Raw genomic sequence first — 57171 nt, 5'->3', positions numbered from 1 at the left:
CTGCCGTGGTGAGCGCGACCTGGCCACTTCTCCCCCAGAGTCCGCGCGGGGTGACCTGGACGAGGGGGAGCTTGCAGCGGGCGGCGATGGCGAGGGCCTGCGGGTCGGCGTCCGGCCATTCGGCGAGGAGTGCCTCGCGCAGCTGCTTCATGGTGCGCGGCTCGGTCTCGACGAGTTCCCGGGCGAGGACAGTGAGGCGGTCGAGGTCGACGCCCTGAAGTCCCTTGCGGAAGTTGATGAGTTCGCGGTCGCGGGCGGGCTGCACGAGGGGCCGCAGGGTGAGGCAGTCCTCGGCGGTGTGGGTGTGGATGGTCGAGCGCATGGTGACGATCCGGACGACCTCGCGGTCGGCCATCAGCTCCGACAGCCGCTCGGGGGCGAAACCGTCGAGGCGGGCGGCGAGCGCGTAGTACGGCGGCTTGACGTTCTGGGCCTGGAGGCCGAGCAGATGTCCGACGGCGGCCTTCGCGGACAGGCCGGACCGGCGCAGGAGCAGCTGCCGGTCGAGGGTCGCGCGATTGAGGGCGCGGGGGCTGAGCACGGGAGCCGACGTGGTCGTCTTGGTCATACCGGACACGCTAGAGGCGCTTGCGGACACGTCCTGTCCGCAACTCTCACCGAGACTCGGTGACGTCTCCCCCTACGATGTCATTTGCCCCGTATACCCTGCTCCGTGATCACGCCGACATCGGCTCGACCCGAGAGCGAGAGGCAGCCACGATGTCCGAGCGACGCGCCCGCCCCGCCGCGAACGGCTCCACCGCCAAGGGTTCCGCCGCCAAGGGTCCCAGAAAGTCCGCCTGGCGCCGCGCCCTGACCCCGCCTTCCGCCCCGCCCCGGGCTCCGGCGCCCGACGCCGAACCACCCGCCCCCGAGACGGCCGAGCCGCCGAGCATCGTCCAGGCGGCTCTGTACCGCGACGGTGTGCGCGTCTCCTCGCCCGCGACGCTCGCGGACACCTTCCGTGAACTGCGCGAACAGCCGTCCGGAATGGCCTGGATCGGCCTGGCTCGCCCCACGGAGAGCGAACTCCTGTCCCTGGCCGCGGAGTTCGACCTGCACCCACTGTCCGTCGAGGACGCGCTGGAGGCCCACCAGCGCCCGAAGCTGGAGCGCTACGGCGACACGCTCTTCGTGGTGCTCCGCGCGGCCCGCTACCTGGACGCCCCCGAGGAGGTCGACTTCGGCGAGCTGCACGTGTTCGTGGGCCCGGACTTCGTGATCACGGTCCGGCACGGGGCGGCCCCTGACCTCTCGGCGGTCCGCCATCGCATGGAGGAGGCACCGGAACTGCTGAGCCTGGGCCCCGAGGCCGTCCTCTACGCCATCCTGGACACGGTGGTCGACGGCTACGCGCCGGTCGTCTCGGGCGTCCAGAACGACATCGACGAGATCGAGACGGAGGTCTTCCGCGGCGACCCGGAGGTCTCCCGCCGTATCTACGAACTCTCCCGCGAAATGGTCGAGTTCCAGCGCGCCACCCGCCCCCTGGTCGGCATGCTGCACTCCTTGATGGCCGGCTTCGCCAAGTACGGAACGGACGAGGAACTGCAACGCTACCTGCGGGACGTCGCGGACCACGTCACCCACACCAGCGAACGAGTCGACGGCTTCCGCCAGGCCCTCACCGACATCCTCACGGTCAACGCGACCCTCGTCACCCAGCAACAGAACGCGGAGATGCGGGCGTTGGCGGAGGCGGGGTTCGAACAGAACGAGGAGATCAAGAAGATCTCGGCCTGGGCAGCGATCCTCTTTGCTCCGACGCTCGTTGGAACCATCTACGGCATGAACTTCGAGGACATGCCCGAGTTGGGTTGGAGCTTCGGATACCCCTTTGCCATCGGCCTGATGGGGGTGGTTTGTGTCAGTTTGTACGTAATTTTCAAGCGGCGGGACTGGCTCTGACTACCTCTTGTCGAGCCCAGTTCTTCTGTGGTCTTTGCTCTCGCATCGGCCAACGACAGGGCGGGAAGCACCCCTGGGGAGTCCCTGGGGAGAAATGATGTGGGTGATCTCCTCGTCCTACCTCCGAAGAGCCCCTGACCAGGTCTTTAGCGCATTGGCATCCGCTGGGGAGAATCCGGGGAGAAACGAATGGCAGCCCGCTGCCTTGGTTTCTCGGCAACTGGCCCGCATGGCTTCCTGTTCGGCACCCCCGCGCGACGTCGCCGCCGCTGCAGCCACATCACAGACAGTGAGAATTTTCGGCTGCCCCTGTTCGCCGACGATCCTGTGTAGTCCACATGCGATGACGGCCAGCCTGTACTGCTGTAGGTCTTTTCCATCGGAAGGTACGGTGGCGGCCGCTTCCTGCGACTGAGAGTCCGTCCGTTCCCGCACCGCCCGTTGCCGGGCATCAGTGCACACAACACGCACCGACAAAAGAGCAGGTCGAGCCCTTCGCGGGCTGGTGCGAGGATGGCAACACACTCCATGTGATGCGCCATCGGAAAGGTATCGGCCTGGAAGGATCCCAGAAGAGTACTGGTCAGAGCCGGTTTTTGGGCTCATCGTCCTTCGTGCAGACACCCAGAGCGTCAAGGCCGACGTCCTGCTCAGGGCTGAGCATGACTGCGGCAACCAGCTCACCCGGGGATCCGCCCCTGCTCGCTCCGGACTCTAGCTCACGCACCATGACCCTCGAACTGTCTCCGGTCGCCATAATGGAGTCATGCCCTCCAGCCCACAGCACCCCGCACCCACCCCGACGGACGTCTCGGGCCCGGTAGCCGAGGACCTCGCGCTGTACCGGGAGAAGTTCCGCCGCCGTCTGCCGGAGTCGCTGGACGAGCTGCACGGCCCGACCCAGGGGGTTGTGGATCTGCCGCTGCACATGGCCTGGTCCGGGATGACCTCATACGATCTGGGCAAGCCGCGCCAGCGTATGGGCCTGTACCGCACCGTCCTGCACGAGGGCCTACACGACGACCTGCCCCGCTACCTCGACCGGGACCTGCTCCTCCAGCTGTGGCCAGTGCTGCGCACCCTCGTCGGCCGCACTGTGCGCGCCGTATGGGAAGACGCCTTCCCCCAGCTCGCCTCCCGCACCCGGGCAGCCGCGTGACGGACATGCCGGAGCTGCACACTCGGCTCCTGGCGGATGTGATCGCGCTCGGTTCCCCGTATCCACTGGTTCTCACCGGTGGATACGCCGTGCGGGCACACCGCCTCGTGAACCGCCCCAGCCAGGACCTCGACGTCGCCACCGAGAACCCGGCGCCCATGGCCGACATCGCCGCCACGCTCCGCGCCGGCCTGGAAGCCCGCGGCTGGAAGGTTCACGCGCTGGAGACCGCCCCGCTGTCCGCCCGCTTCACCGTGACCGACCCGGCCACCGGGCAGGAATGCGAAGTCGACATCCTCAAGGAGATCTTCTGGCGGCCGGTCGCCCAGAGCCCGTACGGGCCCGTCCTCGCGGAGGAGGACGTGATCGGGACCAAGGTCCGCGCCCTCGCCGACCGCGGAGCGCCCCGCGATCTGATCGACGTGTTCGCAGCCTCCCGCCGCTGGACCAATGCCGAGCTCGAAGAGTTCGGCCGCCGCCAGGCCCGCGGCCGCTTCTAGGGCGAGGATCTGCAGGCGAACCTCACAGGCGCCGAGTGGACCGACGACGAAGCCTTCACGGCCTACGGTCTCGACGATGCCACCATCGCCGCTCTCCGCACGTGGGCCGTGGAGTGGGCCGACGACCTCGCAACCCGCCTCCTCGAAACATCCGATGACCCGGACATCGACTGATCACGTCCGCTCGGAACCGGATCTCCAAGCTGCCGGCGATGCCGACCAGGACAGGAGCCAGGAAACCGGTAGGTAGGAAGGAGGTCAGCAACCGGGCGAAGGGCGGAATCCCAGTACCATCGCGATGCGGTGTAGGCCGCCCAGCGGCCTGGAGCGTTGCGGCCCGCCGGTGCCTGGTTCATTGTCACCACCGACGGTGCCCGCGCGCCATGTGACCGGCGCCAGGAGGCCGGCCACGGCCGGACCGTCGGACAGCGGCTGGAAGATCATCCACAGCGCACGGGTGCGCTCGTCACCCGCAGCAAGCACCTCTTGCCCGCCACGGTCCAAATCGGTGCGGACGGAGCCGCCATACGTCCGCGGTCACCGGAACAGGCCAGGCCAGCGCTACCGACGCCCGCTTTCCGGCCCGCGCTCGACCGGCAACCTCAGCCCTGTATGGGCCGCCACACCGGGTGAGTCCGGCCTGCCGGCGAGGAGCCCTGCGGCTCGCGACCTGACCGCGACCACCGGCGGCTACACCTTCACGAACAGCTCGCTGCGCTATCTCAACAGCCCCCCGTCGGCTCCCCCTACAGCGCCCACTCCTCCGCCCCCGCCAACACCGGCCAGACAGGCCCCGGTTGACGTAGTCCTGGCTGCCGGCGGTGGGCACTTCACGATCACCGACGCCGGCAAGGACATCTGGGGTGCCGGCGGACAGCACGAAGACGAGTACGGCACCGTCTTCCGCGACGGGGCAGCTGTCGACGGTACGTCGGTGACCGCCCGGGTCGACAAGCTGGACAACACCAACGGCTGGGCCAAGGCCGGCGTCGTCCTGCGCAACGACCTCACGGACGACGGCTCCTCCGCCGGATACGCGGCTGTGGTGGTGACCCCGGACAACGGCGTCGGCTTCCAGCGGGACCGCAACGCCGACGGCTACCTCGACCAGCTCACGTCCACCGCTGCCACCGTCAAGGCACCGGTCTGGTTGCCGCGCTGGGCGCCCATCCCGTCATCACCGGGGCGCAGAAGGCCACCGGTTGGACCGTGCAGGACTCGGCCAAGAACATCTGGAAGGCTGACGTCGGCACTGGCTTCGACACACGCCAGCTGTACGTCGACGGCACCCTGGCCACCAGGGCCCGCGCCGCGGTCAACCGCTCCCACGATGGCCCAGCCCTCGTGGGCCAACAACACGTTCGGCTACGACAACGTCTTCCGCAACACCGGCAGTTGGGGCCATGAGAACAGCAGCGCGACCAACAACACCGGCGCCCTGACCCTGAGGCGGTGGTCAGCGGACGGTACCGGGGCTGGATACCGGAGTTGTTCATGACCGTCTCGGCAGCTGACGGCCAGTTGCCGTCACTGACGACGACGGTGCCGCTGACCACGTCACCGCGGCCGTTGGTGTTGGTGATGTTCGCGGAACTGTTGTTCGTCCAGTTGTCGGTCGCCGATGTCCTTGGTGCCCCAGCCGTAGCCGATGGTTATGCCGGAGTAGGGCAGGTTGTACACCTCGTTGTGCGAGACGCTCGCGCCGTTCACGTAGGTGACGAGGATGGGGTCACGATCTCCGCAACGAGCTCCGTGTGCCAGTGCTGTGATCGACAGGATCGATGTCGGCGCCGACGTAGAACACGGCGAGCAGGAGCGCGAGTACGCCCGTGACGACGCCGTTGGCGATCCACAGAGGTTTGGCGCGCAGGACGCGGAAGGGGGGAATGCCACTCATGACGTACGTTGCTCTCGCTCGGTTGACGCGGAGCGCTTCGCCGGGGGCTGCCAGCCACCGGTGACTTCCTTGACGGGCTTGTGGGGGAAACGGCGTTGGGCGTACTCCTGCGCGTGAGAGCCCGGCAGGACGTACAGGGTTTCCTTCTTGTCCTGGAGCGGTCGCAGCACGGTGTCCATGAACGTCTTGCGGTCGTCCAGGTAGGGGCCCAGGACGTCCTCGCCGGCGGGGCACACGGCAAGGCAGTAGCCGGACTTGTAGCCGGGGGGCGAGCTCAGGCTCTGCCACATGGAGGCGCTCTCCGAATCGCTGACCCTGGAGCGGTAGTCGGCGGCGTCCTCGCTGTCGGCCACGGTCTGCGCCCAGTCGGTGAACCCGCTCATGAACTCGCGGTAGTTGTGGGTGGTGCAGGCCAGCGCGTCGAAGGCCCCGTCCTTGGCGATGGCGCCGACCGGGCAGGCGGCGGCGCACAACTTGCAGTCGATACAGGGGTTGTAGTCCAGCGCCTGCCCGTACTCGCTCACCTCCGCGTCCACCAGCACGGTGACCAGCAGGACGAAGCTGCCGAACTTCGGGTGGATGACGTTGCGGTGCAGACCCATCACGCCGAGCCCGGCGGCCACCGCGACCGTCTTGTGCGCCACCACCCAGATCCGCTCACGGGGGAAGCGGTCCATCTCCTGGGGGAAGCCGACCGATGGATTGAGTGCGCGGTAGCCGGCGTCCTGGAGCGCCTGGGTGACGCTGCGCGCGGCATGGTTGGCCTGTTCGTCGGTCTGGTGGAACTCCTGGTTGGCCACGCTGCGGGCCGGGGAGCGGCAGTTGTCGCGGTTCATCCGGACCGCCATCGCGATCAGGGTGCGGGTGCCGGGCAGCGCGGACCGCGCGTACTCGCGCTCGCCGGCCAGGTCGGGGTGGTCCAGGCTCACCGCGGCCGCGTCGTCCGCGCCGGCCGCCAGGCACAGTTCGCGCAGCCAGGCCGCGTCGATCACCTCCGGTGGGCGCACCGCGTCACCGGCTCTGCGTCGAGCGAGTACGGCCTGTACCGACGGGTGGGCGGCCAGCTTCGCCGGAAGCCTGGGACTCGGCAGTTGTCCCTCGGCGTCGCGCGCGGCAGTCATCCGTGCTCCTAGTGCTCGGGCCCGGAACTCGCCCGCCTACGACGAGAAACCGATCAGTTTCAACACAGTAAACTGATCGGTTTTCACATGCAAGCCCTGATCCGATGGGCAACATCGAGCCCAACGTGCCGATCACGCTGTTCGCCCCGATCTTCGGACTCTCCATGGACGGCGAGGTGTTCCTGGTGTCCCGGATGCGGGAGCAGTACGACCAGCTGGGCGACAGCACCGAAGCCGTGGCGACCGTGCTCGGGCCCATCGGCCGCCTGGCCATGAGCGCCGCGGTGCTGATGTGCGTGCCGCTCGCGGCGATCGGGATGAGCGGTGTGCTGACCATCCAGTTGTTCGGCGTCGGCATGGTGTTCGCGGCCCTCACGGACGTACTGGTGGCACTTCGGGGATCGACCCGAAGAACGGTCGCCACTCTGGGCATTGGCCCGCCAGACCAGGTGCCGCCGACCCTGCCGCCGGATCGTCGTGGAGCACTCCCGTACCGAAGTTCGAGCAGCGGCGCCCCCTGCACCGCCACAACGGACGCCGCGAGAGCCACGCCGAGATGAGACGGACCTCGCCCCGGCTCCGACCGCATCGCCAAGCACGCACTCCGCCACTCCGAGCGCGACCTCTTCCTCCACCGGCCTTGCGGCCCTTCTCGGCCCCCTCTTCCGCGGCAACCGGATCAGCGGAGCCCGGCACCCGACGCGGGTCCCTCGCCGAGCTCGGCCGCTCCGACGCCAACGGCCACGCAAACCCCAGGACCTGCTACCGGTCGCTGCCCACGTATCCCCCCCCCGGCCAACGGACCACCGGCTCATCACCCCGCCCACAGCCCCCCAGTCACCCCGGGAAACCGGCCACCCCTGCGCCATCAGCGATCTCGCGGCCCCCGAGGACAGGAGCGCAGGGCGATTCGCCGCCGAGTCGTGGAACATGAAGGGAAGCCGCCTCGAACTGGCGACCTCGTCTTCGGTGGTGTCGTGAGCGTGGACACGGCCGCCGGACCAAGCGGGTATTCACGTTCTCCGCGGCCGGTGTCACGATCCGCGACCTGAAGACGGCCGTACCCATGGGCCCGCAGATCCAGCACATCGACGGAGCGCCCGGCTCGACGTCCACGCCGCGAGGCGACCGCATCACCATGTACGTCGAGAGCCTGGCGGGCACCCTCTCCGGCGCCGACGGGGATGCACGGATACGGAACGACACTCTGAAGGCGGCCCCACGCAACGGGTTCCTTCGATGAGCTTGCGCTGGGAAACCGATCGGTTTACTGTGATGGAAACCGATCGGTTCCCTATGTTTGTGGAGGCAGTCATGACCGCTTTGAAGGGCGCAAACGTCTTCGTCACCGGCGGCAGCCGGGGCATCGGCAAGGCGCTGGTGGAAGAGCTGTACGTGCGCGGTGCCGCCAAGGTCTACGCCACGGCCCGCGACCCGCGCACCGTGACGCATCCCGACGCGGTCCCGGTGACGCTGGAGGTCACCGACCCGGCGTCCGTGGCGGCGGCCGCCGCACAGGCCGACGACGTCACCGTACTGATCAACAACGCCGGTGCCGCGGTCGGCGCCTCCTTCCTCGACTCACCGGTCGACGACGTACGCCGGGAGTTCGAGACCAACTTCTACGGCCCGCTGCTTCTCGCCCGAGCCTTCGTGCCGGTCATCGAGCACAACGGCGGCGGCCACATCCTCAACGTGCACTCCGTGCTCTCCTGGCTGGCCCTCGGCAACTCCTACAGCGCCTCCAAGGCCGCCCTGTGGTCGCAGACCAACTCCCTGCGCCTGGAGCTTCAGCAGCGCGGCATCTCCGTCACCGGACTGCACATGGGATACGTGGACACGGACCTGGCGGCCGGCGTCGACGCGCCCAAGTCCGACCCGCGCGACATCGCGGCACTCGCCCTCGACGGCATCGAGACGGGCGCGTACGAAGTCCTCGGCGACGACCTCACGCGGCAGGTCAAGGCGGGCCTGGCCGGAGACCTGGCCGGGCTGTACGCCCAGCTGGCCAAGTAGGGCCAGGAGACACAGGCAGATGCCCGGCCAGGAACCGCGTCCCACGATCCACATCCCTGGGACCACCAGCCACACCATCACCCCACGCGCAGGACACAGCCGCGAGGGAACGCTGCGCTACCTCAAGGCGGGCCGCGGTGCCCCCTGGTCCTGCTGCACACCGTGCGCACCCAGGCCGAGCACTTCCGCCACCTCATCCCGCTGATCTCCGACCAGTACACCGTGTACGCCCTCGACCTGCCGGGGATGGGCTACTCCGAGATCGTGCCCGGGGCGTCGTACGACGAGCCGGCCATGCGCGCGGGCGTCGAGCGGCTCCTCACCCAACTCGACCTCCACCAGGACGTCACGTTGGTCGGGGAGTCCATGGGGGCTGTGCTCGCCCTGAGCACCGCGGCCGATCTGCCGGAGCGTGTCCGGCGCGTCGTAGCGGTCAACACCTACGACTTCCGCGGCGGGATCGCCCGCTCCAGTCTCCTCGCCCGCGTGGTGGTCAGCGGTGTCCTCGCACCCGGAGTGGGCCCGGTGATCGCCGGGGTGGAGCCCAGGCCCGCCCTCCGCGCGATCCTGCAGGGCGGCCTCGGCGACAAGAGCGCACTGCGGGGCGACTACGTGGACGAACTCCTCCAGGTCGGCGGCCGCCCCGGCTACCCGAGCGTGGCGCGGGCCGTGTACCAGGCCCTGCCCAGCCTCATCGCGGCCCGCTCGCGCTATCCCGAGGTCAAGGCCCCCGTGCACTTCGTCTACGGGGAGAAGGACTGGTCCCGGCTCTCGGACCGGGAGGCCAACAAGCAGCTCCTGGCGACCGCCGACTTCACGCAGGTGCCGAAGGCCGGCCACTTCATCGCCCTGGAACGGCCCGACGTGCTGGCCGACTTGCTGAACGCGGTGGCGTGAGCGTCCCGAGACCGCCGTGGTCACCCCCGATCGGGGGTCTCGCGCAGGGGAAGGCCCGATCAACCACCTTCTCGAGGAGACGTCGTGGCAGGCAAAGGAGCAGCACATGACGGAGATCCGGGTCGAGTCCGACGTACCCACGCAGACGCGTGACGGCATGGTCCTGCGCGCGGACGTCTACCGGCCCGGCGGCAGCGGACCGTGGCCGGTCCTGCTGAGCAGGCTGCCGTACCGGAAGCAGACGCCCTTGGCGCTCGCCATCCTCGATCCCCTGGCGGCGGCTCGGCGTGGCTTCATGGTGGTCCTCCAGGACACCCGCGGCCGGTTCGCCTCCGAGGGTGGGTGGGAGCCGTGGACGCACGAGGAGAGCGACGGGTACGACACCGTGCGGTGGGCTGCTGCCCTTCCCGGTGCGAACGGCTCCGTCGGCACGTGCGGCGACCACCGCCTCGAAGCGGGTGCCGGCTCCCAGCTTGCGCATCGCGCTGCGCAGAGGGGACTTGACGGTTTCGGGCAGCAGCGAGGACCTGCGCCCGGCTTCGGCGTTGCTGCAGCACAGCGCCACCTGCGCCAACACGTCGAGTTCCGGGGCGCCAAGGGCGGGCCCGGCACCGAGTGGGAGGCGGACGGCCACGTCGAGTGGGCGACCGCGCAGGTCACCGTCGGGCACCTGCTGGGCCATGCGTGGCAACTCGACGTGGACCTGGCGTAGTTCCTCCAGTGGCCCACCCCGTTGCCCACCGTCGGCAGGGCCCTGCGCGGCGTCCAGCAGGCGCAGGCGGTGGTCGACCTCGTCACGGATGACCACACCAACATCAAACTACGGCAGGTCTCCGAGCAGATCGTTGACTGGGTCCACGACGGCCGGCTGTCCGACGAGATCCGCGCCGCTCTGGAACAGGCACTGGTCACCGCGCGGTCCGGTTCCGGCACAGCCGTGCCGGAACCGCCGCCCTCACCAGGGCCGACAGAGATCACCGACAGGCGCCGGGACGGCGCTTAGCTGCTGCCGGACGATGTCGAGCGGTTCCGGCCTGGTCGCTCTTGATCACGGGTGCTCGGGCTGCTGGTCCGGCGGCACCCCGCCACCTTGCCCGCCGCCCTTTTCTCCCTTGTCCGTGCCGTGGGCACGGTCGTCCTTCGGCCCGGTCTGCCGGGCCTTCAGTTCACCGCTCTGTTGCGGCGTGCTGCCGCCCTTTTGGCTGCGTCGCTGTTCTGGCTGCTGTGGATTGGACATATGAGGACACCTCGCTCACATAGGAGGCCTTCGGACCGCCGAGTTCCCCGGGGAGCCCGACCGAAGCGCGCCTGCATCCAAGTCGGCCCGGGAGGAGGCGCCTCGACAGACGGTTCAGGATCCGTCGTGCAGCACAAGGATGGCGACGTCGTCGGTGCGTTGCCCGGCTGTGCCGGCCTTGCTGAGCAGGTCGTCGATGAGCAGGTCCAGGTCCCGCTCGTCGGCTTGGGCGAGGTGGTGCGCGAGGCGGGTGAAGGAGTCGTCGAGATCGACTCCAGGTGTTTCGACGAGGCCGTCGGTGTAGAAGACCAGCATCAGGCCCGGAGTCAGCGGGATCTCGGTCAGGGGAAAGTCGGCGTCGGGGTCGATTCCCAGGAGTGGTCCGGGCGGGACGACGGCGGGCCGGGTGACCCGACCGGGCAGTCGCAGGAGGGGTGGCGGGTGGCCGGCGCTGGCCAGGCACACGCGTCGGCGGGTGAAGTCGAAGTGGGCGTAGAGGCAGCTGGTGAAGAGCTCGGGGGCCAGGTGGGTGAGGAGCCGGTTGGTTCGGGCGAGGACCTGGTCGGGGGGCGTGCCGAGGGTCGCGTGCGCGTAGACGCCGGTGCGGACCTGGCCCATCAGGGCGGCGGCGGCGACGTTGTGTCCCTGGACGTCGCCGATGACGGCCGCGGCGGCCGTGTCACCGAGACGGATCAGGTCGTAGAAGTCTCCGCCGATGTCCATGCCCTGGGTCGCGGGCAGGTAGCGTGCGGCTACGCGCAGTCCGTCGACCTGGGGAAGGACGCGCGGCAGCAGTGCCTGCTGCAGGCCGTGGGCGAGCTCGTGTTTGGCGTCGTAGAGGCGGGCGCGGTCCAGAGCCTGGGCGATGAGCCCGGCGAGCGACGTCAGGACGGCGCGCTCCTCGGCCGGGAACGCGTGAGGTTGGTCGTAGGACAGGACGCAGCAGCCGACGGGCCTGCCGGAGATGATCAGGGGCAGGAAGGCCCACGCCTGCTTCCCGCTGACCTGCGGAGCCTCCGGGTAGATACGGCGCATCTCTGCCGGGTCGGCGAAGAACGCGGGGATGCCGCTGGCGAGGGCATGCCCGGCCGGGGTGAAGTCGGTGTCGAGAGGCAGTCCGTCGAGGCGCTCGATGACGTGGGGGTCGTAGCCGCGGTGGCCGGTGATCCGCAGTCGTCCGGCCTCGGCGGTGGACAGGACCAGGCCCTGGGCGCCGAAGGCGGGCATGATCTGGTCGGCGATCAGGGCGATGACGTCCTGCACTCCGACGACTTCGGTCAGACCCGCGGCCAGGTGTGTGAGTTGGTACAGCCGGCCCGCGCCGGCCGGTGTGACGGTCCGCGTGGAGCGGCCTGGCGCCGGTGACGGCAGCGCCTGTGCGCCGCTGGGAACGATGCGGACGCTGATGCCGCCGGCGTCCGGGAAGAGATGGAAGTCCAGCCAGCGGTCCGGTGGGCGGCACGCGGTGAACGAGACGGGCTCGCGGCTGATCACCGCGGCTCGGTAACGGTCCTCGTAGGTGGGATCGTCCAGCCAGCGCAACGACTGCCACGGCAGGGTGCCCAGCAGCCGGCCGGCTTCGCAGCCCAGCAGGTCACAGGCGCCGGAACTGAGGTAGGTGAACTGACCCTCGAGGTTCAGCGCGCAGCTTCCGCCGGGCAGGCGCTCCGCGAAGTCGGCGGCGGCCGTCGCCGGGCTCCCGGGCCGGCGCTCGACGGGGACGACACGAGGCCTGTCGTCGCCGGAGGGGGACTTTCCGTGCGCGACGGCTTCCTCCAGCAGCCGGGCCAGACGTCGGCAACTCGACACGATGTGCCCCCGCTCCCGTCCGGTCATGTACGGGGGACGAGTGGCCGGCCACATGAGCAGCAGCGCTCCCCGACGCCGGGCGTCGGCCACCGGCGCGGCGACCAGGGCCAGCGGGTAGGGAAGCACCACCGCGGTGCGCGGATAGGCGCGGACCATCTCCTCCTGGCTGCCCACCCATACGATGCGGTTTTCACGGACCGCGACAGCCACCGGTGCCGGAGCGGCCATCGGGATCCTGGCCCACGGTGCGGCGAATTCGGCCGGCGCTCCGCACAGCACATCCAGACGCAGCAGCCGTTCATCAGGTGTGAGCAGGTACAGGGCGCCGACGGACGCGCCGGTCCGGCGCACCGTCTCCGCGAACACGGCATCCAGATCGTCGTTGTCGACGGCGGCCGGATCACCCACGCTGGTCACGAGGCACCTCCAGCATCGCGGGGAAACTCAGGAACGGCCGGACGGTCCGGTATGCCCCGGGACACGGCATACGCTCACCAGGCCGTGCCGAACGTGCCCCTAAGAGGACGCTACGCCCCCGAAAAGCGGTCGGCACGGCGTCCCACGCGGGCGAATTGGGCCCGCCCTGTCGATCCGTCGCGTGTACCCGGCTCTGGGTCAGACCTACGTGCCTGTGCCAAGATCGCGTGGAATCGTCGCGCGGAGTGGGACGGGAGGTGAGGGACATGCCGGGTGACGAGCTGCTGGGGGGGGTGGAGAGGCCGAGCAGGAGACGGATGTCGAGCGGTCTCGTATCGTCAGCGAACTCGTCGCCGGCATGAGCGGCCTGTCTCCGTCCGAGGCGCCCGGCGCCCTGTGCCGCAACTGCCTCGCGCTGCTCCCGGAAGTGGCGGGGCTGTCCATCTCGATGCCGGCGGACGGCTCGGACAGGGGCGTCGTGCTGTGCGCCAGCGCAGACGTCGCGGCGCGGCTGGCGGAGATCCAGTACACGCTCGGCGAGGGACCGTGCCGGGAGGCGACCCGCCTGCGCGCCCCCGTCTTCGCGACGAACCTGACACGTGCTCCGGACACGCGCCGCTGGCCGCTGTTCAGCGTGCAGGCCACCAAAGCCGGCGTCGAGGCGGTTTTCTCCCTGCCTCTGGCGGGCAACGGAACGCCCCTGGGCACCCTTGACCTGTACCAGAAGACACCGGGTTCGTTGAGTGCCGATCGTCTCCGGACCGCACTGCTGGTCGCCGACGCGGTCACCCTGACCGTCCTCGCCCTTGATCAGGCTTCCCCGGACTTCGAAGGAGTCGTAACGTGGCTGCCAGGAGCGGAATCGGACCGGGAGGAGGTGCATCAGGCCACCGGGATGATCATGATGCAGCTGGGCGTGAGCGCCGAGGAAGCGCTGCTGCGCCTGCGTGCGCGAGCCTTCACCCACGGCCGCACCGCCACGGAAGTGGCCCGGGCGATCATCGAGCGCACCATGGACCTCCGCGATGACTGAGCGGCCGGCACCCGTGCCGGTACCCGTAACCACAGCGCCGGGGAGGCGACCATGAACCGCGAGCGACAGCTGGCGCAGGCTTTCCTCGCCCTGTCGGACACCTACGCCGCGGAGTTCGACCCACTGCACCTCTTCCACAGCCTGGTCCACGCCTGCCACGACCTGCTGGACGTCGACGCGGCCGCCGTCATGATCGCCGACGCGCGAGGCGGCCTGAGGACGATGGCATCGACCGACGAGGACGCCGCCTTCGCAGAACTGCTCCAACTGCAGAACGGCCACGGCCCCTGCATGGACAGCTACCGCATCGGCGAACCGGTGAGCGTCCCCGACATCGCCGCCGAGCGTGAACGCCGGCCGGAACTGGCCACCGTCATGACCGAAGTCGGCTACGACTCCCTACAGGCGATCCCTATGCGTCTGCAGGAGCGACCGCTGGGAGCACTCACACTGCTACGGCGACGCCCCGGCCGCCTGAACGACGACGACGTCCATCTGGCGCAGGCCCTCGCGGACTCTGCCGCGCTGGCCCTGATGCACTGGTCCACCGAGCCCGCCCGGTCCGACGACGTCATCACCCGCGTCCAGAGCGTCATCGCCTCCAAAGCCACCCTGGAGATCGCCAAGGGCATGATCGCCCAGTACGCGGACACCACCATCGCCGACGCCTCGCAACTGCTCACCACCTACGCGAAGCAACGGAGACTCCGCCTCACCGAAACCGTCCAAGCCCTGGTCCACCGCGACATGAACCCGGCCGCCGTCGTCGAGGCAAAGCCCCGGACGTGACGCGCACCTGTGTCAACCCGTGCGGTTGAGTCTGCAACAGCGTGCGCGACCGTCGGCAGCTCGTCCGTCACGGGCCCCGTCGCCTGCAACCGGGTGGCAAGCAGCCCCTGCTTGACGGCTGAGCCGCCGGAGCGGGGCAACCGCCGTCGACGTCTCTTGGCGAGGAGCCCCTCTGACGGCGGACAGCGGGCGTGGCGCGGCAGGTGTCCCTGCGGTCTCGCCGATAGCGTCGCCGACGCCGGTGTCCGGCCGGTTTCCCACCGCTCTGCCAGGGCACTCGCATGCCGCTTCTCCGCTCTACGGCATGGCTCTCGGGGTGCCTCCGGTCCCAAGGCATCCCGTCGAGGAGGACGATGACCGAGCTCTCTGAACGCGCCGGCCAGGCCGAGTCTCCGACCGCCTCCCAGCACTCGCTCGGCCATACGCTGTTGCGCCTGGCCCAGACGACGGATCACAAGGAGATCGGTCGCCTCTACATGGTCACGGCCTTCGGCTTCTTCCTGTTCGCGGGCTTGCTGGCGCTGGCCATGCGGGCCGAACTCGCCCGTCCTGGGCTGCAGTTCGTGAACGAGCACACCTACAACCAGCTCTTCACGATGCACGGCACGATCATGATGCTGCTCTTCGCGACCCCGATGTTCGCGGGGTTCGCCAATGCCGTGATGCCCCTGCAGATCGGGGCGCCGGACGTCGCGTTCCCCCGGCTGAACGCCTTGTCCTACTGGATGTACCTCTTCGGCGGCCTGATGGTCGTGTCGGGCTTCGTGGTGCCCGGCGGCGCCGCCGCGTTCGGCTGGTTCGCGTACGCGCCGCTGAACAGTTCCTACCACTCCCCCGGGGCGGGCGGTGACCTGTGGGTGATGGGTCTGGTCGTGACCGGTGTGTCGACGACACTCGGCGCGGTCAACTTCATCACGACCATCCTGTGTCTGCGGGCTCCCGGGATGACGATGTTCCGGATGCCGATCTTCACCTGGAACATCCTGTTCACGTCGATCCTGGTGCTGCCCGCCTTCCCGGTCCTGACCGCCGCGCTGCTCGCCCTGGAGGCGGACCGGAAGTTCGGCGCCCATGTCTTCGACCCGGCGAACGGGGGCTCCCTGCTGTGGCAGCACCTCTTCTGGTTCTTCGGCCATCCGGAGGTCTACATCGTCGCGCTGCCGTTCTTCGGGATCATCTCCGAGATCCTGCCGGTGTTCTCACGCAAGCCCCTGTGGGGGTATCTGCCGCTGATCGGGGCGACGATCGCGATCACCATGCTGTCGTCGGTGGTGTGGGCACACCACATGTTCGCCACCGGCGCGGTACTGCTGCCGTTCTTCTCCCTGATGTCGTTCCTCATCGCGGTGCCGACCGGAATCAAGTTCTTCGCGTGGATCGGCACGATGGTCAACGGGTCGATCTCGTTCGAGACACCGATGCTGTGGTCGCTGGGATTCCTGGTGTCGTTCCTGCTCGGCGGCCTGAGCGGCGTACTGATCGCTTCCCCGCCGCTCGACTTCCACCTCACCGACTCGTACTTCATCGTGGCCCATCTGCACTACGTCCTGTTCGGCACCGTCGTCTTCGCGATGTTCGCCGGGTTCTACTTCTGGTGGCCCAAGTTCACCGGGAAGACGCTCGACGAGCGGCTCGGCAAACTGCACTTCTGGCTGCTGTTCCCCGCGTTCCACCTCACCTTTCTGGTGCAGCACTGGCTCGGCGAGGAGGGCATGCCGCGCCGGTACGCCGACTACCTGGCCGCCGACGGCTTCACGCTCCTCAACACCCTCTCGTCGGCGGGGGCGTTCCTGCTCGGCGTCTCCACGCTGCCCTTCCTGTACAACGTCTGGCACACGGCCCGGCACGGAAGGCAGGTCACCGAGGACGATCCCTGGGGGTACGGACGCGGCCTGGAGTGGGCGACGTCCTGTCCGCCGCCGCGCCACAACTTCGTGGCGCTTCCCCGTGTCCGTTCGGAGTCTCCCGCGTTCGACCTGCATCATCCCGAGATCGTCCGTCAGGCGAAGAAGGCGGGCTTGCGATGAAGGTCGAGGCCTTGCTCTTCGGCGGCGTGGCCGCGTTCTTCGCGGGTGCCGCCGCGCTCTACGGCTGGTGGTCCCGAGATCCCGCCGGGACGGCCGCACTGGTGGTCGCCTTCCTGATGGGCGCCCTGGTGAGTTTCTTCTGCGCCGTGCAGTACCGGCGCAAGGGCCGGCGCCCGCAGGACCGTACGGACGCGGAGGTGGCCGACGCGGCCGGGCCGTTGGAGTTCTTCCCGCCGCAGAGTCCGTGGCCGATCGTCACCGCGCTCGGCTTCGCGATCGCGTCCACAGGGGTCGTCTACGGCCTGTGGCTCTTCCTCATCGGCTTCGGGGTGCTGGCTCGGGGTGTTCTCGGGATGGTGTTCCAGTACGCCCGTCGGCAGAGCTGATCGGGACCCGGGGAGCCCCGGGCCGGAAGTGGTCGACGGGCCGATGTCCGCTCTCGTATCCGCCTGCCACGTTCTGGCGCACCTCACCGGTTTCCTCGCCCTCCTCCAGGGTCTCGCGTTCGGCGTCCAGGAGGGCGTGGCAGAGTCGGCGCGTGAGCAGGAAGACCAGCACCGGCGCCACCACAAGGGCGATGCGCAGCACCCAGGTGAGGGTGTTCAGCGAGATCCGGAAGGTCTGGGCCACGACGTCGTTGCCGCCGGCCAGCAGCAGAACGCCGTAGAAGGTGATGCCGGCGGCACCGAGACCGGTACGGACGGGACGTTCCCGCGGCCGGTCGCACAGGTGCTGCTCCTGACTCCGTTCCCCGGTCAGCCGCTGCTCGACGAAGGGGTACAGATACAGCACGAGGAACAGCAGCGCGGGCAGGACGACCGCCGGGAGGAGCACGTTCCACATGAGGGTGTGTCCGGCGAGGGTCGTCTCCCACGGAGGTACGAGCCGCAGTGCGCCCTCCAGGAAACCGACGTACCAGTCGGGCTGGGAACCGGTCGACGCCTGGTCCGGCCGGTAGGGCCCGTACACCCACACCGGGTTGACCTGGGCGACGCCCCCGAGCAGCGCCAGGACCCCGAAGACCATGAGGAACAGGCCGCCGGAGGAGGCCATGAACTGCGGGTGGAACGGCTTGCCGACCGCGTTGCGGTTCGAGTGTCCGGGGCCCCGCCACTGGGTGTGCTTCAGGTGGAACACCAGGATCAGGTGCACCGTGACCAGGGCGATCAACGCCCCGGGCAACAGCAGGATGTGCATGCCGTACAGCCGCGGAACGATGTCCTCACCGGGGTACTCGGCACCGAACACGAACATGCTCACATACGTGCCCACGACCGGGATCGACAGCATGATGCCCTGCGCGATGCGCAGCCCCGTGCCGGACAGCAGGTCGTCGGGGAGCGAGTAGCCCGCGAAGCCCTCGGCGAGCGCGAGCACGAACAGCGTGAGGCCGATGACCCAGTTCACCTCCCGGGGCCTGCGGAAGGCTCCGGTGAAGAAGATCCGCAGCAGATGCAGGCCGATCGCGGCGACGAAGACGAGCGCCGCCCAGTGATGCGTCTGGCGGACGAGGAGCCCGCCGCGTACGTCGAAGCTGATGTGCAGGGTGGAGTCGAAGGCCGCCGACATCCGGACGCCGCGCAGGGGCACGTACTGCCCCTGGTACACGACCTCCCTCATCTCCGGACGGAAGAAGAACGTCAGCCAGACCCCGGTGAGCACCAGGACGATCAAGCTGTAGAGCGCGATCTCACCCAGCAGGAACGACCAGTGGTCCGGGAACGCCTTGCGCAGTATCCGCCCGCCACCGTCGAGCACGGGCAGGCGCCCGTCGGCCGCGTCCGCGAGGCGCTCCCCGGGCCGGCGGACCCGGCCGTCCGCCCGTTGCGCGGACGAGGGCGGTGCCGGGCGACGCCGTGTCGTCCTCATCCGTCCTCCCGGTCGGACCCGCAACGCACTCGCTCCACGCGAACCGCTCCTTCTGCCACCCACCGGACTCGCCCGCGGCGCCGGTACAGCCGCCGTCCTTTCTGTCCCCGCCGGAACAGCCGGCGAGTACCCAGCGGCGGCGAAACACTCCCCAGCGGGCACACAGCACCCGTTCGGAGGCGGCCGAGGGGCAAGCCTGGGGCCGCTCGGTGTCCCGCCGTGAAGGACTGGGGTGTCACCCCGGTTCGAGCGCGCCGGAAGTCGGGTTGTGCGAGCCGCTGTCGGAACGGCACGTGGCCACCCAGGAGGACTGACCTGGTGCTGCGCCGCTGAGCCTGTCTGCGCATGACAAGCTCAGCGGGCGACCGCTTCCGGGGCCCGCGAGACCGGGGTCACAACCTCGCAGAGGGCAAGGTCACAGCCGTGCCCCCTCCTGCTCCTTTGGGGGTCTGGCCTAGCATCCGAGCATGACGGTCCTGCCTGACGACGGGCTCTCGCTGGCCGCCGAGTTCCCTGACGCGAACCTTGAACAGTGGCACGGCCTGGTGGCGGGTGTCCTGCGCAAGTCGGGCAAGGAAGTCTCCGGCACGGCAGCTGAGGACGCCCTGTCCACCGCGCTCGAGGACGGGCTGCGCACCCGCCCCCTGTACACCGCGCACGATGCCGCACCCGACCCCGGTTTCCCCGGCTTCGCACCCTTCGTGCGCGGCGCCCGCGCCGAGGGGAACACCACCGGCGGCTGGGACGTACGGCAGCGGCACGCGGTCGCCGACAACGCCGCGGTGCTCACCGACCTGGAGAACGGCGTCACCTCGCTGTGGCTGGTCGCGGGCGAGGGCGGCATCCCGGTCGGGTCGCTCGGCACGGTCCTCGACGGCGTCTACCTCGACCTCGCGCCGGTCGCCCTGGACGCGGGCAGCCAAGTCGCCAGCGCCGCACAGGAGTTGCTGCGTCTCTACGACGAGCGCGGCATCGACAGGAAGGCCGCGCGCGGCAGTCTCGGCGCCGACCCGCTGGGCCTCGAGGCGCGTACGAGCGAGGCGTCGGACTTCGCGCCGGTCGTCCCCCTCGCACGCCGGTGCGCCGAGGAGTACCCCGGGCTGCGGGCGCTGACCGTGGACGCGCTGCCGTACCACGAGGCCGGCGGCTCGGCCGCGCAGGAGCTCGGCGTCTCGATCGCCACCGGTGTCGCCTATCTGCGTGAGCTGACCGAGGCCGGACTGAGTGTGGAACAGGCCTGCGCACAGCTGGAGTTCCGGTACGCGGCGACGGCCGACCAGTTCCTGACGATCGCCAAGCTGCGGGCCGCGCGCCGGCTGTGGGCGCGGGTCGCCGAGGTGTGCGGGGCGCCCGGCGCCGGAGCGCAGGCACAGCACGCCGTGGTCTCGCCGGTGATGATGACCCGCCGCGACCCGTGGGTGAACATGCTGCGCGCCACGATCGCCACCCTGGCCGCCGGGGTCGGCGGGGCCGATGCCGTCACCGTGCTGCCCTTCGACCACGCGCTCGGTCTGCCGGACGCGTTCGCCCGGCGGATCGCCCGCAACACCTCGACGATCCTGGTCGAGGAGTCGCATCTGTCCCGGGTGATCGACCCGGCGGGCGGCTCCTGGTACGTGGAGCGGCTCACCGACGAACTCGCCGAGGCCGCCTGGCGGTTCTTCCGGACGATCGAACGCGACGGCGGCCAGGCGGCCGTCCTGCGCTCCGGCCGCCTCCGCACGGACCTGGCGACGACATGGGCGCAGCGCTCCAAGAAGCTCGCGACGCGCCGCGAACCCGTCACCGGCGTCAGTGAGTTCCCGTTCCTGTCCGAGAAGCCGGTCGTACGGGACCCCGCCCCCGAGCAGCCGACGGGCGGTCTGCCCCGCGTCCGGCGCGACGAGGCGTACGAGGACCTGCGCGCCCGCTCCGACGCCCACCTCGCGGCGACCGGGTCCCGGCCGCGGGTCTTCCTGGCCGCGATCGGCCCCGCCGCCGCCCACACCGCGCGCACGACCTTCGCCGCCAACCTCTTCCAGGCCGGCGGCATCGAGCCCGTCACCGAGGGCACCTTCGAGGAGAGCGGCGCCACCGAGGTCTGCCTGTGCTCCAGCGACGCGCTGTACGAGGAACAGGCCGAGGACGTCGCACGGACCCTGAGGGCGGCAGGCGCGCGGCACGTGTTCCTCGCCGGGCGGCCCGGGCAGTACTCCGGTGTGGACTCCTACGTCTTCGCCGGCTGCGACGCCGTCGCCGTGCTCACCGCCACCCTCGACCGCATGGGAGTGTCCTGATGGGAATCCCCGACTTCACCGGCATCGAGCTGGGGACCCCGACCACCGCCGGCGGCGCCGACGAGTGGCGTACGGCCGTCAAGAACGCCACCGAGGGCGCCGAGCCGGTCTGGGAGACGCCGGAGGGCATCGAGGTCAAGCCGCTCTACACCGGCGCCGACCTGGAGGGACTGGACTTCCTGGAGACGTACCCGGGTGTGGCCCCGTATCTGCGCGGACCGTATCCGACGATGTACGTCAACCAGCCCTGGACGATCCGTCAGTACGCGGGCTTCTCCACCGCCGAGGAGTCCAACGCCTTCTACCGGCGCAACCTCGCGGCCGGCCAGAAGGGCCTGTCGGTCGCCTTCGATCTGCCCACGCACCGCGGTTACGACAGCGACCACCCGCGGGTGACCGGTGACGTCGGCATGGCGGGTGTCGCCATCGACTCGATCCTCGACATGCGGCAGCTCTTCGACGGCATCCCGCTGGACAGGATGTCCGTGTCGATGACGATGAACGGCGCCGTGCTGCCGGTACTGGCGCTGTACATCGTCGCCGCGGAGGAACAGGGCGTACCGCCCGAGAAGTTGGCCGGGACCATCCAGAACGACATCCTCAAGGAGTTCATGGTCCGCAACACCTACATCTATCCGCCGAAGCCGTCGATGCGGATCATCTCCGACATCTTCGCCTACACCTCGCAACGGATGCCCCGCTACAACTCGATCTCCATCTCGGGCTACCACATCCAGGAGGCGGGGGCCACGGCGGACCTGGAGCTGGCGTACACCCTCGCGGACGGCGTGGAGTACCTCCGGGCGGGCCGTGAAGTCGGTCTGGACGTGGACGCGTTCGCGCCCCGGCTGTCCTTCTTCTGGGCGATCGGCATGAACTTCTTCATGGAGATCGCCAAGCTGCGCGCGGCCCGCCTGCTGTGGGCCAAGCTGGTCCGGCAGTTCGACCCGCAGAACCCCAAGTCCCTTTCCCTGCGCACCCATTCGCAGACCTCCGGCTGGTCGCTGACCGCACAGGACGTGTTCAACAACGTGACGCGCACCTGCGTCGAGGCGATGGCGGCCACGCAGGGCCACACCCAGTCGCTGCACACCAACGCCCTCGACGAGGCACTGGCGCTGCCCACCGACTTCTCCGCGCGCATCGCCCGCAACACCCAGCTGCTGATCCAGCAGGAGTCCGGCACGACCCGGGTCATCGACCCGTGGGGCGGCAGCGCGTACGTGGAGAAGCTGACGTACGACCTCGCACGCAAGGCCTGGCAGCACATCCAGGAGGTGGAGGCGGCCGGCGGCATGGCCAAGGCGATCGACGCCGGCATCCCCAAGCTGCGTATCGAGGAGGCGGCGGCGCGCACCCAGGCCCGTATCGACTCCGGACGGCAGCCGGTGATCGGCGTCAACAAGTACCGGGTCGAGACCGACGAGGCGATCGACGTCCTCAAGGTCGACAACTCCTCCGTGCGGACCCAGCAGATCGAGAAGCTGCGGCGGCTGCGCGCCGAGCGGGACGAGACCGCGTGCCGGGACGCGCTGGACGCGCTGACCCGGGCCGCCGACGGCGACGGCAACCTGCTGGAACTGGCCGTGCACGCCGCCCGCGCGAAGGCCACCGTCGGCGAGATCTCCGACGCCCTGGAGAAGGTGTACGGCCGGCACGCGAGCCAGATCCGTACGATCTCCGGCGTGTACCGCAACGAAGCAGGAGAGTCCCCGAACGTGGACCGCACCCGCGCGCTGGTGGACGCCTTCGACGAGGCCGAGGGCCGCCGCCCGCGCATCCTGGTCGCCAAGATGGGCCAGGACGGCCACGACCGCGGTCAGAAGGTGATCGCCACCGCCTTCGCCGACCTCGGCTTCGACGTCGACGTCGGCCCCCTGTTCCAGACCCCGGGCGAGGTGGCCCGGCAGGCCGTGGAGGCGGACGTGCACATCGTCGGCGTCTCGTCCCTCGCCGCGGGGCACCTCACCCTCGTACCGGCGCTGCGCGAGGCGCTCTCCGAGGAGGGCCGGGAGGACATCATGATCGTGGTGGGCGGGGTCATCCCGCCACAGGACGTGCCGACCCTCCTGGAGATGGGCGCGGCGGCCGTGTTCCCGCCGGGGACGGTGATCCCGGACGCGGCGTACGACCTGGTGGAGCGTCTGTCGGCCGACCTCGGGCACGGGCAGTGATCGATCTCGACACGTATGTGAAGGGCGTGCTCGACGGGAAGCGGGCGATCGTGGCCCGCGCCATCACCCTCGTCGAGTCCACGCACCCCCGACACCGGTCGCAGGCACAGGAGTTGCTCACCGAGCTGCTCCCGCACAGCGGCCGGGCACGGCGAATCGGGGTGAGTGGGGTGCCGGGCGTGGGCAAGTCGACGTTCATCGACGCGTTCGGCACGATGCTGACCTCGCTCGGGCATCGGGTGGCGGTGCTCGCGGTGGACCCTTCCTCCAGCCGTACCGGCGGGTCGATCCTCGGCGACAAGACCCGGATGGAGCGCCTGGCCGTCGACCCGGCCGCCTTCGTACGGCCCTCCCCCAGCGCGGGCACGCTCGGCGGAGTGGCGAAGGCGACCCGGGAGTCGATGGTCGTGATGGAGGCCGCCGGCTACGACGTGATCCTGGTCGAGACCGTCGGCGTCGGACAGTCGGAGACCGCGGTCGCCGACATGGTCGACTCCTTCCTGCTGCTGAGCCTGGCCCGCACCGGCGACCAGCTCCAGGGCATCAAGAAGGGCGTCCTGGAACTCGCCGACGTGATCGCGGTCAACAAGGCGGACGGCCCGCACGAGCGCGACGCCCGCGCGGCCGCACGTGAACTGGCGGGCGCACTGCGGCTCATGCACGGCAAGGACGCCTTCTGGACTCCCCCGGTGCTGAGTTGCAGTGCCCGCGAGTCGACCGGCCTCGACGTGGTGTGGGAGCGGCTCGAGCAGCACCGGACGCTCCTCGACTCCACCGGGCGGCTCACCGCCAAGCGGCGGGACCAGCAGGTCGGCTGGACCTGGGCGATGGTGCGGGACGAACTGCTCGGCCGCCTGCACGCCGACCCGGCCGTGCAGTCCCTCGCCCCCGACCTCGAACAGCGGGTCCGGGAGGGCCGGTTGACGGCCACGCTGGCCGCCGAACGGATCCTTCAGGCGTTCGGTCAGGACACCGAGCGCAGGTAGGTGCCCGGCCGGCCGATCGCCGTCGGGTGCGGGGGCTCTCGACCAGGTCGACGTGGTCGAGGACGAAGATCCGCGCTCACGTCACCGGTCGGGGATTGTGGCTGGGTGTGCATGGCCACCCGCCCTCCGGGTTCTCGTGTGTCGTGGCCCTTGCACCGGATACGCCGAAGCCGAGCCGGACTTCTCGGCACGCACGGGAGGTCGGTCCACCCCGCACACGCCGGACTCGGTCCACCCGGCACACGCGGGAAGTCGGACTTCCCGGCGCCCGACAGGAGCGGCCCGTTCACCCCCCGCGGCGACGCCCCCGGGCGCGAGCCCCATCCCGCCCGCCGCGGCGCTGCGCAGGGCGCGGAAAGGGTCCTCGGACTGTCCGGCCCTGAGGACGTGGCCGCGCGCACCCGCCTCCTGCGCCCGCACCCCATCGACCCATCCGGAGAAGCCGGCGAGCATCACCACGGGATCCTCTGAAGCCCGGGCGGCCTGCGCGGACCCCTTCGACGCCGTCAGCCACGCCGGTGCCTCACGCGGCGCCGCGTCGGCCGTACGACCTGGTGGGCCAAGTGGCCTGGCCCGGCACCGGAGTTGACGGGTCCGAAACGGGAGGTCACTCCAGGCACTCCGTGGTGGCCGCGAAGTGCCGCTCGTCGGCAGCGGTCGGCCTCGGGGTCTCCGAGGCGGTCGGGCGGGCCCCCTGGAAGTCACGCAGCCGGCCGGGGCGTGGAGCCCTGAGACTCCGGCCCCGCCTCCGGCACCGCCAGGTCGTCGGACGGGGTGGGCGAGGTCTCCCGCACCTTGGCGACGGCCACCGCCATCTGCTGTCGCAGCTCCTCCGGCACCTGGGCACCGCTGACGGCCCCCATCAGGGCCTGCGCGAGGTGGTGCAGCTTGGTGTTGGTGTTCTGGGAGGCGGTGACGAGCACCGTCCAGGCGTCCTCGGCGGTCAGCCCGAAGGTGGCCATGACGATCCCGCGGGCCGCGTCGATGGTCGGCCGGGTCCGCATCGCCCGGCGCAGCTGGTCGACCTCCAGACGCAGCTCCTGGTCGACCCCCAAGGCCTGAGACCGCTCCTCGGGGACGGGCGCGTGCTCGGCCGCCGGGGCGTCGGAGTGTGCAGAGTCCTCGGTCACGAACAGCTCCCGGGCGCCGGTCAGGTCGAGCAGGCGTCCGACGGCCGGGCTGTACGCCTGGACGGTGACCGTCTTGCCCTGGGCCAGGGCCTCCCTGCGCAGGTCCAGCAGGAGGTTGAGGCCGCCGCAGTCACAGAACCCGACTCCGTCCAGATCCAGGTCCACCCCGGTGACCGAACGGTCCAGGACGGCGTACAGCTCGGCCTGGAGCGCCTGGGCTCCGATGTCGAACTCACCGCGGCAGGTGACGTCCGTCCGCTCCCCGGCCACCACGGCCTCGATCGTGGCCAGACACGGCGGACGCGCGTCCAGCGTGGTGAGGCGCTGCGCCGAGTGCGCAGGTTCCGGCATGGCCCTCTCCCTCATGTGCTCGGCTGCCTCTGCCTCTCAGACTCCCTCTCCCACCCACACACGTCAACCAATACATGAATTTCGGTTCAGGTTTTTGAATGCGTGAACATCCGGTCGCTAGACTGCCGCCATGGATGGAGTGCCCGAATCTCACACCGGATGGACGTTCGTCACCAACCACGCACGGGTGCTGGCCGTGATCGCCGACAATCCCAGCGTCCGGATCCGCGACATCGCGGCGCACTGCCGCCTCACCGAACGCGCCGTCCAGAAGATCATTTCCGATCTGGAGCAGGACGGATACCTCTCGCACGTACGGGAGGGCCGCACCAACACCTACCGCATCGAGCCGAGCAAGGTCCTGCGCCATCCCGCCGAAGCCGGCCTGACGGTGGCGTCACTGCTCTCGCTGCTCGTCCAGGACGAGGCGGACCGCAACCCGCTCCCCGACAGTCGGCGGCACACTCCAGCCTGACGCGGCGCACTGACCCCACCTGCTTCGGCAGGCGACTCGTACAACGGGAACACACCTCGACGCGACCCCGCGATCAGCACGGGTGAGATTCCGGAAACGCCGCGTTCATGACAACCAGGCCCGTCGGTAACAACCGCTTTCTAGCGTGACAGGCCGTGGGATCCGAGTCGTATACAGGGTCATGAACCGCTCATGACGGCCCGTCGACCTCCCGGCCTGACGACGACGCCAAGGCGGGCTCCCACGCACCCCCCACCGCCCGCACGAGCAGCACCGGGAGGCGTGACATGAGCACCACAGAGTCGCGGCCGACAACGGCAGACCCGTCGAAATCCGCCGATCAGGCGGCCAAGGAGACCCTGGAGGACTACACCCTCCGGTTCGCGCCCCGCAGTTACCGCCGCTGGACCCCCATGGTCGTGGCCACCACGGCACTCGGCGGCATCGCGTACATGGCCGACTTCTCCATCGGCGCCGGCATCGGCCTGGCTCACGGCACCGGCAACGCGCTCGTGGCGATCGCTGTCGCCGCCGTCGTCATCTTCGTCACCGGTTTCCCCCTCGCCTACTACGGCGCCCGCTACAACATCGACCTCGACCTGATCACCCGCGGCTCCGGCTTCGGCTACTACGGCTCGGTCCTCACCAGCGTCATCTTCGCCAGCTTCACCTTCATCTTCTTCGCCCTCGAAGGCTCGATCATGGCCCAGGGCCTCAAGCTCGGCCTCGGACTGCCCTTGTGGCTGGGCTACCTGGTCTCCACGCTGATGGTGATCCCACTGGTCATCTACGGCATGAAGGCGCTCAGCAAGCTCCAGGTCTGGACGACCCCGGTCTGGCTTCTGCTGATGGTCGGCCCGCTGGTCTACCTCGTCTCCACCGACCCGGGCACCGTCGACCGCTTCCTCGCCTACGCGGGCACCGACGGCGACGGCGGGGTCAACACCGCCTCCGTGCTGCTGGGCGCGGGTGTGTGCCTCTCGCTCATCGCGCAGATCGGTGAGCAGATCGACTATCTGCGCTTCATGCCGCCCAAGACCGAGGCGAACAAGCGCACCTGGTGGACCGCGGTGGTCATGGCCGGACCCGGCTGGGTGCTGCTCGGCGCGCTCAAGCAGGCCATCGGTGTCTTCCTCGCCGTCTACATCCTGGCCAAGGTCGGACCGGACGTCGCGCCCGAGCCGATCCAGCAGTTCAAGGGCGCCTTCGACGCGATGATGCCGTCCTGGCTGGTGCTCCCGCTGGCCGTGGCCCTCGTCGTGATCAGCCAGATCAAGATCAACGTGACGAACGCCTACTCCGGCTCGCTCGCCTGGACCAACTCCTTCACCCGGCTCACCAAGCACTACCCCGGCCGCATGGTCTTCGTCCTGGTCAACCTGGGCTTCGCGCTGGTCCTGATGGAGGCCGACATGTTCAGCTTCCTCAACGACATCCTGGGCTTCTACTCGAACTGCGCGATCGCCTGGGTCGTCACCGTCGCCACTGACATCGGCATCAACAAGTACCTGCTCAAACTGTCCCCGCTCGCCCCCGAGTTCCGCCGCGGCATGCTCTACGCGGTCAATCCCGTCGGTGTGGTGGCCTTCGTCGCCGCGTCCGCACTGTCCATCGCCATGTACTTCCACGGCCTCGGCGACACCCTCCAGCCGTACTCCCCCGTCGCCGCCGCCGTCATCGCCTTCGTCCTCACCCCGCTGATGGCGATCGCCACCAAGGGCAAGTACTACCTGCGCCGCGCCGACGACGGCCTCGACGAGCCCATGCTCGACGCGGAGGGCAACCCCAGCGCGGTAACCTACGACTGCCACGTCTGCCACCAGCCCTACGAGCGCCCGGACCTGGCCGCCTGCGCCACCCACGACGCGGTGGTCTGCTCACTGTGCCTGAGCACGGACAAGACCGGCGACCACGTCCTGCCCGCCACCGTGTGACACCACCCGGTACGCCCTCCCGCTGGGGGGCGTACCGTGCCGACGGCGGGTGGGGCCGGTTGCCGCCAAAAGGCGTGCCCCGCTGCTCAGTTGGCCTTCCCCTCGGTCTGCCCGCGTCCACGTCCGCCCGAGCCGGCCCCTGCGCGTGCTCGTGCTTGTCCTCGACGGCTCCCGCACCTCCCGCGCCGGTGGAGCGTCACGAAGGCCGACATGCGGGTCGGCGGCGGCGCGGTGCCTCACTCGCGTGCGGCCGTGCCGAACCACCTGGGCAGCCGGTCCAGCAGTTCCCGCTGGTCCTCGCCGGCCCACGCCACATGGCCGTCCGGCCGCAGCAGTACCGCGGGCGCGTCCAGTTCCTCGCTGACGTCGACGACGTGGTCGACCCGGTCCGACCAGCCCGCCACAGAGAGCCGGCCGGTCTGGTCGAGCAGCAGTCCGCGGCCGGCGTGCATCAGCCCGTAGAGGCGGCCGCGCCTCAGCGTGAGGTCCCGCAGGCGCCGGCCGAGGAGTTCATGGCCCGCACCGAAGTCGTAGCGGACACCGATCGCGGTGATCTTCTCGATCAGGTACCGGTTCACCTCGTCGAAGTCCATCAGCTGAGCCAGCAGCCGACGCACCGCCTGCGGTCCCGGCTCGGTGGACAGCAGCTCCATCTGGGCACGGGTGTTGTTCAGCACGTCGGCGGCCACCGGGTGCCGTTCGGCGTGGTAGCTGTCCAGCAGGTCCCGCGGTGCCCAGCCGGCCACCTCGGCGGCCAGTTTCCAGCCCAGGTTGAACGCGTCCTGGATACCGAGGTTGAGGCCCTGCCCGCCCACCGGCGGATGGACGTGCGCCGCGTCGCCGGCCAGCAGCACCCGGCCGACCCGGTAGCGCTCGGCCTGCCGGGTGGCGTCGCCGAAACGGGAGAGCCAGTGTGGTGAGTGCACACCGAAGTCCGTGCCGGCGACCGCCCTGAGTCGTCGTTTGAACTCCTCCAGGGTCGGCGCGACCGAGCGGTCCCCGGTCACCGCCTCGGCGGGCACGACGACGCGGTACAGCCCGTCCCCGACGGGTCCGAGGCCGAACAGCTTCTGGGTCTGCCGGACGTGGCTCACCACGGCGGTCACCGTCTCCGGCGGCACGCCCACCTCCATCGCGCCCAGCAGGATCTCGACCTCGGCGGGCGCGCCGGGGAAACCGACACCGAGCAGCTTGCGCACCGTGCTGCGGCCGCCGTCGCAGCCGACGAGATGGCGCGAGCGCAGTCGCGTGCCGTCGGCGAGGTCGACGCTCACCCCGTCGGCGTCCTGGCTCAGCCCGACCAGCTCGCAGCCACGCCGGATCTCGGTGCCGAGATCGACGGCGTGCTCGGCCAGCAGGCGGTCGGTGACCGTCTGCGGGATGCCGAGGACATAGGCGTGAGCGCTGTCCAGCCGGGCAGGCCAGGGCTTGTCGATGGCGGCGAAGAAACCGCCTGCCTCGAACCGCTTTCCGTGCGCGAGGAACCGCTCCAGCAGCCCGCGCTGGTCCATCACCTCGATGCTGCGCACGTGCAGGCCGAGCGAGCGGACGATCTCGGTCGGCTCCACCGCCTTCTCCAGCACGACCACCCGCACACCGTGCAACCGCAACTCGGCGGCCAGCATCAGACCGGTCGGTCCGCCACCGGCGATGATCACGTCGAACACTGAATCCCCGTTTCCGCAGGTTCTGGCCTCGGACGGGGATTGTGCGCCGGCACCGGGGCCTTGCCGCAAGGTCCCCCGTGGGCTATACGTTGAAGAGGGCAAGGAGGTGGTGACCTCCTTGCCTTTCCTCATGTGTCCACGCGGAACGCCGATCAGCCCGACTGGGGTTGCAGACAGCGCCTCGGCGACCGAGGCCCGGCGGTCAGGCGGCGGCCGGTGTCGGCCCGACCAGCTCGGACAGGACGTCCTCCATGGTCACGAAACCGAGGACGGCCCCCGTCTCCCCCGTCACCGCCGCCAGATGACTCCCGTCGGCGCGCAGCGCGGTGAGGGTGTCGTCCAGCGGGGTGTCGATGCGGACCCGGGTGACCGGGTGCAGGGTGGCGCGGGGGAAGGGCCGGTCGCGGTCGGTGGCGCCGAGGGTGTCCTTGATGTGCAGGTAGCCCAGCAGGGTGCCGTCCGGGCCGGTGACCGGGAAGCGGGAGTAGCCCGCCTCTGCGGCGACCCGCTCGAGCCGCGCCGGGGTGACCGAGACGTCCACGGTCCGCATCTTCTGGGTGGGGACGAGGATCTCGCCGACCGGCCGGGTGCCCAGCTCCAGTGCGTCCCGCAGCCGCTCGCCGTCGGCGGGCGAGAGCAGTCCCGCCTCACTGGCGTCGACGACCATGCGGGCGAGCTGGTCGTCGGTGAACACCGACTCGACCTCGTCCTTGGGCTCCACGCGCAGCAGCCTCAGCAGGGTGTTGGCGAAGGCGTTGATGCCGAACACGAAGGGCTTCAACGCACGCGTGAGGGCCACGAGAGGCGGTCCGAGCAGCAGGGCGGTCGGCACGGGGGCCGCGAGCGCGATGTTCTTCGGGACCATCTCGCCGATCAGCATGTGCAGATACGTGGCCAGCGACAGGGCGATGACGAACGCGATCGGGTGGATCAGGCCCTGCGGGATGTGGGCCGCGTGGAAGCCGGGCTCCAGCAGGTGCGCGATGGCCGGTTCGGCGACCGCGCCGAGCACCAGCGAGGAGACGGTGATGCCGAGTTGGGCGGTGGCCATCATCGCGGAGAGGTGTTCGAGACCCCAGAGGGTCATCCGGGCCCGCTTGTGGCCGGCACGCGCGCGCGGCTCGATCTGGCTGCGGCGCACGGAGATCAGGGCGAACTCGCCGCCCACGAAGAAGGCGTTGGTCAGCAGCGTCAGCGCGCCGACGAGCAGCTGGACGGTGGTCATCGGGCCTCCTCCCCGGTCCGGACCAGGGACGGTGCGGTGATCCGGACGCGGTCGGCCCGGTGATGGTCGACCTCGAGGACCTCCAGACGCCAGCCGCCGTCCACCTCGAGGTCGTCGCCCTTGGCTGGGATGCGTGCGAGGCGGCTGGCGACCAGTCCGGCCACCGTCTCGTACGGCCCCTCGGGCACCGTGAGCCCTATCTCGCCGAGCCGGTCGACGCGGACCGAGCCCTCCGCCTCCCAGGCCCGCGCACCGGCGGGCCGCAGATCGGGTATCTCCACGGGGTCGTGCTCGTCGCGGACCTCTCCGACGACCTCCTCCACGATGTCCTCGACCGTCGCCACGCCCGCCGTGCCGCCGTACTCGTCGATGACGACGGCCATGGTGCGGGTGACCCGCAGCCGCACCAGGAGCCGGTCGGCGGTGAGGCTGTCCGGGACCAGCAGGGGGGCGGTGGCCAGCTCGGTGACCGGGGTGGTGGCGCGCTGGTGCGGTTCCAGGGCGAGCACGTCACGGATGTGCACGGTGCCGATGACCTCGTCCAGGCTGTCCCGGTAGACAGGGAAGCGGGACAGGCCGGTGGCGTGGGTGAGGTTCGCGGCGTCGGCGGCGGTGGCATGGGCTTCGAGGGCCTTGACGTCGACGCGCGGTGTCATGACGTTCTCGGCGGTCAGCTCGCCCAGGTGCAGGGTGCGCACGAACAGTTCGGCGGAGTCGGCCTCCAGGGCGCCCTCGGCGGCGGAGTGCTCGGCGAGCGCGACAAGCTCCTCGGGGCTGCGGGCGGAGGCCAGCTCCTCGGCGGGCTCCAGGCCGAAACGCCGTACGAAGCGGTTCGCGGTGTTGTTGAGATGGCGGATGAAGGGGCCGAAGAAGGCGGTGAAGGCGCTCTGCGGTCCGGCCACCACCTTGGCGACGGCCAGCGGGCGGGAGATCGCCCAGTTCTTCGGGACCAGCTCGCCCACCACCATCAGCACGACGGTGGACAGGGCCACGCCCAGCGCGGTCGCCACCGGCGCGGCGGCTCCGCCGAGGCCGACGGCCTCCAGCGGGCCCCTGAGAAGCACCGCGAGGGAGGGTTCCGCGAGCATGCCGATCACCAGCGAGGTGACCGTGATGCCGAGCTGGGCGCCGGAGAGCTGGAAGGTCAGTCGGCGTACGGCCCTGAGCGCGCCCTCGGCGCCGCGCTCACCGGCCTCGGCGGCCCGCTCCAGGTCACCGCGCTCGACGGTGGTCAGGGAGAACTCGGCCGCGACGAACACGGCACAGGCCAGGGTGAGGAGCAGGGCCAGCACAAGCAGCAGGATCTCGGTCACCGGTGCACCCCCGCCCGTCCGTGTGTGGGGATCGCGGCGCGGCCGGTACTGGGAGGCTCACCCATTGCGGAACTGTGGCTCCTTCGTGGCGGGGCAGGTCGCATCCATAGTAAAGGACAGGCAAAGCGACCTGAGGCCACGACCACGTCGGCCGCATCGCCCGGCATCACCTGGCCTTCCCCTTCGCCCCAGGTCTGCGGGTACGCTGCCGGTCCGGCGGGCGTCTCGTCCGACCCGGGTGCCAACCTCTGACGGAGGCCTTCCCCATGTTCGGACTGAGTGAGCTCGCGATCATCCTGATCGTCGTCATAGCGGTCATCGCCGTCAAGAAGGGTCCGGAACTGACCCGTACCGCGGGCAAGTCGGCCCGCATCCTCAAGGCGGAGGCGCGTGCGGCGAAGGAGGGGGGCCCGGAACCCCAGGTCATCCAGGGAGAGGTCCTCCGACCCGGGACCGCCGCGGGGACCGAGCAGAGCCACGGCACACGCTGAGAAACACGGCACCGGGAGTACGGGTTCCCCTGCCGGCCGGCCCCGCGATGCCCCATGATGAGCGGGCCATGTACCTGCCGACCACCACGACTCGCGCGCCTCTGCCCTTTCTGCGGGCCGCGGTGTTCGCCGTCGTCGGTACGGTGCTCGGGATCGGCGCCCATCATCTCCTCGCCGAGGGCCCGGTGCCCTGGAGACAGGGGGCCGCCGCGACGGCCGTGCTCTTCGCGGTGGGTCTCATCGGTGTGCAACGGCCCCGAAGCCTGGCGGCGGTCGTCGCCTGCAGTGTCGCGGGACAGTCCGGGCTTCATCTGTGGCTGACGCTCAACGCGGCCGGGCATCACCCTGGCGGACACGTGCACGACGCCCACCCGGCGTGGCACGAACGGCTCCACGGCTCCCTCGCCATGACGGCGGCCCACTCAGTGGTCGCCGTGCTCGTCGCCGTCCTGCTGCACCGCGCGGACGCGGCCTGCTGGACGGTGGCCCGCGGGGTGACGACGGCACTCGACGCGGTCCGGGACCGGTTGGCCGCCGCCCGGCTGCTGTTCACCCGGCCCGCGTCACCCGCGCCCGCGGCCGCACTGGTCGTCGTGCCGACGTACGACGAACGGCCGCTCACGGAACGGCCGTCGCTGGCGCACACGGTGGTACGGCGGGGTCCTCCTGCGGCGAGCGCAGCTCTCGCCCACTGACCCCACCGGGACGCGCCGGTCCGGCCCCGCCGGACGACCGTCCCGCCGTACCGCCCTGCCTGGAGACCCGCATGTCCCGTATCACCCTGCCCCGCCTGTGCGTTGCGGCCGCCGGAGCCGCGACCGCCGTACTCCTGACCGCCGTTCCGGCCGCCGCCCACACCGAGGTCGAGGCCGACAAGGCGCAGGCCCTCGCCGAGAACGTCACCGTCTCCTTCCACGCCGAGGCCGAGTCCGACACCTCCGGGATCAAGGAGGTGCGCGTGGTCCTGCCCGAGGGCATCGCGCCGGCCGACGTGACGTACGACGGGGGGCCCAAGGGCTGGAGGTTCAGCGCGACCGACGACGGCTACACCGTCAAGGGCGCGGAACTGAAGACCGGCGAGAGCGCCGAGTACTCCGTCGTCGTGCGGCAGTTGCCCGACGCGGAGGAGGTGCCCTTCAAAACCCTCCAGACCTACGGCGACGGGCACGTCGACCGCTGGATCGAGCTCGACGAGAACGGCGAGAACCCGGCGCCGACGCTGAAGCTGAAGGCCGCGGCACCAGGGGCGAAGCCGGTCAGCCCCTCCCCCGGCGCGTCGGCGTCACCGTCGCCCACGCCTGAGGAGACGACCCCCGCAGCATCCCCGCAGGCCGCCGACACCGAGAAGGACGACGAGGGCGGGCTGTCCGCGGGTGCCTGGACCGGGATCGGCGCGGGGGTCCTCGTCGCGGCGGCGGCGGTGGTCTTCGCGGTACGGCGGCGGGGCGGCGCCGAGGAGTAGGCGTACCACGTGCGGGGATTTCCCGCACGTCCTGGATGAATCCCCCGCCTCCGGGTAGGCCAGCCACACGGCGTACCCGGGAGATGGAGTGCCATGACCTGTGCGAACCTCCCTGCACGGCACGGGGCCTGGGCGGTGGCCCTGGCGGTCACCGCCCTCGTCCTCACCGGAGCCTGTGACGACAACGACGGCGGTGGCGACGGCGGGGCCGCCCGGACGGCCCGGTCCTCCGCCGCCGGGTCACCGGGCGCGACCACGGCCGGCGGCTCCCCGTCGGTCTCCGCCTCCCCGGCTCCGACCGCCACCGCGCCCCCGGATCCACGACAGGCCGAGCAGGACATCCGGCAGGCATGGGCGGTCCTCTTCGACCCGAAGTCCTCCCTGGAGCAGCGCAGTGAGGTCGTCGAGGACGGCGACGAGAACGCCCTGATGATCGACAACCTGTTCCGCGACCCGAGCGGCAGCAAGCTGCGCGCCGAGGTGACCTCCGTGTCGTACACCTCGGACGTGCACGCCGATGTGGCCTACGACCTCACGCGCGAGGGCCGCCGATTGGATCCCGGCGGCCCGGGGGCGGCCGTACTCCAGGACGGCGGCTGGAAGGTCGCTCTGCGTACGGTCTGCGCGCTGACCCGGCACGCCGAGGACGCCCCCGAGGCACCCAGCTGCGCGGTGCCGCCCTCCAGCCCTGTCCCCGGTTCCGTCTCCAGCCCTGCCTCTAGCCCTGCCGGAACAGGTCGTTGAGCTCCGTCTGGGAGAGCTGGTCGGCGGCGTACGAGAACGTGCCCCTGTCGGCCAACTCCCGTGCCGCGTCGAGCAGATGGCGGTACATCGCGCGGGCGATGCTGCCGCCGACCGTGACCCGGCGGACGCCGAGTTCGCGCAGGTCGTCGAGAGAGAGCGCGTTGCCGGTCAGGCCCATCACCACGTTGAGCGGGCCGTCGAGTTCGCGCACCAGCGTGCGGATGGTCTTGGCGTCGGCGGCGCCGGGGACGAACGCGCAGTCGGCGCCGGCCTCCAGATAGGCGTTCGCGCGCCGTACGGCGTCGTCGAGCGGGCCGCCGACCAGCAGCACGTCGGTGCGGCCGACCAGGACGAAGGGCTCGCCGTCGGCCGCGAGGGTCTCGCGGGCGGCGCGGATGCGGTCGGCGGAGAGCTTCTCGTCGTAGAGCGGACGGGCTCGGTCGCCGGTGAAGTCCTCGATGTTGGCTCCGGCGGCCCCGGCGGCGAGCGTCCTCGCGATGGTGGTGGCGACGGTCTCGGGCGACTCGCCGTATCCGTCCTCCAGGTCCGCGCTCAGCGGTACGGAGATCCCGCCCGCGATCTCGTGCACCCGGCGCAGCATGGTCTCGCGGTCGACGCGGTCCTCGGCCGGCTGTTCGGCGAAGAAGTCGTGGTCGGTCCGTCCGAGGGAGAACGCGACGCCCGCGCTCGTGGTCGCCACGGCCGGGAACCCGGCCGCCTCCAGGATCCGGGCGCTGCCCACGTCCCACGCGTTGGGGAGCAGGAAGCAGCCCTCCCGGTGCAGGTCGGCGAAGCGCTGCGCCTTGGCTCGACTGTCGGTGTCCACACGGTCCTTCCCGGCCCGCCGCCCCTCGACGGGCTCCCGGAGAACGTACGCCCGCGGACGGCGCGAGGCGGACTCGTTGTGCGGTGTGGTCTTCGGCGCCCGTCGTGAGCCGACCGTGGGCCGTCGGAACGGGTCAGGCGCCGGCCAGGCCCCGGTCCGACACACCGCTTGACCGACGCCGTGCGGCGGAGGCGACGGCGACCGGAACCGGAGGCACGCTCTGAACAAAGGGCGCTGCGGAGACGTACCGTACGCCGACGGCCTCGGTGCACAGCCGCGGCACAACCTTCCCTAGAATGAGCCCGATGACCCGGCCCGAGCACCTTCCCGCACGACCGCCCCTGTGGCGGGCGTTGCTCGTGCTCGGGATGCTGGCCGGGGTGCTGGCCATGCACGGGCTGGCTCCAGGGGGCGGGCTTCACGGCCACGAAGGCTCGAGCTCCTCGCACATGACGACCGTCGCGGTCAGCGTCGACGAGACCTGTCACGCCGGTTGCGGGTCCGGGCACCTTCACCATGCCGACGCGACCTGCGCCTCGGGGGCCGTGAGCGGTGGGCCGGTGTTGCCCGGGCTCGCTCCCGACCCCGCCGCCACGGCCGTGTCCGACGACAGTCTGCGCCCCGAGGCGGTCATGTCTCAGGACGGCGCCCGCGCACCGCCCTCCCTCGCGGAACTCCAGCTCCTGCGGATCTAGACACGGCGTGCTCCGTCACGTCCAGATCCCTTTCGTACAACAGGAGTTCCAGCATGCGTACCACCCGTTTCGCGGCGCTGTCCGTGAGTGCCCTGTTCGCCCTCACCGCCTGTGGGGGCGGCGACGACAGCGGCTCGGCCGCCTCGTCGCCCTCGGTGTCCGCCGAGGCCTCGGCCGGCGCCCACAACGCCCAGGACGTCTCCTTCGCCCAGGGCATGATCCCGCACCACCAGCAGGCCATCGAGATGGCGGAGCTCGCCGACGGCCGGGCCGCCTCCGCCCAGGTCAAGGACCTCGCCGCCCGCGTCGAGAAGGCGCAGGGGCCGGAGATCTCGACCATGACGGGCTGGCTGAAGGCCTGGGACGAGAAGGTCCCCGAGTCGATGCCCGGCATGGATCACTCCGGCATGGACAACTCCGGCATGACCGGGATGACCGGGATGATGGACAGCGCCGACATGGGCAAGCTGAAGAAGGCCTCCGGCAAGGAATTCGACTCCATGTTCCTGACCATGATGGTCGAGCACCACGAGGGTGCCGTGGAGATGGCCAACACCGAGAAGGCCAAGGGCGAGTACAAGGCCGCCACGGCCATGGCCGGTGACATCGTCACCGCGCAGAACGCCGAGATCAGCGAGATGAAGAAGCTCCTCGGCGAGAGCTGACCCGTCCGCGTGTCGCCACGGTGCCCGCGCCGCTCGGTGCGGCCACCGTGGCCTGTCGGCCTTCCACGCTTGGTGACCGGGGTTCACGGGTCCTTCTCCGGGCACCCGAAGAAGGACTCTCCGGATCCGCGAGGAGCGACAGTGACGACAGGGCGACTCCCCGATCACGAACAGCGCATTCTGGACGAGGTGGAACGCGCCCTGCGCCGCGACCGCCGTCTGGACCGCCGCCTGCGCACCGGGCGGTTGCGCCGACGGCCCGACCTGTCCCGGGTGACGCACTACCGGCCGCGCGTCCTGACCGTGGTCCTGCTGCTCGCGGTGTCGATCGCGCTGCTGGTCACCGGGATCGTCACCTCACGGCCCGCGGTGATCTGGACCTTCGCGGCCATCTGGCCTCTGACGCTGTTCGCGGTGTTCCGGCTGGTGTGCCGGTGGACGGAACGCTGATCGTCAGCCCTCCCCCGGCTCGAAGGCCGACTCGATCGGACGCTCGTCGACCAGGACCCGCCCCTGCGGCGGCCCGTTGAGCAGCGCGCGTACGGCGGTCAGGACGTCCGGCGCCACATGATCGGCCCGCGCCGTCTCCTCCGGCCGGGTCCGCTCGTCCGGTACGAGGATCCCGTGGGCGCCCACCCGGGCGGCGGCCTCGGCGTGCGCGGCCGTGCCGACGACCGCGCAGTCCGCCGGTGCGGTGCACACCCGGCCCGCCGCCCAGAGGATCAGGCCCGGTTCGGGTGGTCGGCAGTGGCAGCCGTCGTCGGGCCCGTGCGGGCACACTCCCCAGATGTCGAAGGGACCGAGGAGGTCGTCGACGCGGTGGTTGACGGCCCGTACGTCGGCGTCGCCGAGTCGCCCGTCCCCGCCCGGTCGCAGGGCGACGAACCCGGTGCGGACGCCGTGCAGGCGCAGCATGCCGAGCGCCTCACGGGCACCGGGCGCCGGGCGCACCCCGTCGGGGCCGGGCGGGTCTTCGGCGAGGATGCTGTCGCGGTCGAACAGCACCGTACGCACGCGCGTCATGCGACCACCTCCCGGCTCCCGCGTGCACTTCTTCCTCTCGGCGAGTAACCGCGCGGGGCCGGTCCATGCGGCGGGGCGCGATCTACCAGGTCAGGTGGAGGCGCTGGGGCGAGCGGTGGATCATCGTCGGCCGCATGGCGACCGGCTGCCCGTCCGCGAGCCGGAGCCCCGGAAGCCGGCCGGTGAGCTCCTGGAGCGTGAGGTTGAGCTGGTCGCGGGCCAGTTGTGAGCCGGGGCAGCTGTGCACGCCGTGTCCGAAGGCGAGGTGACGGAGGGGCGGGCGGGTGATGTCGAAGGTGTCGGGGCGCGGATGCCGGGCGCCGTCCCGGTTGGCGCCGCCGAACGCCACGAACACCGTTGCTCCGGCAGGCAGTTCGGTGCCCGCCAGGGTGACGGGACGGGTGGTGACCCGGCGGAAGCCCTGTAGCGCGCTGTCGTAGCGGGCGGCCTCCTCGACGGCCGCCGGTATGCGCTCGGGTTCGGCGCACAGCAGCTCCCACTGGTCGGGGTGTCGCAGCAGGTGCAGGACGGTCGTGCCGATGAGCGCGGTGGTGGTCAGGTGCCCGGCGATCAACAGGTTCTGGAGGTGGGCGACGAGTTCGTGCCGGTGGTCGAGGGTCAGCTCACCCGGCTCGGTGAGGGACGCGACGAGTTCGCTGCACAGGTCCTCGCCCGGCTCGGCGTGCCGCTCGCGTACGAGCCGGTCGAGGATGTGCTGCATCGCCACCACGTCCTCGGCGGCGGCGACCTGCTCGCTCTGTGCCAGTGGCCGGAACAGCAGTTCCTCGGCGCGGTGGCCGCCGTGCACCACGGCCGGGACGTCTGCGGGGTCGAGGCCGACGATCCGCCCGATGACGTCGCCGGGCAGCTTCCGCGCGTACGCCGACATCAGCTCGACCCCGCCGTCCTTCACGAACCCGTCGACGAGGGCGGCGGCGCGCCCGGCGGCGTACGGAAGGACCGCGGCCACCCGCGACGGCGAGAGGCCGCGCACGATCGGCGCGCGCAGCCGCTGGTGCAGGTCGCCGTCCGCGGTGACGACGACCGGACGTCCGCCGAATCCGCCGCCGAGGACGGCGAGCGCGGCCGGCGACGGCAGTACGTCGGGCACGAGGGCGTTCGCCGACGAGAAGTCCTCGGGGCGGCGCAGTACTTCGCGTACGTCCGCATCCCGGGCGACCAGCCAGGCGTCGAACTCGTCGATGCGCGCCAGCCCTTCGGCCTCCCGGGCCCGCTCGTAGTGCGGGTACGGATCGCTCTGCAACGCGTCGAGCCTGCCGTGCGGTTCGGTGTCCACGAGACGTCCCCCTGCGGCCGGTGGTGCCGGTGGTGCGGTCGCGCTCATGGTGCCGTACGGATTCGGGGGTGTACATGCACATGTCGACAGGGGGAGGGCCCGGGGCCCCGTCCAGGGGCGTGTGCGCCCGCGGTACGTCAGCGCGCCCGCATCCGGCTGCGCCAAGTATGTGAGACGCCTATGAAATCCCCGCTGAGCAGGACTGATTCCCTAAGATCAACCCGTGGTCACCTTCCTCCTCGAACGCACGGCCCCGCTCTCCCCCGACGAGGCCTGGCGCCGCCTCACGGAGTGGCCCCGCCACGGCGAGGTCGTCCCCCTGACGCGCGTCACCGTCGAGCCGCCGGGCCCGACCACCGAGGGCACGCTCGTTGTCGCCCGTTCGGGGTTCGGCCCGCTCGCCTTCGCCGACCCCATGGAGGTCACGGTCTGGCGCCCACCCGCGGAGGGTGTCTCCGGCCTGTGCCGCCTGGAGAAGCGCGGCCGGGTGGTGCGGGGCTGGGCCGAACTGGAGGTGCACCCGGGTCCGGGCGGCCGCGCCCGCGTGATCTGGCGCGAGTCGCTCCGGGTCCGTTTCCTGCCCGGCCTGTTCGCCCCTGTGCTGCGGGTGTCGGCCCGGTCGGTCTTCGGGCGGGCACTGAACCGGCTGCTGCGGGGAACCTGAAGGGCGTGCAACAGTGGGCACCATGACGGCAGTTGACGGTACGACCGTGCAGGTGGACGAGGTCGAGGAGCTCGCGGTGGACGGGCTGCGGTGGCTGGTGGCCGCCGCGCGGGAGACGGCGGACGGCGGACTCGCCTGGCCGGCCGCGCCCTCGCAGGAGAGGACCGACCCCATCCTGTACAGCGGCACGGCGGGGATCGTCTCCGTGCTCCTGGAGGCATGGCGGCACCTGGGCGACGACTCCTACGCCGACCTCGCACTCCGCGCGGGCCACGGCCTGGCCGCCGCCGTCGACGGCCACGAGGACGACTCCCTGTACTTCGGCCGGTCCGGCATGGCCCTCGTCCTGCACACCCTGCACCACGAGCTCGGTGACACCGCCTGCGGCACGGCGGCCGACCGCGCGATGGCTCTCGTGCGCTCGCACTTCGACGGGGAGCGCTGGGGCGAGCTGTTCGAGCTGATGGGCGGCAACGGCGGCACGGGCCTGGCCGCCCTGGCGGTCGGCGATCCCGAGTTCGCCGTCCTCGCGGTGGAGCCCTATCTGCGGGCCGCGGAGAAGACCCCGTGGGGCGTCACCTGGCCGCACCGCCCGGGCACGGAAGCCCGCATGCACCACATGTCGCACGGCACGCTGGGCATCGCCTACGCCCTCGTCCGGATCGGCCACGCGACGGGCCGCGCCGACCTGGTCGACCTGGGGCTGGCGGGGGTCGCGGACGTCGTGGCCCGCGCCGAGGGCGGCCCGGACGGCTTCCTGGTCCCGCACTCCACCCCGCAGTTCCTGCCGGACCTGATCGAGCCGGTCAGCTACGGCTGGTGCCACGGCCCGACGGGTGACGCCCACATGTTCCGGCTGCTGCGCGACACCCAGGGCGACCCGGCCTGGGCCGCGCTCGCCGACCGCTGCTGGCACACGGTCGTCCACTCCGGCCTCCCACAGCGCCTGCGGCCGGGGTTCTGGGACAACAACGGCCGTTGCTGCGGCACGGCGGGCGTCCTCGCCCTGGCCGGCGACCGGATCGCCGAAAGAGCCGGAGGGCAGGAGGCGTACGACTTCGCGCGGGTCCTCGTCGCCGACCTCGCCGCCCGCGCGGTCCGGGACACCGACGGTGCCCGCTGGTCCAACGTCGAGCACCGGGCCACCCCGAGTGACCTGGAGCCCGGCACCGGCTGGGCGCAGGGCGGTGCGGGCATCGTGCGTGAACTGCTGCGCTTCGTCCGGCTGAGCCGGGGCGGCGATCCCAGGTACGCGTTCACGTGGCCGGACCAGCCCCAGGTGTCCGCTCAGGCCACCGACCCGATCCGGCGGGCCGGCACCGAGGTCACGTCGTGATGGATCGGCGTGTGCGCGCCGGTGAGGGAGACCCCGCTGCCGCCCCGCCGGCTCGCGACGATCTCCGCGGCGATCGACAGGGCCGTCTCCTCGGGCGTACGAGCGCCGAGGTCCAGGCCGATGGGTGACCGCAGCCGCGCCAACTCCAGCTCGGTCACGCCGACTTCGCGCAGTCGTTCGTTGCGGTCGAGGTGGGTGCGGCGGGAGCCCATGGCGCCCACGTAGGCGACCGGGAGGCGCAACGCCAGCTGGAGCAGCGGGACATCGAACTTCGCGTCGTGGGTCAGCACGCACAGGACCGTCCGGGCGTCGACCTCCGTGCGCTCCAGATACCTGTGCGGCCACTCGACGACTATCTCGTCGGCCTCCGGGAAGCGCGCCTCGGTCGCGAAGACGGGGCGCGCGTCGCACACGGTGACCCGGTAGCCGAGGAACGTGCCGATCCGCACCAGGGCCGACGCGAAGTCGATCGCGCCGAAGACGATCATCCGGGGCGGCGGCACGGAGGACTCGACGAGCACGGTGAGCGGGGCGCCGCAGCGCGAGCCCTGTTCGCCGATCTCCAGGGTGCCGGTGCGGCCCGCTTCCAGGAAGGCGCGCGCCTCGGCGGCGACCGTGCGGTCCAGCTCGGGATGGGCGCCGAAACCGCCATGACCGGAGACGTCCTCGGGTCCTACGACGAGCGCGCGGCCGACGAGTTCCCGCGGTCCGGAGACGATCCGCGCGAGCGCGGCCGCCCGGCCCCGCGCCGCCGCTTCCAGCGCGGCCGCGACCACGGTACGGACGGAGTCCCCCGCCCGGACCGGGGTGACGAGGATGTCGATGATGCCGCCGCAGGTCAGGCCGACGGCGAAGGCGTCCTCGTCGCTGTAGCCGAAGCGTTCGAGGACCGACTCCCCGTCCTCCAGCGCCTGTTGGCACAGTGCGTAGACCGCGCCCTCCACACAACCGCCGGAGACCGAGCCGATCGCCGTGCCGTCGGCGTCCACCGCGAGGGCGGCGCCGGGCCGGCGGGGCGCGCTGCCGCCGACGGCCACCACGGTGGCCACGGCGAAGTCACGCCCCTGCTCGAACCACCGGTGCAGTTCGTCGGCGATGTCCAGCATGTCTCGGTCTCCTCAACAGCGGGTTGCGTACGGGTGTGTTCGGGCGGCTAGCGCACGCCCATCCAGCTCTCGATCGGGTGGAGGGCGTAGTACACCAGGAAGATCACCGTCAGTCCCCACATGAAGGCGCCGATCTCCCGCGCCTTGCTCTGCGCGACCTTGATCGCGACGTACGAGATGACGCCGGCGGCGACGCCTGCCGTGATCGAGTAGGTGAACGGCATGATCACGACGGTCAGGAAGACCGGGACGGCAGTGGCGCGGTCGGCCCAGTCGACGTGTCGGGCGTTCATCATCATCATCGCGCCGATCACCACCAGGGCGGCGGCCGCGACCTCGCCCGGCACGATCGCCGTGAGCGGGGTGAAGAACAGACAGGCCGCGAAGAACAGGCCGGTGACGACGGAGGACAGGCCCGTTCGGGCGCCCTCGCCCACTCCCGTCGCCGACTCCACGAAGACGGTCTGACCGGAGGCACCGGCCACTCCGCCGATCGCACCGCCCGCCCCGTCTATGAACAGGGCCTTGGACAGGCCCGGCATCCGGCCCTGCGCGTCGGCGAGTCCGGCCTCGGTGCCGACGCCGATGATGGTGGCCATCGCGTCGAAGAACCCGGCGAGCACCAGCGTGAACACGATCATGCCGACCGTCATCGCGCCGACCTCGCCCCAGCCGCCGAACTCGACCTTCCCGAAGATCGAGAAGTCGGGCATGGAGACCGCGCTGCCGTGCAGTTCGGGGGCTCCGCTCGCCCACTGCCCGGGGCCGACGGCTCCGACCGCGTTGAGGAACACGGCGAGTACGGTCCCGCCGACGATGCCGATCAGGATCGCGCCGGGGACGCCTCGCGCCTGGAGCATGAAGATCGCGAGGAGGGTGACGGCGAACAACAGGACGGGCCAGCCCGCGAGTTCACCCGTGGGACCGAGGGTCACCGGGGTGGCCTTGCCCTGGTGGACGAACCCGGCCTTGTAGAAGCCGATCAGTGCGACGAACAGGCCGATGCCCATGGTGATCGCGTGCTTGAGGGCCAGCGGGATCGCGTTCATGATCATCTCACGCAGGCCGGTGACGACCAGCAGCATGATGACCACGCCGTACATCACGCACATGCCCATGGCCTGCGGCCAGGTCATCGCGGGCGCGACCTGCGAGGACAGGACGCCGGAGACGGACAGGCCGGCGGCGAGCGCGAGCGGTACCTTGCCGAAGAAGCCCATCAGCGGCGTGGTGAAGGCCGCCGCGAACGCGGTCGCGGTGATGAGTGCCTTCTGGCCGAGGGTGTCCCCCGCCGCGTCCTTGCCGGACAGGATCAGGGGGTTGAGCAGGAGGATGTACGCCATCGCCATGAAGGTGGTGACGCCGCCGCGCAGTTCACGCGCGACCGTGGATCCTCGCCGGGATATGTGGAAGTACTGGTCGAGCCAGGACCTGCCGGCCGGGACGCGGGTGCCTTCTCCCGCGTCGTCGGCCGTGGTCCTGGGTTCCAGGGACTGCTGGGTCATGGTGCCGTCTCCCAAGGTTCACAGGGACACCCGCGCAACCGCCTTTTCGGGCACGGGATTTGGGATGTGCACGACCCGGGGGACGGCCCAGGACGGACAGTTGGGGCCCGGGGGACGAGGTCCCCCGGGAAAACTCACCGGTTCAACGCCCGGAGGGTCACGTGCCGGTCAGGTGCTCCGGCCGTACCGGTGTCCTGTTGAGCTCCAGCCCGGTCGCGTTGCGGATCGCCGCGAGCACGGCCGGAGTGGAGGACAGGGTGGGTGCCTCGCCGACGCCGCGCAGCCCGTACGGCGCGTGGTCGTCGGCGAGTTCGAGCACGTCGACGGGGATGGTCGGCGTGTCGAGGATCGTGGGGATCAGGTAGTCCGTGAAGGAGGGGTTTTTGACCTTCGCCGTCTTCGGGTCGACGATGATCTCCTCCATCACCGCGACGCCCAGGCCCTGGGTGGTTCCGCCCTGGATCTGGCCGATGACGGACAGCGGGTTCAGCGCCTTGCCGACGTCCTGCGCACAGGCCAGTTCGATCACCTTGACCAGCCCGAGCTCGGTGTCGACCTCGACGACCGCGCGGTGGGCGGCGAAGGAGTACTGGACGTGTCCGAAGCCCTGCCCGGTACGCAGGTCGAAGGGCTCGGTCGGTCGGTGCCGCCACTCCGCCTCGACCTCGACGCTCTCGCCTTCGAGCACGTCGACCAGGTCCGCGAGGACCTCACCGCCGTCGGTGACGACCTTGCCGCCCTCCAGGAGCAACTCGGCGGTGGCCCAGGCCGGGTGGTACGAACCGAACTTGCGGCGCCCGAGCTCCAGCACCTTCTCCCGGACGAGCTCGCAGGAGTTCTTGACGGCGCCGCCGGTGACGTACGTCTGCCGGGAGGCCGAGGTCGAACCCGCCGAGCCCACCTGCGTGTCCGCGGGACGGATGGTCACCTGCGCGACCCCCAGCTCGGTGCGGGCGATCTGCGCGTGGACGGTGACACCGCCCTGCCCGACCTCCGCCATGGCCGTGTGCACGGTGGCCACGGGCTCGCCGCCGACGACCTCCATGCGCACACGCGCGGTCGAGTAGTCGTCGAAGCCCTCGGAGAAGCCGACGTTCTTGATACCGACCGCGTAGCCGACACCCCGCACGACGCCTTCACCGTGGGTGGTGTTGGACAGGCCGCCCGGCAGCTGCCGTACGTCGGCCTCCTCACCGGCCGCGAGCCACTGCTGCTCCGGAGGAAGGGGCATCGCCTTGACGCGGCGCAGGAGTTCTGCGACGGGAGCCGGGGAGTCGACGGGCTGGCCGGTCGGCATGATCGTGCCCTGTTCCATGGCGTTCAGCTGCCGGAACTCCACCCGGTCCATGCCCACCGCGTCGGCGAGCTTGTCCATCTGCGCCTCGTAGGCGAAGCAGGCCTGGACCGCGCCGAAGCCGCGCATCGCGCCGCAGGGCGGGTTGTTGGTGTAGAGCGCGAGGGCCTCGATCTCGACGTCGTCGACGACGTACGGCCCGACGCCGAGCGAGGCGGCGTTGCCGACGACGGCCGGCGAGGCGGAGGCGTACGCGCCGCCGTCGAGGACGATCCGGCACTTGACGTGGGTCAGCTTGCCCTCGCGCGTGGCCCCGTGCTCGTAGTACAGCTTGGCCGGGTGGCGGTGGACGTGCCCGAAGAAGGACTCGAACCGGTTGTAGACGATCTTGACGGGCTTGCCGGTGCGCAGCGCCAGCAGGCAGGCGTGGATCTGCATCGACAGGTCCTCGCGGCCGCCGAAGGCCCCGCCGACGCCGGACAGCGTCATGCGCACCTTGCGCTCGGGCAGGCCGAGGACGGGCGCGATCTGCCGCAGGTCGGAGTGCAGCCACTGGGTGGCGATGTAGAGGTGGACGCCACCGTCCTCGTCCGGCACGGCGAGACCCGACTCGGGGCCGAGGAAGGCCTGGTCCTGCATGCCGAAGGTGTACTCGCCCCTGACGACGAAGTCGGCCTTCTTCGAGGCCTCTTGGACGTCACCGCGGATGATCGGCTGCCGGTGCAGGATGTTCGGGTGCGGGACGTGTCCGATGTGGTGGTCGTCGCGGTTCTCGTGGACGAGGATCGCGTCCGGCGCGGTGGCGGAGGCCTCGTCGGTGATGACGGGCAGCTCGCGGTACTCGACCTTGATCTTGGCGGCGGCGCGGCGGGCCGTCTCCGGATGGTCGGCGGCGACGATCGCGACCGGCTCGCCGTGGTGCCGGACCTTGCCGTGGGCGAGGACCGGGGTGTCCTGGATCTCCAGACCGTAGTTCTTCACCTCGGTCGGCAGGTCGTCGTACGTCATGACGGCGTACACGCCCGGCAGGGCGAGGGCCTCGCTCGTGTCGATGGACACGATCTCGGCGTGCGCGACCGTCGAGCGGAGGATCTGCCCCCAGAGCATGTCCTCGTGCCACATGTCGGACGAGTACGCGAACTCGCCGGTGACCTTGAGGGTGCCGTCGGGGCGGAGCGTGGACTCGCCGATGCCGCCCTTGGTCTTCGAACCCTGGGTGATCTTGGTGGGAGTGCCGTTAGGAGTGGACACTTCAGACCGCCTCTCCCTGCCGGGCGGCCGCGAGGCGGACCGCGTCCATGATCTTCTCGTAGCCGGTGCAGCGGCACAGGTTGCCCGACAGCGCCTCGCGGATGTCCGCGTCGCTCGGGTTGGAGTTGCGCTCCAGCATCTCGTCGGCGGCGACCAGCAGCCCCGGCGTGCAGAAACCGCACTGGACGGCCCCGGCGTCGATGAACGCCTGCTGGACGGGCGAGAGTTCGGTGCCCTCGCCGGTGTGGGAGTCGTGCCCCTCCGACGCCTGGTGACCGCACGACCGCTGCTTCGCGTAGTCCGCGAGCCCCTCGACGGTCACGACCTCGCGCCCCTCGACCTGCCCGGCGGCGACGAGGCACGAGCACACCGGGACGCCGTCCAGCCGGACCGTGCAGGAGCCGCACTCACCCTGCTCGCAGGCGTTCTTCGAACCGGGCAGCCCGAGCCGCTCGCGCAGCACGTACAGCAGGGACTCGCCCTCCCACACGTCGTCGGCTTCCTGCGGGCGTCCATTGACAGTGAAGTTGACACGCATTACGCAGCTCCCTCCGTGGTGGCGGCGGTGCCGCGGTACGACTCCCAGGTCCAGGTCAGTGTGCGGCGGGCCATGATGCCGACCGCGTGGCGGCGGTAGCTCGCCGTGCCCCGGACGTCGTCGATCGGGTTGCAGGAGGCGGCGCAGAGATCCGCGAACTGCTTGGCGACCGAAGGGGTGATGATCTTGCCGTTGTCCCAGAACCCGCCCTCTTCCAGAGCCGCGTTCAGAAACTCCTCGGCGGTCCTGGCCCGAACGGGTGTGGGAGCGGCCGAGCCGATCCCCGTCCGCACGGTCCGCGTCTCGGGGTGCAGGGCGAGCCCGAAGGCGCACACGGCGATGACCATGGCGTTGCGCGTGCCGACCTTGGAGTACTGCTGGGGCCCATCGGCCTTCTTGATGTGCACGGCGCGGATGAGCTCGTCGGCCGCCAGCGCGTTGCGCTTCACGCCGGTGTAGAACTCGTCGATCGGGATGAGCCGCGATCCGCGCACCGACTCGACCTCGACCTCGGCGCCGGCCGCGAGGAGGGCGGGGTGGGCGTCACCGGCCGGGGAGGCGGTACCGAGGTTGCCGCCGACGCCGCCGCGGTTGCGGATCTGCGGGGAGGCCACGGTGTGCGAGGCGAGGGCCAGGCCCGGGAGCTCGCCGCGCAGGTCCTCCATGATCCGGGTGTACGGCACGGAGGCACCGAGCCGCACGGTGTCCTCACCGACCTCCCACTCGGTGAGGTCGCCGACGCGGTTCAGGTCGAGCAGGTACTCGGGCCGCCGATGGTCGAAGTTGATCTCGACCATCACGTCGGTGCCGCCCGCGATGGGCACAGCGGTGGGGTGCTCGGCCTTGGCGGCGAGCGCCTCCTCCCAGCTGGCGGGGCGAAGGAAGTCCATGACCGGCTCTCTTCTTCGTCTTGAGGGTCGTATGGATCAAGCCAGATCGTGTGCGGCGGGCCCGGCTCGTTCATGTGCTGTTCACGTGGAGTGGAGCCAGTACACAGCGGCGTACTCCGACGGGGTCAGTCACGGAAACCATGAAGGAGTTGGCTGGTCGGGGCCGTCATCTTGTAGATTCATATGAACGGAGGACCTCAGTAACCTCCATGTTTTCCTGCGGAAACGTTCGACACAGCCCACGTGACCTGGGACACAGCCCCGGAGACGGCACGGGCCGCTCCGCACTCACCGGACCCTTCCCCCATCGTAGATTTCGAGACAAAGAACGGCGGCGACGAGAATGCGGCTGCGCGCACTGCTGGACACCGACGCGCTGGGCCTGCGGCTGCTCGGCGGCGAGGACGAACTGGATCGCACCGTGCGCGGGGTGATGACCACGGACCTGCGCGACCCGAGCCGCTATCTCTCGGGCGGGGAACTGGTCCTGACGGGCCTTGCCTGGCGCCGGGACGCCGCCGACTCGGAGCCTTTCGTGCGACTCCTCGTGCAGGCCGGAGTGGCCGGGCTGGCGGCCGGTGAGGCGGAACTGGGCAACGTCCCGGAGGATCTGATCGTCGCCTGCGTCCGCCACCGCCTCCCGCTGTTCGCGGTGCACGAGTCGGTGGCCTTCGCGACGATCACCGAGCATGTCGTACGGCAGGTCTCGGGGGAGCGGGCCGGCGACCTGGCGGCCGTGGTGGACCGCCACCGCCGCATGATGACCTCGGGCCCGGCGGGCGGCGGCCCGGACGTGGTCCTCGACCTCCTGGGCTCCGACCTGGACCTGCGCGCCTGGGTCCTGTCCCCCACCGGCCGTCTGATCGCGGGCCCGAAGGTGGCGGGCCCCGGTCTCCCTGCGGACACCTGCGCGAAGCTCGCGGCGGAACACCTGGCGGCGGCCCGCACCGGGCGCCGCGGGCCCCACCGTGTCACGCTCGGCTCGTCGACGTACTCCCTCTTCCCGGTCCGCAGCTCCGGCCGCTCCCCCCAGGCCTCCAGGGACATACGCGAGACGGTCCTGTCGGACTGGCTGCTCGCGGTGGAGGCGGACGCCGGCGACTGGCCGGAGGAACGCCTGGACCTCCTCCGGGGCGTCACCCAGCTGATCGCGGTCGAGCGGGACCGCAGGGACGCGGCCCGCACGGTCCGCCGCCGCCTGGCCCAGGAGGTCCTGGAACTGGTCCAGACGGGAGCGGCACCGGCCGAGATCGCCGCCCGCCTCAGGGTGGCCGCCCCGGTCCTCCTCCCCGGCCTGGGAGCGGCCCCCCACTGGCAGGTGGTGGTGGCCAGGGTCGAGTGGCAGGACGGCGACCTGGAGGGCGGTCCCGTGGCCCAGTCGCTCCTGGAGGAGATCCTGGTGGACCCGTCGGCCACGGGTCCCGAACCCTCCGACCGCATAGCGGTGGCCCACACGGGCGACGAGGCGATCGCCCTGGTCCCCCTCCCGGCGGTCTCCACCGAGCACGACGGCTCCGAGGCCGGCATCCTGGCCGACGCCCTCCTGGAATCCGTACGGGACCCCCTCGCGGCCGGCCTGGACGACGACGGCAGGGTCACCCTGGGCGTCAGCGCGTCGGTCCACTCGGCGGAGGGACTCAGAGGCGCCCTGGAGGAGGCCCGCCACGCCCGCAGGGTGGCGGCGGCCCGCGCCGGCCGGGTCTGCGCGGCAGGCCACCAGGAGCTGGCCTCGCACGTCCTGCTGCTGCCCTTCGTGCCGGACGACGTCCGCCGAGCCTTCACAGCCCGCCTCCTCGACCCGCTGCGCGACTACGACCGCCGCCACCGGGCCGAGCTGATCCCCACCCTGGAGGCCTTCCTGGACTGCGACGGCTCCTGGACCCGCTGCGCGACCCGTCTCCACCTGCACGTCAACACGCTGCGCTACCGCGTCGGGCGGATCGAACAGTTGACGAGCCGGGACCTCTCACGCCTCGAGGACAAGCTGGATTTCTTCCTGGCACTGCGGATGAGCTGAAACCTGTGGGGCCCCGGACTCCCACGACTTTGTGAATTCCTTCACCCACCCCCTTGGCCGGGCCCGTCGTTTCGTGCTGAGATGCCGCCACCACTCATAGCTCGACGGCGCGCTCGGGGAGGGCAACGTGGCGCATACCGCCATGTCTGGTAACGGAACGACCGCCGGTGACGATCCACTCCAGACCGCGGTATGGCGGCTGCGCTCCCGGGCCTGCTGGGCCGACGCGGCCGCCCTGCTCCAACCGGTCACCGCGCAGGCGGCTCTGCAGAGAGCGGCACTTCTGGTGGAACGCTGCCTGTACACGGAGCAGGGCTGGGCGGAGGCGGAGGACGCACTGCGCACTGCCGAGGCCCTGGCTCACAGCGACGGCGAACGGGGAGCGGCCGCTTGTGAACGAGGGCAACTTGCGTACGCCTCGACGCTGCACGGGGTCCGTGACCGCGCGGACGAGGCGAGGGCGGCGCTGGGCCGTGCGGCGGCGCTGATCCCTCCGGGAGTGGAGGCGAGGGCGCTGCTGGACTTCCGCCGGGGCCTGCTGGCGGAGAACCTGGCCCACGCTCCCCAGGCGGCCCGAGCGGCCTACCGCCGCGCCCACGCGGGCGCCACGGCCCACTCCGATCCCCTGCTCCTGTCCTTCACTTGGCGCCACCTCGCCGGACTCGCCCTACGGGACGGCGAGTTGGCCGAGGCGCGGCACGGCTTCGCCGAATCACTCCGGATCCGGGAGGAGTTGGGCTATCTGGTGGGAACGGCGCCGGCCCTCGCTTCCCTCGCCGACGCGGAGGTGGAGCCGGAGGCGTCCCGGCTCCGCGAGGAGGCGAGGCGGTTGTACCGGTTGCTGGGCGGCGTACCTACATGGCTGGCACGGCAGTTGGCTCCGCCGGCGGCCACGGCGTGATGTGACCGGGGCGCAGTTCCCTGCGGGGCTTGAGCGGGACGCCTACGGGGGTGCCGGGTCGGGTGGTCGGCGAGTGCGAGCGGGTTGCGGCTGGTCGCGCAGTTCCCCGCGGGTCGCGTGCACGGGGCTTGAGCGGGACGCCTACGGGGGTGCCGGGTCGGGTGGTCGGCGAGTGCGAGCGGGTTGCGGCTGGTCGCGCAGTTCCCCGCGCCCCTAAGGAGTTGCAGTCACCCGCGCCACGACGGACCGTTCGCCACCTCGCCCGCCACGACGGACCGTTCGCCACCTCGCCCGCCACGACGGACCGTTCGCCGCACCCCGCGCCACGACGGACCAATCCCTCCCTCGCCCGCCACGACGGACCGTTCGCCGCACCGCGTGCCCCGACGGGCCGGTAGCCGCGTACGGCGGGAAGGGGACGGGGTGGGGGGTGTCCGCCCGCAGCGGCCGGCGTCCGTAATCCAGTACTGCTCAATCGACAGCAACCGCCGGACCGAGGACGGACACCCCCCACCCCGGCCCCGACCCACCCACCGAACCCCACGCGCTACACCAGCCCCCACCGAAGCCGAAACGGGCCGCCGCAGGCACTCAGGGGCGCGGGGAACTGCGCACAACGCCCGCCCCCACCGAACCCGCACAGGCGCCGCAGGCACCCGCACCCGCACCCGCACCCGCACCCGCGTCAGGACCTCCCGGCGAAATGCCCGCCCACCAGCCCCCGCACCACATCCAGATCCCGCGCGATCAACGCGTCCAACAGCGCCGTGTGCTCTGCCGCGTCCGCGATCAGGTCCGCCCGCCCCCGCGCCGCGGAACCACCTACCAGCGGCCACTGAGACCGCCGGTGCAAGTCCTCCGCGATCTGCACGAGTTGCTCGTTCCCCGACAGCGACAGCACCGCGCTGTGGAAGGCCCGATCGGCCTCCGCGTACGTGGCCCGGCATCCCGACGACGCCGCCCGCACGCTCGCCTCCGCCACCGGCCGCAGCTCCGCCCACCGCTCCACCGGCACGCTCCGCGCCAGCCGCAACACCACCGGCACCTCGATCAGCGCCCGCACCTCGGCCAACTCGGCCAGCTCACGGGCCCCCCGCTCGACGACCCTGAACCCACGGTTGGGAACAACCTCGACGGCCCCCTCCAACGCGAGCTGCTGCATGGCCTCCCGCACCGGCGTGGCGGACACCCCGAAGCGCTCCCCCAGCGCAGGCGCCGAGTACACCTCACCGGGCCGCAACTCCCCGGTGACCAACGCCGTACGCAAAGCGTCGAGGATCTGCCCCCGCACGGAGGCCCGCTGGATGACAGGCCGCGGAATCGGCACCTCGCTGTGCGTGTGCTCACCCCGGACCCCGGAACCCGCATCGGCCCGGGCCCGCGCCGCGTCGGAGGCCCGCATCTGCGGCGGTACCCGAACCGCGCCCACGGCCAGGTCCACGTCCCGCTCCACACCCCCCGTCCCGGCGGAGCCCTGCACACCCTGCTTCACGGGTCCTCCTCCGGACGTGTCGGTACTTGGGGTCATTAACGACGGGTTGTTACTCACCCGTCAAGCACCTTAGGCGCAGAACGCTCCAGTTCAAATCCCGAAGATCCCGGGTAAGGTAAGCCTTACCTTTAGACGACTGCGAATCGGTGCTCCACATGCCCATACCGCCGCCCGCCCCCCGCTCCGCCGTCACAGCCGCCTACGCGCGCGTGACCGAGGCTCTCCCGGTGCTGACGGTCACGGAGCTGCCCGAGGACACCCCCCTCCCGACCGGTGACGGCTGGGTCACCGCCGCGGCCCTCGCGGGGAACGACACCGCCCTGGACATCTTCCTCGCGTGGGACGACGAGCAGATCCTCAGGGACAACGCCAGGAAGGGCCGCCCGGACGTGATCGCCGGCTTCGGACTGCACCGCTACGCCTGGCCTGCCTGTCTCCTCTTCACGGCACCGTGGTTCCTGCACCGCAGGGTCCCCCGCTACCCGGTGACCCAGGTCTCCTACGACCGCACCCGGGGCCCGATGAACCTCGCGGTCCACCCGGGCCTGTTCGCCTGCCTCCCGGACGACCCGGCCGCCGCGCTCCCCGGCGCGTACACGGTCCCCGACGAGGAGTGCCTGCGGGCCGAACTGAGGGACGCGATCGCCGAGCACATGGAGCCGCTCCTCGGCGCCTTCGGCCCGCGCATGCGCCGCCGCGGCAGGGCCCTGTGGGGCATGGTGACCGACGAGATCGTCGAGGGGATCTGGTACGTCGCCGAGCTCCTCGGCGAGCACGAGAAGCGCCGGGCCGAACACGCCCTGGAGCTCCTCCTGCCGGGGACGACGAAGCCGTACGTCGGCTCCCCGGGCTTCCGCGTGCTCACCGACCCCGACGGCAGGCCCCTGGCCACCCGGGACCGGATCAGCTGCTGCATGTACTACACACTGGATCCGGACGACATCTGCGCGACCTGCCCGCGCACCTGCGACACGGACCGGATCGCCAAGCTCACGGCGGCCGCGGCCAGTTGAGGTCTCGTCAGAGGGGACCCCGCCGCAGGCCGCCCTCCCGCGTCCCGTAAGATCAACGCCGACTGGGACGCCCGTTCGGTTACAGGCAATTCACAACTTCCTCACTTGTCGCAGGAACTTTCCGTGGAACCACCCGTACGGGTAGTCTTATTCGAACTCAACTCCCGCCCCTCAAGCGGCAGTTCGAGCAGAACGCCGCCCTGGGCAATCCCTTGCACTTCCTTGGCGGCCTCTTGCCCCGAAAACGCCTGAGGGCCGTTGGGATTGGGCCACTATGGCGGGCGTTACGCCCCATCCCAATGCAAGGGACCCAGATGAGACTGACCGACATATCGCTGAACTGGTTGCTTCCGGGCGCCGTACTGCTCCTGGGCATGCTGGCGGCGGTGGCGGTGCTCGCGCGGAGCAAGCGGTCCGGCGGGGAGCACGCGAAAGACGACTCGTGGGAGCGGAGCGAGGAGCGCCGCAGGCGCAAGGAGGCCATATACGGCACCGCCTCCTATGTCCTTCTGTTCTGCTGTGCGGCGGTGGCAGCCGCCCTCTCCTTCCACGGTCTGGTGGGCTTCGGCCAGCAGAACCTGAACCTGTCCGGCGGCTGGGAGTACCTCGTCCCGTTCGGCCTGGACGGCGCGGCCATGTTCTGTTCCGTGCTCGCGGTGCGGGAGGCCAGCCACGGTGACGCGGCCCTCGGCTCCCGGATACTCGTGTGGACGTTCGCCGGCGCGGCGGCCTGGTTCAACTGGGTGCACGCGCCCAGGGGGTTCGGCCACGACGGCGCGCCGCAGTTCTTCTCCGGCATGTCCCTCTCGGCCGCCGTCCTCTTCGACCGCGCGCTGAAGCAGACCCGCAAGGCCGCGCTGCGCGAGCAGGGTCTGGTGCCGCGTCCGCTGCCCCAGATCCGCATAGTCCGCTGGGTGAGGGCGCCGCGTGAGACGTACAAGGCCTGGTCGCTGATGCTGCTGGAGAACGTGCGCAGCCTCGACGAGGCGGTCGACGAGGTTCGCGAGGACAAGCGCGAGAAGGAAGCGGCCCGACTGCGTCGGCGCGGCGAGCAGCGCGTCGAGCGCGCCCAGCTCAAGGCGATCAGCCGGGGACACCGCGGCTTCGTCGGCCGGGGCGGCGGGCGCCAGTTGGAGTCCCAGGCGGCCCCGGCTCTGGAGCGAGCCTCCGCGGAGCCTGCCATACCCAACCCCGAGCCGCTGCCCGTACGCCAGCGTCCCTCTCTCCAGCCCGTCCGCGGCGCGTCTGAGTCGCCCTCCGTCGACCTCACCGCGGAGGACGACACAATGGCCCTGCCGCGTCTCGACTCGCTGGAGCGCAAACTCAAGGATCTTGAGCAGCAGTTCGGCTGAGACGAAAGCCGAGGCCAGGGCCAACGCCAGGGCCTGAAGGGCGCGGCCGAGAGGCCGGAGCACCACGGGAAGGGGGCGTGACCGACGCGGTCACGCCCCCTTCCCGTGGTTCACGCCGTTCCGGCGTCGAGTTCGAACCAGACGGCCTTGCCCACGCCGTGTGCCCGTACGCCCCAGGCGTCCGCGAGCGACTGCACCAGGACCAGACCCCTGCCATGTGTACCGTCGTCGGCGGTCGGTACGCGCATCCGGGGTCTGCGGGCGACGAAGTCCCGCACCTCGACCCTCAGCGCCCGGGGCCCCACCGTGGCCGTGACGACCGCGTCGTGGTCGGTGTGCACGAGTGCGTTGGTGACGAGTTCACTGGTGAGCAGTTCGGCTATCTCGGATCGTCCGGGCCTCCCCCAATGTCGTAACAGCTCGCGCAAGGCCCTGCGTGTCTCAGGTACGGCCCCCAGGTCCGCCTGCTCCAGTCTGCGCCGGAGCTGAGGCGACTGCGCCTGCTCCAGGGCGCTGTCGGCCTTCTCCTCCACGGTCTTTGCCGAGAAGGCCCCTACTGTCGTGGGACCGCCTCCTCGTGCCTGCCTCTTCATGACCCCCGCCCGCGTGCCGATGTCGGTTCCCCTCCTGCTCGAACACGTTCACGGGGATCCATGCCCCGTAGCTCATGCGGCAGTCATGTCGAATCGTCAACGACCAGGTGTTCGGCCACGTTTGCGGTGGCGACCACGGCCATGCCGACAGAGCGGACGAATCCCGGGCCACGCCCCGCGGACCGCCGCGCGCGGCGGTGCCCGTCCGATGGGGCGGCGCCCCGCGGCGGTCCGTACGGCCCGCCCGACACGCGGCGCGTGTGCCGCCGGGCCCCTCCGCGCGACATGTGCCCTGCGAACCGGTGCCGGGGTACCGGCCCCTTCGGACGCCGCGCGAGCCTTTCACGCCGGGAAGGCGCGGGAAATCACCTGGTCGGCGGGGTGGTTGCGTTCCGGTCCGGGCCTCGAGGTGAGGAGCCTGCCGTACGACGACCCGCGCTCCCTGAAACCGCGTGCACCCCCGCCGCAGGCACCCGGCGATCGGGTCCGGCGAGCGGAGGTGAGCCGGTGCATCCGTTCCCGGAGTCGGCAGCCGGCCCCACGGCGCCGCAGGGCTGGTGAGCCACGTGGGTCCGGGACACCGGGACACCGGGACCACCGGGCATGGGCCGATCCGCCGACCCCGCACTGCCGACCTCGCCGTACCCGACGAAGGGGTGTGGCAGTCGGGAAACTGGCCGGAATCCGCCGCTACTTGCCCGCGAGGCCCTTGGTGCCGATGTGGAAGATCTTGTGGCTGCCGCGGGTCATGTCGACGACGAGGGTGCTGGTCCGGCCGGCACTCCAGGTGAGGGTGACGACGGCCTCCGTGTGGTCGGCGGTGCCGTTGTCGGTGACCTTCCAGGCGAGGGGCACGTTCTGGGCGCGCAGGACGCCGTCGGCGTGCTCCTTGTCCTCCCAGGCGTTCAGTTCCTTCTGGAAGGCCGGGGTGAGGTAGTGCGCGCGGAGCGCGTCCTGGAGTGCACCGCCGCCCTCGTCGGTGACCGCGTCGATGTAGGCGCCGTAGAAGTCGGCGATGCGGGTGATGTTGTCGGAGGGCTTCCCGCTCACGCTGTGCGGTGCTCCGGCGGAGGCCTGGGCGGTGACGCCGAGGCCGAGGGCCAGGGCGAGGCCGACAGCCAGGGTGGTGCGGCGGGTCGCCTTGGTCGTGTTCATCTGTGTTCCCCGTTTTCTTTCTGAATCTTTCTGAGTCTTTTCCGATGGTGATGCGATCCGGGCGGGGCCGCCCGCCCGACCCCCGTGCGGGAGGGCGGCCCCGGTTCTCAGTGGAGCTTGTTCACCGCGGTCGCGGTCGTCTTCTTGAAGGCCTTCACCGGGGCACTGGCGAAGTCACCCATCTGGGACCACTCCACGACGGTGACGGTCCGGTCGTCCCGGCCGACGGACAGCAGCCGGATGTCGGTGGCGCCGTACGAGTACGCCGTGTGCAGGCCGTGCACCCGGGCGCCCTCCTCGACCGCGACCTTGCCGTAGTCCTTGTACGTCGCCTCGAGCTCCGGGTCGGCCTGCTCGAGGCGGTCCGCGCAGGTGCGGATCTCCTTGTTCATGCGGGTGGCGAGGGCCGCGGCCTTGGCCTTGGTGCCGACCTCGATCGTCAGCTGGCGGGCGCTGGTCTCCAGTTCGGTGCGGAAGTCGCGGTACCGGGAGTCGTAGCCCGGCAGCGCGTCCTCGAGGCAGAGCAGCAGTTCGTCCGGGACGCCGTCGGTCACCTTGCCCGCCGTCCAGGCGGACGAGGGGTGTGGCGGGAGGTCGGCGGCCAAGAGGAACGTGGGCGCGGCCGGCGCGGCCCCGGCCTGCACGGCGAGT

The 57171-nt window shown here is 70.8% G+C and carries 53 protein-coding genes and 2 pseudogenes (2 of these 55 only partly in view); 32 read left to right on the top strand and 23 right to left on the bottom strand.

Annotation, left to right across the window (positions count from 1 at the left end):
* Positions 1-568, bottom strand: the beginning of a protein-coding gene (locus QF027_RS37625) for a winged helix DNA-binding domain-containing protein (protein WP_307079708.1). It extends 593 nt beyond the left edge of the window; 568 of the gene's 1161 nt are visible here — the first part of the coding sequence; the start codon lies at positions 566-568; the stop codon falls past the left edge of the window.
* 152 nt (positions 569-720) lie between these two features.
* Between QF027_RS37625 and QF027_RS37620 the strand changes: the two genes are divergently transcribed.
* From QF027_RS37620 to QF027_RS37605, 4 genes and pseudogenes are all read left to right on the top strand, one after another.
* Entirely contained in the window at positions 721-1908 is a 1188-nt protein-coding gene (locus QF027_RS37620; protein ID WP_307079706.1) for a magnesium and cobalt transport protein CorA, read from the top strand.
* 766 nt (positions 1909-2674) lie between these two features.
* The gene (locus tag QF027_RS37615) at positions 2675-3067 is read left to right on the top strand and encodes a hypothetical protein (RefSeq protein ID WP_307079704.1); all 393 of its coding nucleotides are present in this window, start codon (positions 2675-2677) and stop codon (positions 3065-3067) included.
* A gap of 5 nt (positions 3068-3072) precedes the next feature.
* Positions 3073-3741, top strand: a pseudogene (locus QF027_RS37610) (nucleotidyl transferase AbiEii/AbiGii toxin family protein).
* 334 nt (positions 3742-4075) lie between these two features.
* Positions 4076-5065, top strand: a complete 990-nt coding sequence (locus QF027_RS37605; protein ID WP_307079702.1) for a hypothetical protein — start codon at positions 4076-4078, stop codon at positions 5063-5065.
* Positions 5066-5124: 59 nt separating this feature from the next.
* Here QF027_RS37605 and QF027_RS37600 read toward each other — a convergent pair whose 3' ends face one another.
* From QF027_RS37600 to QF027_RS37590, 3 genes are read right to left on the bottom strand one after another with little or no spacing between them, the layout of a single operon-like run.
* Entirely contained in the window at positions 5125-5277 is a 153-nt protein-coding gene (locus QF027_RS37600) for a hypothetical protein (RefSeq protein WP_307079700.1), read from the bottom strand.
* A 19-nt stretch (positions 5278-5296) separates the two neighbouring features.
* Positions 5297-5464: a hypothetical protein gene (locus QF027_RS37595; RefSeq protein WP_307079698.1), complete on the bottom strand. Its 168-nt coding sequence runs from the start codon at positions 5462-5464 to the stop codon at positions 5297-5299.
* On the bottom strand, positions 5461-6585 hold the full coding sequence (locus QF027_RS37590) for a 4Fe-4S binding protein (RefSeq protein ID WP_307079696.1): 1125 nt from the start codon (positions 6583-6585) through the stop codon (positions 5461-5463). The genes QF027_RS37595 and QF027_RS37590 overlap by 4 nt, the downstream gene beginning before the upstream one ends.
* 104 nt (positions 6586-6689) lie before the next feature.
* On the opposite strand from QF027_RS37590, the gene QF027_RS37585 reads away from it, so the two are divergent.
* The 6 genes and pseudogenes from QF027_RS37585 (at position 6690) to QF027_RS37560 (ending at position 10501) form a co-directional block, all read left to right on the top strand.
* Positions 6690-7145: an MMPL family transporter gene (locus QF027_RS37585; RefSeq protein ID WP_307079695.1), complete on the top strand. Its 456-nt coding sequence runs from the start codon at positions 6690-6692 to the stop codon at positions 7143-7145.
* Between the two features lie 506 nt (positions 7146-7651).
* The gene (locus QF027_RS37580; protein WP_307079693.1) at positions 7652-7828 is read left to right on the top strand and encodes a hypothetical protein; all 177 of its coding nucleotides are present in this window, start codon (positions 7652-7654) and stop codon (positions 7826-7828) included.
* Positions 7829-7899: 71 nt separating this feature from the next.
* Complete coding sequence (locus QF027_RS37575) at positions 7900-8601, top strand: SDR family oxidoreductase (RefSeq protein WP_306974615.1); 702 nt, start codon at positions 7900-7902, stop codon at positions 8599-8601.
* A 19-nt stretch (positions 8602-8620) separates the two neighbouring features.
* Positions 8621-9498: pseudogene (locus QF027_RS37570) on the top strand (alpha/beta fold hydrolase).
* A gap of 106 nt (positions 9499-9604) precedes the next feature.
* Positions 9605-10210, top strand: a complete 606-nt coding sequence (locus QF027_RS37565) for a CocE/NonD family hydrolase (protein WP_307079691.1) — start codon at positions 9605-9607, stop codon at positions 10208-10210.
* A gap of 21 nt (positions 10211-10231) precedes the next feature.
* Positions 10232-10501, top strand: coding sequence for a hypothetical protein (locus QF027_RS37560; RefSeq protein ID WP_307079689.1), 270 nt, complete (start codon positions 10232-10234; stop codon positions 10499-10501).
* Positions 10502-10546: 45 nt separating this feature from the next.
* Here QF027_RS37560 and QF027_RS37555 read toward each other — a convergent pair whose 3' ends face one another.
* Together QF027_RS37555 and QF027_RS37550 are read right to left on the bottom strand one after the other, a co-directional pair.
* Positions 10547-10735 (bottom strand): hypothetical protein, encoded by a 189-nt coding sequence (locus QF027_RS37555; protein ID WP_307079687.1) that lies wholly within the window; start codon positions 10733-10735, stop codon positions 10547-10549.
* 114 nt (positions 10736-10849) lie between these two features.
* A complete protein-coding gene (locus QF027_RS37550; RefSeq protein WP_307079686.1) occupies positions 10850-12961 on the bottom strand; it encodes a SpoIIE family protein phosphatase in 2112 nt (703 codons plus the stop codon).
* 358 nt (positions 12962-13319) lie between these two features.
* On the opposite strand from QF027_RS37550, the gene QF027_RS37545 reads away from it, so the two are divergent.
* The 4 genes from QF027_RS37545 (at position 13320) to ctaF (ending at position 17196) form a co-directional block, all read left to right on the top strand.
* Positions 13320-13994 (top strand): GAF and ANTAR domain-containing protein, encoded by a 675-nt coding sequence (locus tag QF027_RS37545; protein ID WP_307079684.1) that lies wholly within the window; start codon positions 13320-13322, stop codon positions 13992-13994.
* A 51-nt stretch (positions 13995-14045) separates the two neighbouring features.
* Positions 14046-14783, top strand: a complete 738-nt coding sequence (locus QF027_RS37540; protein ID WP_307079682.1) for a GAF domain-containing protein — start codon at positions 14046-14048, stop codon at positions 14781-14783.
* Positions 14784-15136: 353 nt separating this feature from the next.
* Entirely contained in the window at positions 15137-16810 is a 1674-nt protein-coding gene (gene ctaD, locus QF027_RS37535; protein WP_307079680.1) for an aa3-type cytochrome oxidase subunit I, read from the top strand.
* Complete coding sequence (gene ctaF / locus QF027_RS37530) at positions 16807-17196, top strand: aa3-type cytochrome oxidase subunit IV (RefSeq protein ID WP_307079679.1); 390 nt, start codon at positions 16807-16809, stop codon at positions 17194-17196. The genes ctaD and ctaF overlap by 4 nt, the downstream gene beginning before the upstream one ends.
* On the opposite strand, the gene qcrB is transcribed toward ctaF, so the two are convergent.
* Positions 17126-18679, bottom strand: a complete 1554-nt coding sequence (gene qcrB, locus QF027_RS37525) for a cytochrome bc1 complex cytochrome b subunit (protein ID WP_307079677.1) — start codon at positions 18677-18679, stop codon at positions 17126-17128. The genes ctaF and qcrB overlap by 71 nt on opposite strands.
* A gap of 467 nt (positions 18680-19146) precedes the next feature.
* Between qcrB and QF027_RS37520 the strand changes: the two genes are divergently transcribed.
* Genes QF027_RS37520 through meaB form a run of 3 tightly spaced genes read left to right on the top strand, consistent with a single transcriptional unit; the run spans position 19147 to position 24115 of the window.
* Positions 19147-20955, top strand: coding sequence for a methylmalonyl-CoA mutase family protein (locus tag QF027_RS37520; RefSeq protein ID WP_307079675.1), 1809 nt, complete (start codon positions 19147-19149; stop codon positions 20953-20955).
* Positions 20955-23129, top strand: coding sequence for a methylmalonyl-CoA mutase (scpA, locus tag QF027_RS37515; RefSeq protein WP_307079674.1), 2175 nt, complete (start codon positions 20955-20957; stop codon positions 23127-23129). The genes QF027_RS37520 and scpA overlap by 1 nt, the downstream gene beginning before the upstream one ends.
* On the top strand, positions 23126-24115 hold the full coding sequence (meaB, locus tag QF027_RS37510) for a methylmalonyl Co-A mutase-associated GTPase MeaB (RefSeq protein ID WP_307079672.1): 990 nt from the start codon (positions 23126-23128) through the stop codon (positions 24113-24115). The genes scpA and meaB overlap by 4 nt, the downstream gene beginning before the upstream one ends.
* Before the next feature lie 701 nt (positions 24116-24816).
* On the opposite strand, the gene QF027_RS37505 is transcribed toward meaB, so the two are convergent.
* Positions 24817-25596, bottom strand: a complete 780-nt coding sequence (locus QF027_RS37505) for an ANTAR domain-containing protein (protein ID WP_307079670.1) — start codon at positions 25594-25596, stop codon at positions 24817-24819.
* 130 nt (positions 25597-25726) lie between these two features.
* Here QF027_RS37505 and QF027_RS37500 point away from each other — a divergent pair, with 130 nt between their 5' ends.
* Positions 25727-26071 (top strand): helix-turn-helix transcriptional regulator, encoded by a 345-nt coding sequence (locus tag QF027_RS37500; RefSeq protein ID WP_306974647.1) that lies wholly within the window; start codon positions 25727-25729, stop codon positions 26069-26071.
* Positions 26072-26358: 287 nt separating this feature from the next.
* Positions 26359-28005: a purine-cytosine permease family protein gene (locus tag QF027_RS37495; protein ID WP_307079669.1), complete on the top strand. Its 1647-nt coding sequence runs from the start codon at positions 26359-26361 to the stop codon at positions 28003-28005.
* 236 nt (positions 28006-28241) lie between these two features.
* On the opposite strand, the gene rox is transcribed toward QF027_RS37495, so the two are convergent.
* From rox to QF027_RS37480, 3 genes are all read right to left on the bottom strand, one after another.
* A complete protein-coding gene (gene rox, locus QF027_RS37490; RefSeq protein ID WP_307079667.1) occupies positions 28242-29672 on the bottom strand; it encodes a rifampin monooxygenase in 1431 nt (476 codons plus the stop codon).
* Between the two features lie 202 nt (positions 29673-29874).
* A complete protein-coding gene (locus QF027_RS37485) occupies positions 29875-30897 on the bottom strand; it encodes a hemolysin family protein (protein WP_307079665.1) in 1023 nt (340 codons plus the stop codon).
* Positions 30894-32210: a hemolysin family protein gene (locus tag QF027_RS37480; RefSeq protein WP_306974657.1), complete on the bottom strand. Its 1317-nt coding sequence runs from the start codon at positions 32208-32210 to the stop codon at positions 30894-30896. The genes QF027_RS37485 and QF027_RS37480 overlap by 4 nt, the downstream gene beginning before the upstream one ends.
* 266 nt (positions 32211-32476) lie before the next feature.
* Between QF027_RS37480 and QF027_RS37475 the strand changes: the two genes are divergently transcribed.
* From QF027_RS37475 to QF027_RS37460, 4 genes are all read left to right on the top strand, one after another.
* Positions 32477-32701: a twin-arginine translocase TatA/TatE family subunit gene (locus tag QF027_RS37475; RefSeq protein WP_307079663.1), complete on the top strand. Its 225-nt coding sequence runs from the start codon at positions 32477-32479 to the stop codon at positions 32699-32701.
* A gap of 68 nt (positions 32702-32769) precedes the next feature.
* Positions 32770-33396 carry a hypothetical protein gene (locus tag QF027_RS37470; protein WP_307079661.1) on the top strand — a complete coding sequence of 209 codons (627 nt, stop codon included), beginning with the start codon at positions 32770-32772 and terminating at the stop codon, positions 33394-33396.
* Positions 33397-33467: 71 nt separating this feature from the next.
* Positions 33468-34163, top strand: coding sequence for a DUF1775 domain-containing protein (locus QF027_RS37465; protein WP_307079660.1), 696 nt, complete (start codon positions 33468-33470; stop codon positions 34161-34163).
* A gap of 93 nt (positions 34164-34256) precedes the next feature.
* Entirely contained in the window at positions 34257-34907 is a 651-nt protein-coding gene (locus tag QF027_RS37460; protein ID WP_307079658.1) for a hypothetical protein, read from the top strand.
* Here QF027_RS37460 and QF027_RS37455 read toward each other — a convergent pair.
* The gene (locus QF027_RS37455; protein WP_307079656.1) at positions 34882-35733 is read right to left on the bottom strand and encodes an isocitrate lyase/PEP mutase family protein; all 852 of its coding nucleotides are present in this window, start codon (positions 35731-35733) and stop codon (positions 34882-34884) included. The two genes, QF027_RS37460 and QF027_RS37455, sit on opposite strands and share 26 nt — an antisense overlap.
* A 305-nt stretch (positions 35734-36038) precedes the next feature.
* On the opposite strand from QF027_RS37455, the gene QF027_RS37450 reads away from it, so the two are divergent.
* The 3 genes from QF027_RS37450 to QF027_RS37440 all read left to right on the top strand — a co-directional run bounded on the left by QF027_RS37450 (position 36039) and on the right by QF027_RS37440 (position 37543).
* The gene (locus QF027_RS37450) at positions 36039-36428 is read left to right on the top strand and encodes a DUF6153 family protein (protein ID WP_307079654.1); all 390 of its coding nucleotides are present in this window, start codon (positions 36039-36041) and stop codon (positions 36426-36428) included.
* A 53-nt stretch (positions 36429-36481) separates the two neighbouring features.
* Positions 36482-37093 carry a DUF305 domain-containing protein gene (locus tag QF027_RS37445; RefSeq protein WP_306974672.1) on the top strand — a complete coding sequence of 204 codons (612 nt, stop codon included), beginning with the start codon at positions 36482-36484 and terminating at the stop codon, positions 37091-37093.
* Between the two features lie 141 nt (positions 37094-37234).
* Entirely contained in the window at positions 37235-37543 is a 309-nt protein-coding gene (locus QF027_RS37440) for a DUF3040 domain-containing protein (protein ID WP_306974674.1), read from the top strand.
* Between the two features lie 3 nt (positions 37544-37546).
* On the opposite strand, the gene QF027_RS37435 is transcribed toward QF027_RS37440, so the two are convergent.
* Positions 37547-38116 (bottom strand): HAD-IIIA family hydrolase, encoded by a 570-nt coding sequence (locus QF027_RS37435; protein WP_306974676.1) that lies wholly within the window; start codon positions 38114-38116, stop codon positions 37547-37549.
* An 82-nt stretch (positions 38117-38198) separates the two neighbouring features.
* A complete protein-coding gene (locus QF027_RS37430; RefSeq protein ID WP_307079652.1) occupies positions 38199-39413 on the bottom strand; it encodes a cytochrome P450 in 1215 nt (404 codons plus the stop codon).
* 223 nt (positions 39414-39636) lie between these two features.
* Between QF027_RS37430 and QF027_RS37425 the strand changes: the two genes are divergently transcribed.
* Positions 39637-40077 (top strand): SRPBCC family protein, encoded by a 441-nt coding sequence (locus QF027_RS37425; RefSeq protein ID WP_307079650.1) that lies wholly within the window; start codon positions 39637-39639, stop codon positions 40075-40077.
* A gap of 22 nt (positions 40078-40099) precedes the next feature.
* Positions 40100-41413: a lanthionine synthetase LanC family protein gene (locus QF027_RS37420; protein WP_307079648.1), complete on the top strand. Its 1314-nt coding sequence runs from the start codon at positions 40100-40102 to the stop codon at positions 41411-41413.
* Here QF027_RS37420 and QF027_RS37415 read toward each other — a convergent pair.
* The 5 genes from QF027_RS37415 to QF027_RS37395 form a co-directional block, all read right to left on the bottom strand.
* Positions 41365-42519 carry an XdhC family protein gene (locus tag QF027_RS37415; RefSeq protein ID WP_306974683.1) on the bottom strand — a complete coding sequence of 385 codons (1155 nt, stop codon included), beginning with the start codon at positions 42517-42519 and terminating at the stop codon, positions 41365-41367. The genes QF027_RS37420 and QF027_RS37415 overlap by 49 nt on opposite strands.
* 47 nt (positions 42520-42566) lie before the next feature.
* Positions 42567-44024, bottom strand: a complete 1458-nt coding sequence (locus QF027_RS37410) for an NCS2 family permease (RefSeq protein WP_307079646.1) — start codon at positions 44022-44024, stop codon at positions 42567-42569.
* A 157-nt stretch (positions 44025-44181) separates the two neighbouring features.
* Positions 44182-46569, bottom strand: coding sequence for a xanthine dehydrogenase family protein molybdopterin-binding subunit (locus QF027_RS37405; RefSeq protein WP_306974688.1), 2388 nt, complete (start codon positions 46567-46569; stop codon positions 44182-44184).
* A 1-nt stretch (position 46570) separates the two neighbouring features.
* Entirely contained in the window at positions 46571-47107 is a 537-nt protein-coding gene (locus QF027_RS37400) for a (2Fe-2S)-binding protein (RefSeq protein ID WP_307079644.1), read from the bottom strand.
* The gene (locus tag QF027_RS37395) at positions 47107-47997 is read right to left on the bottom strand and encodes an FAD binding domain-containing protein (protein WP_307079643.1); all 891 of its coding nucleotides are present in this window, start codon (positions 47995-47997) and stop codon (positions 47107-47109) included. Before QF027_RS37395 ends, QF027_RS37400 begins: the two co-directional genes overlap by 1 nt.
* Positions 47998-48340: 343 nt before the next feature.
* Here QF027_RS37395 and QF027_RS37390 point away from each other — a divergent pair, with 343 nt between their 5' ends.
* Together QF027_RS37390 and QF027_RS37385 are read left to right on the top strand one after the other, a co-directional pair.
* Entirely contained in the window at positions 48341-50014 is a 1674-nt protein-coding gene (locus tag QF027_RS37390) for a PucR family transcriptional regulator (RefSeq protein ID WP_307079641.1), read from the top strand.
* Positions 50015-50141: 127 nt separating this feature from the next.
* A complete protein-coding gene (locus tag QF027_RS37385; protein WP_306974695.1) occupies positions 50142-50915 on the top strand; it encodes a hypothetical protein in 774 nt (257 codons plus the stop codon).
* Between the two features lie 685 nt (positions 50916-51600).
* Here QF027_RS37385 and QF027_RS37380 read toward each other — a convergent pair.
* Complete coding sequence (locus tag QF027_RS37380; RefSeq protein ID WP_307079639.1) at positions 51601-52407, bottom strand: GntR family transcriptional regulator; 807 nt, start codon at positions 52405-52407, stop codon at positions 51601-51603.
* Positions 52408-52562: 155 nt separating this feature from the next.
* Between QF027_RS37380 and QF027_RS37375 the strand changes: the two genes are divergently transcribed.
* Both QF027_RS37375 and QF027_RS37370 read left to right on the top strand, forming a co-directional pair.
* Positions 52563-53420, top strand: a complete 858-nt coding sequence (locus QF027_RS37375; RefSeq protein WP_307079637.1) for a (2Fe-2S)-binding protein — start codon at positions 52563-52565, stop codon at positions 53418-53420.
* A 314-nt stretch (positions 53421-53734) separates the two neighbouring features.
* On the top strand, positions 53735-54772 hold the full coding sequence (locus QF027_RS37370) for a DUF2637 domain-containing protein (RefSeq protein WP_306974700.1): 1038 nt from the start codon (positions 53735-53737) through the stop codon (positions 54770-54772).
* A gap of 110 nt (positions 54773-54882) precedes the next feature.
* Here QF027_RS37370 and QF027_RS37365 read toward each other — a convergent pair whose 3' ends face one another.
* The 3 genes from QF027_RS37365 to QF027_RS37355 all read right to left on the bottom strand — a co-directional run.
* Positions 54883-55305 (bottom strand): ATP-binding protein, encoded by a 423-nt coding sequence (locus tag QF027_RS37365; RefSeq protein WP_306974702.1) that lies wholly within the window; start codon positions 55303-55305, stop codon positions 54883-54885.
* A gap of 750 nt (positions 55306-56055) precedes the next feature.
* A complete protein-coding gene (locus QF027_RS37360; protein WP_307079636.1) occupies positions 56056-56520 on the bottom strand; it encodes a hypothetical protein in 465 nt (154 codons plus the stop codon).
* 107 nt (positions 56521-56627) lie between these two features.
* On the bottom strand, positions 56628-57171 hold the 3' portion of the coding sequence (locus QF027_RS37355; RefSeq protein WP_307079633.1) for a hypothetical protein. 68 nt of this gene lie beyond the right edge of the window; 544 of the gene's 612 nt are visible here — the last part of the coding sequence; the start codon falls outside the window, past its right edge; the stop codon is at positions 56628-56630.

Source organism: Streptomyces canus (assembly GCF_030816965.1).
In the GTDB taxonomy this organism is placed as follows: domain Bacteria; phylum Actinomycetota; class Actinomycetes; order Streptomycetales; family Streptomycetaceae; genus Streptomyces; species Streptomyces canus_E.
The sequence above is the reverse complement of the archived record's forward strand: the minus strand, read 5'-3'. Positions and strand labels throughout refer to the sequence as shown.

Excerpts from the sequence above, each read along its gene's own strand:
- QF027_RS37620 (WP_307079706.1), top strand. The coding sequence starts at position 721 with ATGTCCGAGCGACGCGCCCGCCCCGCCGCGAACGGCTCCACCGCCAAG.
- QF027_RS37615 (WP_307079704.1), top strand. The coding sequence starts at position 2,675 with ATGCCCTCCAGCCCACAGCACCCCGCACCCACCCCGACGGACGTCTCG.
- QF027_RS37595 (WP_307079698.1), bottom strand. The coding sequence starts at position 5,464 with ATGAGTGGCATTCCCCCCTTCCGCGTCCTGCGCGCCAAACCTCTGTGG.
- QF027_RS37590 (WP_307079696.1), bottom strand. The coding sequence starts at position 6,585 with ATGACTGCCGCGCGCGACGCCGAGGGACAACTGCCGAGTCCCAGGCTT.
- QF027_RS37585 (WP_307079695.1), top strand. The coding sequence starts at position 6,690 with ATGGGCAACATCGAGCCCAACGTGCCGATCACGCTGTTCGCCCCGATC.
- QF027_RS37580 (WP_307079693.1), top strand. The coding sequence starts at position 7,652 with ATGGGCCCGCAGATCCAGCACATCGACGGAGCGCCCGGCTCGACGTCC.
- QF027_RS37575 (WP_306974615.1), top strand. The coding sequence starts at position 7,900 with ATGACCGCTTTGAAGGGCGCAAACGTCTTCGTCACCGGCGGCAGCCGG.
- QF027_RS37565 (WP_307079691.1), top strand. The coding sequence starts at position 9,605 with ATGACGGAGATCCGGGTCGAGTCCGACGTACCCACGCAGACGCGTGAC.
- QF027_RS37555 (WP_307079687.1), bottom strand. The coding sequence starts at position 10,735 with ATGTCCAATCCACAGCAGCCAGAACAGCGACGCAGCCAAAAGGGCGGC.
- QF027_RS37545 (WP_307079684.1), top strand. The coding sequence starts at position 13,320 with ATGAGCGGCCTGTCTCCGTCCGAGGCGCCCGGCGCCCTGTGCCGCAAC.
- QF027_RS37540 (WP_307079682.1), top strand. The coding sequence starts at position 14,046 with ATGAACCGCGAGCGACAGCTGGCGCAGGCTTTCCTCGCCCTGTCGGAC.
- ctaD (WP_307079680.1), top strand. The coding sequence starts at position 15,137 with ATGACCGAGCTCTCTGAACGCGCCGGCCAGGCCGAGTCTCCGACCGCC.
- ctaF (WP_307079679.1), top strand. The coding sequence starts at position 16,807 with ATGAAGGTCGAGGCCTTGCTCTTCGGCGGCGTGGCCGCGTTCTTCGCG.
- qcrB (WP_307079677.1), bottom strand. The coding sequence starts at position 18,679 with ATGAGGACGACACGGCGTCGCCCGGCACCGCCCTCGTCCGCGCAACGG.
- QF027_RS37520 (WP_307079675.1), top strand. The coding sequence starts at position 19,147 with ATGACGGTCCTGCCTGACGACGGGCTCTCGCTGGCCGCCGAGTTCCCT.
- scpA (WP_307079674.1), top strand. The coding sequence starts at position 20,955 with ATGGGAATCCCCGACTTCACCGGCATCGAGCTGGGGACCCCGACCACC.
- QF027_RS37505 (WP_307079670.1), bottom strand. The coding sequence starts at position 25,596 with ATGCCGGAACCTGCGCACTCGGCGCAGCGCCTCACCACGCTGGACGCG.
- QF027_RS37500 (WP_306974647.1), top strand. The coding sequence starts at position 25,727 with ATGGATGGAGTGCCCGAATCTCACACCGGATGGACGTTCGTCACCAAC.
- QF027_RS37495 (WP_307079669.1), top strand. The coding sequence starts at position 26,359 with ATGAGCACCACAGAGTCGCGGCCGACAACGGCAGACCCGTCGAAATCC.
- QF027_RS37485 (WP_307079665.1), bottom strand. The coding sequence starts at position 30,897 with ATGACCACCGTCCAGCTGCTCGTCGGCGCGCTGACGCTGCTGACCAAC.
- QF027_RS37475 (WP_307079663.1), top strand. The coding sequence starts at position 32,477 with ATGTTCGGACTGAGTGAGCTCGCGATCATCCTGATCGTCGTCATAGCG.
- QF027_RS37470 (WP_307079661.1), top strand. The coding sequence starts at position 32,770 with ATGTACCTGCCGACCACCACGACTCGCGCGCCTCTGCCCTTTCTGCGG.
- QF027_RS37465 (WP_307079660.1), top strand. The coding sequence starts at position 33,468 with ATGTCCCGTATCACCCTGCCCCGCCTGTGCGTTGCGGCCGCCGGAGCC.
- QF027_RS37460 (WP_307079658.1), top strand. The coding sequence starts at position 34,257 with ATGACCTGTGCGAACCTCCCTGCACGGCACGGGGCCTGGGCGGTGGCC.
- QF027_RS37450 (WP_307079654.1), top strand. The coding sequence starts at position 36,039 with ATGACCCGGCCCGAGCACCTTCCCGCACGACCGCCCCTGTGGCGGGCG.
- QF027_RS37445 (WP_306974672.1), top strand. The coding sequence starts at position 36,482 with ATGCGTACCACCCGTTTCGCGGCGCTGTCCGTGAGTGCCCTGTTCGCC.
- QF027_RS37435 (WP_306974676.1), bottom strand. The coding sequence starts at position 38,116 with ATGACGCGCGTGCGTACGGTGCTGTTCGACCGCGACAGCATCCTCGCC.
- QF027_RS37420 (WP_307079648.1), top strand. The coding sequence starts at position 40,100 with ATGACGGCAGTTGACGGTACGACCGTGCAGGTGGACGAGGTCGAGGAG.
- QF027_RS37415 (WP_306974683.1), bottom strand. The coding sequence starts at position 42,519 with ATGCTGGACATCGCCGACGAACTGCACCGGTGGTTCGAGCAGGGGCGT.
- QF027_RS37410 (WP_307079646.1), bottom strand. The coding sequence starts at position 44,024 with ATGACCCAGCAGTCCCTGGAACCCAGGACCACGGCCGACGACGCGGGA.
- QF027_RS37400 (WP_307079644.1), bottom strand. The coding sequence starts at position 47,107 with ATGCGTGTCAACTTCACTGTCAATGGACGCCCGCAGGAAGCCGACGAC.
- QF027_RS37395 (WP_307079643.1), bottom strand. The coding sequence starts at position 47,997 with ATGGACTTCCTTCGCCCCGCCAGCTGGGAGGAGGCGCTCGCCGCCAAG.
- QF027_RS37390 (WP_307079641.1), top strand. The coding sequence starts at position 48,341 with ATGCGGCTGCGCGCACTGCTGGACACCGACGCGCTGGGCCTGCGGCTG.
- QF027_RS37375 (WP_307079637.1), top strand. The coding sequence starts at position 52,563 with ATGCCCATACCGCCGCCCGCCCCCCGCTCCGCCGTCACAGCCGCCTAC.
- QF027_RS37370 (WP_306974700.1), top strand. The coding sequence starts at position 53,735 with ATGAGACTGACCGACATATCGCTGAACTGGTTGCTTCCGGGCGCCGTA.
- QF027_RS37360 (WP_307079636.1), bottom strand. The coding sequence starts at position 56,520 with ATGAACACGACCAAGGCGACCCGCCGCACCACCCTGGCTGTCGGCCTC.